44 protein-coding genes and 1 pseudogene are annotated in these 45,185 nt (G+C 59.5%); 35 read left to right on the forward strand and 10 right to left on the reverse strand.

All coding sequences use genetic code 11. The features are described from left to right. The 6 genes from CRJ03_RS14895 to CRJ03_RS14920 all read left to right on the forward strand — a co-directional run. Positions 1-189, forward strand: a 189-nt coding sequence (locus tag CRJ03_RS14895) for a hypothetical protein (protein ID WP_206018383.1), incomplete at its 5' end; no start/stop codon positions are given. Positions 190-483: 294 nt separating this feature from the next. Beyond that, complete coding sequence (locus CRJ03_RS14900; protein ID WP_104019672.1) at positions 484-1,542, forward strand: class I SAM-dependent methyltransferase; 1,059 nt, start codon at positions 484-486, stop codon at positions 1,540-1,542. After that, positions 1,543-3,975: a glycosyltransferase gene (locus CRJ03_RS14905; RefSeq protein ID WP_104019673.1), complete on the forward strand. Its 2,433-nt coding sequence runs from the start codon at positions 1,543-1,545 to the stop codon at positions 3,973-3,975. A gap of 3 nt (positions 3,976-3,978) precedes the next feature. After that, complete coding sequence (locus tag CRJ03_RS14910; RefSeq protein ID WP_104019674.1) at positions 3,979-5,277, forward strand: glycosyltransferase family protein; 1,299 nt, start codon at positions 3,979-3,981, stop codon at positions 5,275-5,277. 26 nt (positions 5,278-5,303) lie between these two features. Then, positions 5,304-6,722, forward strand: a complete 1,419-nt coding sequence (locus CRJ03_RS14915) for a glycosyltransferase (RefSeq protein ID WP_104019675.1) — start codon at positions 5,304-5,306, stop codon at positions 6,720-6,722. A 122-nt stretch (positions 6,723-6,844) separates the two neighbouring features. Further along, entirely contained in the window at positions 6,845-7,717 is an 873-nt protein-coding gene (locus CRJ03_RS14920) for a class I SAM-dependent methyltransferase (RefSeq protein WP_104019676.1), read from the forward strand. Positions 7,718-7,835: 118 nt separating this feature from the next. Here CRJ03_RS14920 and CRJ03_RS14925 read toward each other — a convergent pair whose 3' ends face one another. Then, entirely contained in the window at positions 7,836-9,614 is a 1,779-nt protein-coding gene (locus CRJ03_RS14925; protein WP_104019677.1) for an ABC transporter ATP-binding protein, read from the reverse strand. Positions 9,615-9,804: 190 nt separating this feature from the next. Here CRJ03_RS14925 and CRJ03_RS19735 point away from each other — a divergent pair, with 190 nt between their 5' ends. Then, positions 9,805-10,398 (forward strand): trypsin-like serine peptidase, encoded by a 594-nt coding sequence (locus tag CRJ03_RS19735; RefSeq protein WP_165375333.1) that lies wholly within the window; start codon positions 9,805-9,807, stop codon positions 10,396-10,398. 184 nt (positions 10,399-10,582) lie between these two features. Then, positions 10,583-11,107 (forward strand): BLUF domain-containing protein, encoded by a 525-nt coding sequence (locus CRJ03_RS14930; RefSeq protein WP_165375334.1) that lies wholly within the window; start codon positions 10,583-10,585, stop codon positions 11,105-11,107. Positions 11,108-11,191: 84 nt separating this feature from the next. Here the strand turns inward: CRJ03_RS14930 and CRJ03_RS14935 are convergent, their stop codons facing one another. From CRJ03_RS14935 to CRJ03_RS14945, 3 genes are all read right to left on the reverse strand, one after another. After that, entirely contained in the window at positions 11,192-11,524 is a 333-nt protein-coding gene (locus CRJ03_RS14935; RefSeq protein ID WP_104019679.1) for a type II toxin-antitoxin system HicB family antitoxin, read from the reverse strand. Then, on the reverse strand, positions 11,521-11,643 hold the full coding sequence (locus CRJ03_RS20355; protein ID WP_240611690.1) for a hypothetical protein: 123 nt from the start codon (positions 11,641-11,643) through the stop codon (positions 11,521-11,523). Before CRJ03_RS20355 ends, CRJ03_RS14935 begins: the two co-directional genes overlap by 4 nt. 277 nt (positions 11,644-11,920) lie before the next feature. Continuing rightward, a complete protein-coding gene (locus tag CRJ03_RS14945) occupies positions 11,921-12,997 on the reverse strand; it encodes a phosphotransferase (protein ID WP_104019680.1) in 1,077 nt (358 codons plus the stop codon). Between the two features lie 83 nt (positions 12,998-13,080). Here CRJ03_RS14945 and CRJ03_RS14950 point away from each other — a divergent pair, with 83 nt between their 5' ends. The 3 genes from CRJ03_RS14950 (at position 13,081) to CRJ03_RS14960 (ending at position 15,129) form a co-directional block, all read left to right on the forward strand. Next, the gene (locus tag CRJ03_RS14950) at positions 13,081-14,355 is read left to right on the forward strand and encodes a glycosyltransferase family 4 protein (RefSeq protein WP_104019681.1); all 1,275 of its coding nucleotides are present in this window, start codon (positions 13,081-13,083) and stop codon (positions 14,353-14,355) included. A 211-nt stretch (positions 14,356-14,566) separates the two neighbouring features. Continuing rightward, positions 14,567-14,845, forward strand: coding sequence for a CopG family ribbon-helix-helix protein (locus tag CRJ03_RS14955; protein ID WP_104019682.1), 279 nt, complete (start codon positions 14,567-14,569; stop codon positions 14,843-14,845). After that, a complete protein-coding gene (locus tag CRJ03_RS14960) occupies positions 14,833-15,129 on the forward strand; it encodes a type II toxin-antitoxin system RelE/ParE family toxin (protein ID WP_104019683.1) in 297 nt (98 codons plus the stop codon). Before CRJ03_RS14955 ends, CRJ03_RS14960 begins: the two co-directional genes overlap by 13 nt. A 182-nt stretch (positions 15,130-15,311) precedes the next feature. Here CRJ03_RS14960 and CRJ03_RS14965 read toward each other — a convergent pair whose 3' ends face one another. Both CRJ03_RS14965 and CRJ03_RS14970 read right to left on the reverse strand, forming a co-directional pair. Next, positions 15,312-17,024, reverse strand: a complete 1,713-nt coding sequence (locus CRJ03_RS14965; RefSeq protein ID WP_104019684.1) for a hypothetical protein — start codon at positions 17,022-17,024, stop codon at positions 15,312-15,314. A gap of 72 nt (positions 17,025-17,096) precedes the next feature. Next, positions 17,097-17,402, reverse strand: a complete 306-nt coding sequence (locus CRJ03_RS14970) for a helix-turn-helix domain-containing protein (protein ID WP_104019685.1) — start codon at positions 17,400-17,402, stop codon at positions 17,097-17,099. Between the two features lie 207 nt (positions 17,403-17,609). Here CRJ03_RS14970 and CRJ03_RS14975 point away from each other — a divergent pair, with 207 nt between their 5' ends. From CRJ03_RS14975 to CRJ03_RS15035, 13 genes are all read left to right on the forward strand, one after another. Next, on the forward strand, positions 17,610-17,861 hold the full coding sequence (locus CRJ03_RS14975) for a type II toxin-antitoxin system RelE family toxin (RefSeq protein ID WP_104019686.1): 252 nt from the start codon (positions 17,610-17,612) through the stop codon (positions 17,859-17,861). A gap of 11 nt (positions 17,862-17,872) precedes the next feature. Continuing rightward, the gene (locus tag CRJ03_RS14980; protein ID WP_104019687.1) at positions 17,873-18,217 is read left to right on the forward strand and encodes a helix-turn-helix transcriptional regulator; all 345 of its coding nucleotides are present in this window, start codon (positions 17,873-17,875) and stop codon (positions 18,215-18,217) included. 321 nt (positions 18,218-18,538) lie between these two features. Next, positions 18,539-19,717, forward strand: a complete 1,179-nt coding sequence (gene repA, locus CRJ03_RS14985; protein ID WP_104019688.1) for a plasmid partitioning protein RepA — start codon at positions 18,539-18,541, stop codon at positions 19,715-19,717. A gap of 3 nt (positions 19,718-19,720) precedes the next feature. Beyond that, positions 19,721-20,737, forward strand: a complete 1,017-nt coding sequence (gene repB, locus CRJ03_RS14990; protein ID WP_104019689.1) for a plasmid partitioning protein RepB — start codon at positions 19,721-19,723, stop codon at positions 20,735-20,737. A 226-nt stretch (positions 20,738-20,963) separates the two neighbouring features. Further along, positions 20,964-22,181 (forward strand): plasmid replication protein RepC, encoded by a 1,218-nt coding sequence (repC, locus tag CRJ03_RS14995; protein ID WP_104019690.1) that lies wholly within the window; start codon positions 20,964-20,966, stop codon positions 22,179-22,181. Between the two features lie 283 nt (positions 22,182-22,464). Beyond that, the gene (locus tag CRJ03_RS15000; RefSeq protein WP_104019691.1) at positions 22,465-26,283 is read left to right on the forward strand and encodes a DUF4214 domain-containing protein; all 3,819 of its coding nucleotides are present in this window, start codon (positions 22,465-22,467) and stop codon (positions 26,281-26,283) included. A 153-nt stretch (positions 26,284-26,436) separates the two neighbouring features. Next, positions 26,437-26,640: a DUF6447 family protein gene (locus CRJ03_RS15005; protein WP_104019692.1), complete on the forward strand. Its 204-nt coding sequence runs from the start codon at positions 26,437-26,439 to the stop codon at positions 26,638-26,640. A 268-nt stretch (positions 26,641-26,908) separates the two neighbouring features. Then, positions 26,909-27,148, forward strand: coding sequence for a type II toxin-antitoxin system ParD family antitoxin (locus tag CRJ03_RS15010; protein ID WP_104019708.1), 240 nt, complete (start codon positions 26,909-26,911; stop codon positions 27,146-27,148). After that, entirely contained in the window at positions 27,148-27,450 is a 303-nt protein-coding gene (locus tag CRJ03_RS20605; RefSeq protein ID WP_104019693.1) for a type II toxin-antitoxin system RelE/ParE family toxin, read from the forward strand. The genes CRJ03_RS15010 and CRJ03_RS20605 overlap by 1 nt, the downstream gene beginning before the upstream one ends. 640 nt (positions 27,451-28,090) lie before the next feature. Next, positions 28,091-28,420 (forward strand): type II toxin-antitoxin system PrlF family antitoxin, encoded by a 330-nt coding sequence (locus tag CRJ03_RS15020; protein WP_104019694.1) that lies wholly within the window; start codon positions 28,091-28,093, stop codon positions 28,418-28,420. After that, positions 28,417-28,905 (forward strand): type II toxin-antitoxin system YhaV family toxin, encoded by a 489-nt coding sequence (locus CRJ03_RS15025; protein WP_104019695.1) that lies wholly within the window; start codon positions 28,417-28,419, stop codon positions 28,903-28,905. The genes CRJ03_RS15020 and CRJ03_RS15025 overlap by 4 nt, the downstream gene beginning before the upstream one ends. A gap of 58 nt (positions 28,906-28,963) precedes the next feature. Beyond that, positions 28,964-29,458 (forward strand): hypothetical protein, encoded by a 495-nt coding sequence (locus CRJ03_RS15030; protein WP_206018384.1) that lies wholly within the window; start codon positions 28,964-28,966, stop codon positions 29,456-29,458. Then, on the forward strand, positions 29,449-29,703 hold the full coding sequence (locus tag CRJ03_RS15035) for a hypothetical protein (RefSeq protein WP_104019696.1): 255 nt from the start codon (positions 29,449-29,451) through the stop codon (positions 29,701-29,703). Before CRJ03_RS15030 ends, CRJ03_RS15035 begins: the two co-directional genes overlap by 10 nt. Before the next feature lie 790 nt (positions 29,704-30,493). Here CRJ03_RS15035 and CRJ03_RS15040 read toward each other — a convergent pair. Then, complete coding sequence (locus CRJ03_RS15040; protein ID WP_104019697.1) at positions 30,494-30,880, reverse strand: type II toxin-antitoxin system death-on-curing family toxin; 387 nt, start codon at positions 30,878-30,880, stop codon at positions 30,494-30,496. Further along, positions 30,877-31,107: a hypothetical protein gene (locus CRJ03_RS15045; RefSeq protein ID WP_104019698.1), complete on the reverse strand. Its 231-nt coding sequence runs from the start codon at positions 31,105-31,107 to the stop codon at positions 30,877-30,879. Before CRJ03_RS15045 ends, CRJ03_RS15040 begins: the two co-directional genes overlap by 4 nt. A 238-nt stretch (positions 31,108-31,345) precedes the next feature. On the opposite strand from CRJ03_RS15045, the gene CRJ03_RS15050 reads away from it, so the two are divergent. The 9 genes from CRJ03_RS15050 to CRJ03_RS15085 all read left to right on the forward strand — a co-directional run bounded on the left by CRJ03_RS15050 (position 31,346) and on the right by CRJ03_RS15085 (position 38,852). Then, positions 31,346-31,609: a CopG family ribbon-helix-helix protein gene (locus tag CRJ03_RS15050; protein ID WP_104019699.1), complete on the forward strand. Its 264-nt coding sequence runs from the start codon at positions 31,346-31,348 to the stop codon at positions 31,607-31,609. Then, positions 31,606-31,914: a type II toxin-antitoxin system RelE/ParE family toxin gene (locus CRJ03_RS15055; RefSeq protein ID WP_206018385.1), complete on the forward strand. Its 309-nt coding sequence runs from the start codon at positions 31,606-31,608 to the stop codon at positions 31,912-31,914. Before CRJ03_RS15050 ends, CRJ03_RS15055 begins: the two co-directional genes overlap by 4 nt. Before the next feature lie 318 nt (positions 31,915-32,232). Next, positions 32,233-32,436, forward strand: a complete 204-nt coding sequence (locus CRJ03_RS15060; RefSeq protein ID WP_104019700.1) for a DUF6447 family protein — start codon at positions 32,233-32,235, stop codon at positions 32,434-32,436. Positions 32,437-32,455: 19 nt separating this feature from the next. Beyond that, positions 32,456-32,977, forward strand: coding sequence for a hypothetical protein (locus CRJ03_RS15065; RefSeq protein ID WP_104019701.1), 522 nt, complete (start codon positions 32,456-32,458; stop codon positions 32,975-32,977). A 141-nt stretch (positions 32,978-33,118) separates the two neighbouring features. After that, complete coding sequence (locus CRJ03_RS15070; RefSeq protein ID WP_104019702.1) at positions 33,119-34,876, forward strand: type I secretion system permease/ATPase; 1,758 nt, start codon at positions 33,119-33,121, stop codon at positions 34,874-34,876. A gap of 73 nt (positions 34,877-34,949) precedes the next feature. Further along, positions 34,950-36,245: an HlyD family type I secretion periplasmic adaptor subunit gene (locus CRJ03_RS15075; RefSeq protein WP_104019703.1), complete on the forward strand. Its 1,296-nt coding sequence runs from the start codon at positions 34,950-34,952 to the stop codon at positions 36,243-36,245. 64 nt (positions 36,246-36,309) lie between these two features. After that, positions 36,310-36,453: a hypothetical protein gene (locus CRJ03_RS20160; RefSeq protein WP_206018386.1), complete on the forward strand. Its 144-nt coding sequence runs from the start codon at positions 36,310-36,312 to the stop codon at positions 36,451-36,453. Between the two features lie 124 nt (positions 36,454-36,577). Further along, on the forward strand, positions 36,578-38,116 hold the full coding sequence (locus tag CRJ03_RS15080) for a Fic family protein (protein WP_104019704.1): 1,539 nt from the start codon (positions 36,578-36,580) through the stop codon (positions 38,114-38,116). 172 nt (positions 38,117-38,288) lie between these two features. Further along, positions 38,289-38,852 carry a recombinase family protein gene (locus tag CRJ03_RS15085; protein WP_104019705.1) on the forward strand — a complete coding sequence of 188 codons (564 nt, stop codon included), beginning with the start codon at positions 38,289-38,291 and terminating at the stop codon, positions 38,850-38,852. Between the two features lie 190 nt (positions 38,853-39,042). Here the strand turns inward: CRJ03_RS15085 and CRJ03_RS15090 are convergent, their stop codons facing one another. Next, positions 39,043-39,966, reverse strand: coding sequence for a hypothetical protein (locus CRJ03_RS15090; protein WP_129590298.1), 924 nt, complete (start codon positions 39,964-39,966; stop codon positions 39,043-39,045). A 154-nt stretch (positions 39,967-40,120) separates the two neighbouring features. Here CRJ03_RS15090 and CRJ03_RS20490 point away from each other — a divergent pair, with 154 nt between their 5' ends. Continuing rightward, positions 40,121-42,643, forward strand: coding sequence for a DUF4214 domain-containing protein (locus CRJ03_RS20490; protein WP_165375336.1), 2,523 nt, complete (start codon positions 40,121-40,123; stop codon positions 42,641-42,643). 118 nt (positions 42,644-42,761) lie between these two features. On the opposite strand, the pseudogene CRJ03_RS15100 reads toward CRJ03_RS20490, so the two are convergent. Further along, a pseudogene (locus CRJ03_RS15100) lies at positions 42,762-43,026 on the reverse strand (transposase); the annotation flags it as partial. A gap of 378 nt (positions 43,027-43,404) precedes the next feature. Between CRJ03_RS15100 and CRJ03_RS15105 the strand changes: the two are divergent. Beyond that, the coding region (locus CRJ03_RS15105) for a M10 family metallopeptidase C-terminal domain-containing protein (RefSeq protein ID WP_129590299.1) at positions 43,405-45,185 on the forward strand (1,781 nt) is incomplete at its 3' end.

Genomic DNA, 45,185 nt, shown 5'->3' on the forward strand with positions numbered 1-45,185 from the left:
ATCAAGGGGATGAGCGATGTCGACAATGCACGTGCCGTCATGGACGCCTTTGGCGACCAGGCAGGTGCTGATCTGACGGCCGGCAAGACTGTCGTCGATAATGCCTACAGCGCCGCTCTGGACCCGGATAACGGGGAATTTCTGCTCAACCTTGTCGGTGTCATTGACGACCCCTTCGTCGGACTTTGACGAACCAAGGGGTGCTCATTCGAGGTCAGATATCAGCGGGCTGCCCCCTGTCTTGAAACCGAAAACCTGATCCATCAGATGCCGGGACCGAACGCCTACATCGGTTCAGGTTGCACAGTGGCGTAGCTTACGTGTAATGAAGCGTGCATTTGACCATTTCGAAGGCTTGCCGGCTTGCCACCTTCTTCCAAGTCCTCCCGGGTTCAGATCGTGCGGCCTTCCGGCTCAGAGCGCCTGGAGACCGGCGCCCCGGAGGGTGTCTCGAAGCGAGCCCGACGCCCGAAAGGGGAATCCGTGTCTGTTCTCAAGCGCTTCGAACGATACATTTCTGCCTTCTTCAAGCTCGGCCGCATCGAACGCATTGCCAAGCAGGCTAATCATGCGGCGCAACAAAATGCGGACCGTATAGAAACCTTGTCGCAGCAGAACGCGGACCGTATAGAATCCTTATCACGACAGAATGCAGACAGGATCGCATCCTTTTCACAAGAGCTGAGGGCCGCCATCAGAGAGCAGACCGCGTGGATGGAAGGTCGGCTGGCCGAGCAATCCCTGCACGACAACGAGTTGTCGCGCCGCCTGGACAGGCTTCTCCTGGACCGTGCTCCGCTTGCTGCCGAGGACCAGCCCAAGGCATCCGACGGCGATCCCGGCGAGACATCCGAAGGGTTCGCGCTTTTCCTCGATACCTTCTACAACCGTCTCGAGAACCGGTTTCGCGGCAGCCAGGAGGACATCCTCAACCGGCTCGCGGTGTATCAGCCCGATGTCGAGGCCGCGGCGATCCGGACCGGCGGGAAACCGGCGCTCGATCTCGGGTGTGGGCGCGGGGAATGGCTGGAGCTCATGCGTCGGCTGGACATCCCGGCCTCGGGCATCGATCTGAACGCAGCGCAGATCGCCGAGGCGCGGGAAGCCGGTCTTGCGGTCGAGGAGATGGACGCAAGGGCGGCCCTTGCGAAGGCCGATGACGACAGCCTTTCCGTGATCAGCGCGCATCACCTCATCGAGCACATTCCGTTCAGGGACGTGGCCTGGATCGCGCGGGAAGCGCTGCGCGTCCTGGCGCCGGGCGGGCTGCTCATTTTCGAGACCCCGAATCCGCGGAACGTGCTGGTGGGCGCGACCTCGTTTCACAACGATCCCACGCATTTGCGCCCGTTGACGGACCCCGTGCTCGGCGTGCTCCTTGAGACCGCGGGCTATCACCCGGTGGAGATCCGGTTCCTGCATCCGCACGAACGGCTGGACGAGTTCATCAACCGGCCGGGATTCGACCCGGAGCTGGCGCACCTTCTTTTCGGACCGCAGGACCTGGCCATGATCGGGCAGAAACCGCGAAGGAATTCCTGAATGCGGGTCGGCCTCCTCCAGACCCAGGTGCCCTTCGTGACGGGCGGTGCCGAGCGCCACAGCGCCAACCTGTGCGTGGCCTTGCGGGAGCACGGCCACGAGGTGGCCGAAATCACCCTGCCCTTCAAATGGTATCCTGGTGAAACGCTCGTCGACAGCATCCTCGCCGCGCGGCTCACGGACCTCTCCGAGACCGAGGGCGTGCCGACGGATCTCATGATCGGCCTGCGGTTCCCGGCCTATCTTGCCCGGCATCCCAACAAGGTCTTCTGGATCATCCACCAGTTCAGGCAGGCCTATGACCAATGGGATACGGGCGTCTCGGAGCTGCTCGAGGACCCGGAGGGGGAGGCCGTCCGCCATCTCGTGCGCGCCGAGGACCGCAAGGCGTTCGCCGAGACGGCGCACCCCGTCTACGCCAATTCCGCGACCGTCGCGCAAAGATTGCAGACCCATCTCGGGCAGAAGGCGACGCCGCTCTATCACCCGCCGCCGAATGCCGGCCTGCTGTCACAGGGGCCTTTCGGGGATTACCTGTTCGCCCCGGGACGCCTGAATCCGTCGAAACGCCCCGAGCTCCTGTTGCAGGCCCTGGCCCGCACGACCCCGCCCCTGCGGCTGGTCATCGCCGGCGTGGCCGGGAACCCGGCTTACCTGGACAGGTTGCGTGCCCTGGCCGACGATCTTGGCGTGGCGGGTCGCGTCGAATGGCTGGGCGGGATCGATGATGACACCATGCGCATGACCTATGCCAATGCGCGCGCGGTGGTGTTCGTGCCGCAGGACGAGGATTACGGCTACATTACGCTTGAGGCCATGCTGTCGGGGAAACCCGTCATCACGACCGGGGATGCCGGCGGGCCGCTCGAGTTCGTGACCAATGGCAAGCACGGTCTGGTCTGCGCCCCCTCTCCCGCCGCGCTCGCGGAGGGTTTCGAGACCGTGATGCAGGATAGGCGGCTGGCCGAGCGCATGGGAGCCGCCGGACACGAGAGATACCGCAAGCTCGATATCAGCTGGGATCACGTGGTCGAGACGCTGACCGGCCGGTCCCGCCCGCGGGATGCGCTGCGCCCGGCGATGATGCCCGGACCGGCCGGTGGCAAAGAGGGCACGGATCAGGCAGAAGCGACCCGCGCCGATGCCGTTTCCCGTCTTCGCGCTGCGATCGCGCCGGCGCAGACCCCGCATGTAGAACTGCCTTTCCAGTCCATGTCCGATGTGCTCTCGGCCTATGATTTCGAGACGTTGCCTCCCGCAGGGGATTCACGTGGGGATGATCCTAACACAACCCCTCCCGACACCGGGCTCGCGGCATATCTCGATACCCATTGGACGCGCTTTCTGACCACCCTGGACATGGTTGTCGCCCTCGACCCCGAAACGGTCCTCGATGTCGGTGTCTTCCCTCCACTGGCCTTCGAGGCCATGATGGCTACCGCCCTGCCCGGCGTTCAGATGCATGGTGTCTGGGAGGGACCCGAACCCTATTACCAGAAGGTCAGGAGCCGCAATGACAGCCTGCCCGACTTCGACATTCTCCTGAGTCCGGCCAATATCGAGCAGGATCGACTGCCTCATGAGTCGGAAAGTTTCGACCTCGTGCTAGGCATGGAAATTTTCGAGCATCTTGCCTTAGACCCCTATTTTTTTCTTTCCGAAGCTTGCCGCGTTCTCAAGCCTGGTGGCCATATTCTGCTATCGACCCCGAATATCGTGAGCCATCGCGGTGTCTGGAAAACCCTGAACGGCCAATCTGCCTATTCCTTTGGCCTGTTCGTGCCGACAGGTGGCGTATACGGGCGGCACAATCGCGAATACGCCCCTCTTGAAGTCGAAACCCTGGCAAAATCCGCCGGCTTTGAAACCGACATTCTGAAGACCGTGGACGTCTATGACGACGCGATTGATCCGGGAACGGCGGAATTGCTGTGCGCGCGCGATGACTCCCTTGCATTGCGCGGCGAGACGATCTTTTACGTGGGGCGTAAAATCGGCATTCCCACGGGAGTTCCCGCAGGCTTCTATCACGGGGATCCGGAACGAATGTCGGGCGCGCTTCACGTCGCCGGGCACGACCCGCAAACCGGTCTGGTGCGTGTACAGGTGACCAATCACAGCCCCAGCTGGTGGCCACAAGCCGAGGGTTATGCAACCTGCCTGCTGGCCGAGTGGGTCGACCCGAACGGCGTCTTGCGACACACCAATGCCTTCCTGCCCCTGACCGACACGCTTGGTCCCGGAGCGAGCCTGACAATCGGATTACGTCTGGACGCCGGCACGGAGACCGCCGCCCCGCCGACACTCGGCACGCTCCGTCTCGAATTGTTCCAGAAGGGCGTGGGGCGGTTTTCGGGCACGGGGCGGGCCAAGGGCATCACCCTGCCCTGCTCCGAGGACGCCTTCGTCCGGCTGGTCCGCCGGAGCGCCTGACCGATGCCCGGCGATCGCCCCCGTATCCACTGGGTTTCTCCCCTGCCTCCCGCGGAGACGGACATCGCCCACTACACGCTACGCATCCTGCCCGAACTCGCCGAGCGGGCCGACCTGACACTCTGGACCGACGCGGAGACCTGGGATGCCGGGCTGGAAACCTTCTGCCCGGTTCGGCACCTGGATCCGCACCGGATCGTGCCGGGGCAGATGCGGCCGACCGGATCGCACGGGGACCGTCCCGGCACGGTCTTCATCAATATCGGGAATGCATGGTGCTTCCACGCGGGCCTGCTTGCCCTCGCCCGGCGCATGCCCTCCGTCATCGTCCTGCATGACCTCGCATTGCAGGAAATGTTCTGTGATGCCGTCCACCACGGCCTCTTGGTGCGCGACAGCTACCTGACCTCCATGCAGCACTGGTATGGCGAGGACGGCTGGAACGCGGCGCAACAGGTGCTCGGAGGCACGCAGAGCGCCGTGGAACTGGGCCAACGATTCCCGGGCTTCGAATTGACGATGGAGAACGCGGCTGCGGTGCTGACGCATACGCCCGCGGCGTCGCAGGCGGTCGCCGCCCGCGGATTCCTTCCGGCCTATCGGCTCGACCTGCCCTTTCGGGTAACGGGACCGGCTTACAGCGACCGATCCATGCAAGGGCCGCTTCGCCTTGTCCAGTTCGGCCATATCGGCCCCAACCGGCGCCTGGAGCAGGTGCTGGAGGCCCTGGCCGACATGGGGCCGGATTTCGATTTCGTCCTCGATATCGCGGGCAAGCTTTGGAACCCCGAACTGATCGACGCGCGGTGCGAGGCTCTGGGAATCTCCGGGAAGGTGCGCCGACATGGCTATGTTCTCGAAGCGGAGCTCGATGCGCTGCTCGGCCGGGCCCATCTCGTCTTCAACCTCCGTCATCCGACCATGGGCGAGGCCTCCGGTAGCCAGCTGCGTATCTGGAACGCGGCCGCGGCTTCGGTGGTGACAGACCAGGGCTGGTATCACGATCTGCCCGAAGACGCAGTCTTCCGCGTGCCCGTCGATGACGATGTGGCCGCGCTGCGCACTCTTCTGGAACGGCTCGACAAGGACAGAACCATCGGCCAGTCTCTGGGGGCTGCGGGATACGCGCGCCTCGTTGAACGTCACGGCCCCGCACAGTATGCCGATGGCATCGCCGAGGTGGCGCGCGCCTTCGAGGCCGATACCCGGGAGGCGGTTCTTGCCCATGCCGCCCGGCGGCTCCTGTCGCGCGGCGCGGAGGACACGGGCCTGGTCCGGCGGCGGCTGGCACGGTTTTTCTGAACAGCTTTTGTGACAGGACAGTTTACATGACCCGTTATATCTTTGATGTAACAGCCCTCAGGCAATATATCGCCCGCCATCCGAGCCTGTCGGGCATCCAGCGGGTCAGCGTGATGACGATCGACCGCGCGCGCCGGAAGATCGGCGCGGATCATGTCTGGCTCGGCTATCATGACCGTGCGTCCGACAGCTACAGGGTTTGCCCCTGCCCGGACGATACCGCGTGTGATCTGACCGATTACGCGGGATTGTGCGACCTGCTACACATCACCCCGAGCTTGCTGTCCCTTCCGGGGATGGAGAAATACGCCAAGGGCTCCGTCAAGCGGCGCTTCCACGTATGGAGCAGGGACCTGCGCGCGGCTCTCGGGGACAGGCGGTATTTCCGGCACCGGAATCTGTCTCTGGAGGACTGGAAGGCTGCCCGTGCAAAGCTCTCCGCGAGTCAAAGCACCAGTTATCCCCATGAAGGCCTCGAACATGTTGCACGCCCCGGGGACCAGTTTGTTCTTTTGGACAACGCGTGGCATCCGAAGGGTCTGGAACCATGGCTGAAGCATGCCCGAACGCAGCTCGGCCTGGATGTCTGCGTCCTGCTTCACGACCTGATCCCGCTCGTGACGCCGCAATACACCGAAGGCGATATCTGCCACCGTTTCCACGACTGGCTGGTGCGCTCCACCGGGTATGTCACGTGTTTTCTCGCCAATTCGGAAAGCACGGGTCGCGATTTGCGCGGCTTTCTGCAAAGCCAGGGTGCAGACCTGCCCGTCCGGGTGGTCCCGCTCGCGCAGGCCCCCCTGCACGATGCCCCCGGTACTACCGGCCAGTCCCCCGAAACCGAAAGCCCCTATGCCGCCTTCCGCGAGGGCGCGGGAATGCCCGATCACATCCGGGCCCTGACCAAGACACCCTATGTCCTGGTGGTCGGAACCCTGGAGGTACGCAAGAACCTGTGGCAGGTCGCGACCGTCTGGGACAGGCTGCGCAGGCAATCCGGTCGCGCCCTGCCGAAGCTCGTTTTCGCCGGTCGCCGCGGCTGGCTGAACGACGATTTCGACAGGCTCATGCAGGCGACCGGCCAGCTCGGCGGGTGGGCCGAGATCGTCCCCGGGCCAAGCGACGACGTGCTGGCCTTTCTCTACCGCAACTGCTTGTTCACGATCACCGCGAGCTTCTACGAAGGCTGGGGCTTGCCGATCGGCGAGAGCCTCGCATACGGCAAGACGGCGGTGGTGTCGGAAACATCCTCGATGCCCGAGGTCGGCGGCGACATGGTGGAATACTGCGACCCGCACAGTCTCGACAGCATCGAGGCGGCGTGCCTGCGGCTTATCGACGACCCCGACCACCGGGCCGCTCTGGAAGCGCGGATCGCCGCCGCGCACCTGCGCAGCTGGGATGATGTCGCCCATGACATGCTGGAGGCTGTGCGCGCCTGCTGATCTCAGGGTAGGAAAGCATTCCCCTACCGGATATAAGTCAGCGGGAAGAACGCGGGCAGTATTTTTGTCTTGGCCAAAATACAGCGAAAAAGCGCACGGCCTGAGGACATTGGAGCAATCTCATGATCAAGGTTTTTGATAGGTTTTTCGGAAATTCCGCCACTACAGAAGAACCTTGCTCCAGCGGCTCTCAGAATCTTGAGGACGCATATGCGATCATCATGCGGCATGTGACTGCTCCACCTCTGAGGATTGATACCCATGTCGACCAGGACACGTTTCAGCGCTTGCTGAAACGCGTCGAGACGACATGGGCGCGTCTAGGTCAGGAAGATGCCCACTGGTCAGTCATTACAGACGACAGGTTCCGGAAGCACAGCATCAATGGTCACATCGATGATTTTTTTGCTATGGGGGAAGTCGATATTGCGCGTATGGAGGCATCTCTCGCGAGAGCAGGTGTAGCCCTGTCGGACATCGAGACCGCGATGGATTTCGGGTGCGGTGTCGGGCGCCTGTCGATCCCGCTGGCCCGGAAAACCGGCCACGTCCTGGGAGTCGACATCTCTGCGGCACATTTGCAGGAGGCCAAAGCCAATGTCGAAAACATCGGGTGTCGTAACGTTGAGTTTTTCAAGGCAAGTTCCGTAGCAGATATAAGAGATCTGCAGAAATTCGATTTGGTCATCAGCCTCATTGTTCTGCAGCACAACCCCCCGCCTGTTATGCTCGAGATACTGAACGCGCTCTGCGCGCGCGTTAAACTGGGGGGATATCTGTATATTCAAGCGCAGACATATCGATCCGGATACCACTATAGCGTGCAAGAAGATCTGTCGGATTCGTCCGACAAGATGGAAATGCATGTGCTTCCACAGCATCTGTTTCTGCAGACCATCCAAGATAACGGTCTGACCATTCTGGAGGTTATGGAAGACGGGGCCGCATGGAGTCTGGATTACAGGTCACAGGTCGTTGTTGCTCACAAGAGGTGATGCAGGGTAACGCGCTCGGCCGTCGAGAAGTGCCACAGCTGGAGTCTTGGACTTTTGAGGTCAATCAAACCACGCTATAATTGAACAGGCTTGGCGGGCTGGTCTTGACCTGACCCTCTTAACCATACCCCTGCTTCTGCGCGCCATACATCGATGCATAGAGCCCGTCAGACGCGATCAGATCCGCGTGGGTGCCCTCTTCGACGATCTGGCCGCTCTCCATCACATAGATCCAGTCGGCATCGGTGACCGAACTCAGGCGGTGGGTGACGATGAGTGTTGTCTTGCCCTCCCCGAGCGTTGCCAATGTGTCGCGGATACGCTGCTCGGTGCGCTGGTCGAGCGCCGAGGTCGCCTCGTCCAGCATTAGGATCGGGGCCGACCGCAGGAAGGCCCGGGCGATCGCGATACGCTGTTTCTGCCCGCCGGAGAGCTGCGCCCCCTTGGGGCCGACCGGCGCATCTCCGCGCGCACGGATCAGATCCGCGATGGCAGCCCGCTCTGCCGCCTCCCAGATCGCCTCGTCCGAGGCGTCGGGGCAAACATAGCGAATATTCTCCCAGATGGAATTGTTGAAGATGACGATGTCCTGGGCGACAACGGAAAACGACTGGCGCAGCGTCCGTATCCTGATCTTCTCGATCGGCGTGTCGCCGATGGTGATCTGGCCGCTGCCGACATTGTAGAGCCTGGCAATGAGGCTGAGGATCGTGGTTTTTCCCGAGCCCGTCGATCCCACGATGGCCGTAGTCTTGCCGCCCTTGAAGGTCATGCTGAGCCCGTCGAAGAGAGGCGCGTTCTTGGAATAACCGAACGCGACATCGCGCAGGACGATGTCACCCGAGGTGTCGAACTCATCGATGACATCCGGAGCATCGGTGATCGTCGGAGTTTCCCGGAAAAGCGAATGCACCCCTTCGAGCAGGATGAGATGCGCCTGCAGCTTGGTGAAGAACTGCGCCACCATCCGGGCGGGATCGAACAGGAGCACCAGGCCGAGCAGGAAGGTGATCACCCCGGCACCATCGAGATCATAGGCCGGGCTCAACGCCATGTAGCCGCCACCGCCGATCACCAGGACATAGGCGAAGGCGGAAGACAGGTCGATGGAGGGCAGGACCATGGCCTGCGCCGCTTGCAGCCGGATCGAGAGGTTGCGGATTTCCCGCGCGGCCGTGCGCAGCCGCGTGCTCTCGCTTGGCTCCTGGCTGGAGATTTTCACGGTGCGCATGCCGCCCGCCATCTCCTCGATGCCGGTCATGTAATTACCCATGGCGCTCTCGGCATTCTCCTGGATCGTCTTGATGCGCTCGGACACCATGAGCATGATCAGGATGATAACCGGAATGATGATCACCGCCGCCAGGAAAAGTTGCGGCGAGAGATAGATGAGGTACCCCGAGATGATGATGACGGTGACGGCGTCACGCACGGCATTGACCGTGGCCTGTCCGACGAACAGGCTCAGGTCCTGGGCCTGGTTAACCATCCTCAGGATGATCTCCCCGGATTTTGTCCGTTCGAAATAGGACAGATCCAGCAGCATGAGGTGGTTGATCATGTCGTCACGCATCTCCAGCACGGCGTTGCTGGCCAGCCAGACCGACAGCCGCGGGCTGAGATAGGACATCAGTCCGCGCACGGCGAACAGGAAGAACACGATGACGCAAACGCGGGCAAGCTCCCAAGCGTTGCCACTTTCGAAAATCACCCGCAGGCCGCTTTCCGTCAGGGCCAGGAATTGCTGGTAGGCCACGCCCTGGATCAGGATCGCGACCAGAACCACCAGGAGCCACGGGGACTTGCTCTTCAGGTAGTTGTCCCAGAACCAGCGCAGGTTCTTTCGGTCCTGTGCAGAAAAGAGAGGTCTGGCCCTGCGGAATCTGCTGAAAACCATGCCATCTTGTTCCTGTATCAAGGACCGGAAGGCCCGCTACGCCGCCAAACCCGCACAGATCCCGTTCAAGCTCGCGTGTCCTTTGACAAGGGGGAGCCATATGACAGATTGCCCAGGGAATAAAGCGATCCGTTTCCTGATTACAGCCCGTCTCGTGCCACCAGCGGTGCGCCGCTTGGTCCTTGTCTGCATGGCCCTGATCCTTGTTGGCGGGCCCGGGGCGTGGGGCGAGACCCGCATCCCCCCCGACCCCCGGATCGCCCGGCTGAATCATGCCGGTTTCAAGACGAGAGGGTATTGCACGGGGTTCGCCACGCGGGATGGACAGGTGGTCACGGCCGCGCATTGCCTGCCGAAAGTACGGACCGATACCGTTCACATCCTTCTGGGATACGAGACCGGCCGGTTGGAGCAACATATCCGGACACCGGCCACGTCCTACCGGATCATGAAGGGGCGCGACATCGCCGCCCTGTGCGACATCGAAGGCGATCCTGACGGATTTCGCCTGACCGACGCGCCCCTGACGCCGGGCACACGGGTGGAGGTGCAGGGATACGGCGCGCCGAGGGCGCATGCGCTGCAGAAAACCGCCTGTTCGATTCAATCCATGTCAGGGGAGACCCTGATGCGGCTCGATTGCCCCCTGCCCCCGGGAACATCCGGCGCGCCGGTGACGCTGACGGGATCACGCGATGTCATCGGGGTCGTCTCGGCAAGCTCCGCCACGGGCAGCCTCGCATACCGGTTGTCCGCGGATAAGGCAGAGCGACTGTGCAAGTAACGGCGCACCGGGTGACGCTGACGGGGCATGTCGACCGAGACGAGGCTTGTCCCGCTTGACCGGGCGGGATTGTCATGCGACCCGTGATCCGATCTCGTATATGAAGAGAATGAGTGAAACTCGCGTTCGAGGAACAGGTCGGGACATCTCCCGATTTTCAAATCACCTGGCAGGAAGGCGAAAAATGCAGGATTTGGTGGGCATCGCGTATTGCTCCAGGCCGACGGGGTTCTCGTTCGACCAAGTCGACGAGATACTGCGGGTCTCGCAGCGGAACAATGACCGCGATGCGCTCACGGGTGCATTGATCTACGACAACACCACCTTCCTGCAATGGCTCGAAGGCGGCGAGGAAGAGATCCGTCGCGTGTTCGGGCGCATATCGCGCGATCCCCGTCATGCCGACATCAAGCTCCTGACCGTGCGCAAGCTGGAGGATCGCTGGTTCCCGGACTGGTCGATGACGGCCGCGGTGACACAGGATCAGGCGTTGCGCGGCCTCAAGCTGGTTCCGCACCTCTCGCTGTCCAGGTTCGACCCCCATGAATGGTCCGACGAGGATGTCACCTGCTTCATGACGGCGCTGAGTGATTACCTGACCCGGCGGCCCGCCCCGAAATCGGAAAGAGTGCAGGAGCGGGTAACCCCGCGCAAGCCGGCAAGCGACCCGGTGGCGAGCCTCGACCGTCACCTGGGCAGGAGAATTTAAGCCAACCGCACGAGGCGCCATACCTGATTGGTTGTGGCCCTTCCTTGCTATCCCGTATCAGTTGGCGGAGGACGCGAAGGCGGGTTACCCTGCGGCTCGGTCGAGCACTTCCTCGGCCCACTGGTTCAGGCTCTTGCCAGACAGCTCGGCAGCCATCGCGGCCTTGCGGTGGACGTCAGGGCTGATCCGGAACATGACCTGCCCTGAATAGGTCTTCTGCGGCTCCTTGCCGATCTGGGCGCAAGTCTCGATGTAATCTTCGACAGCCTTATGGAAGGCATCGCGCAGCCCTTCCACGGTATCGGCATGAAAGCCCACCCCGTCGCGGATACCGGCAATCCGGCCCGTGAAAATCCCGTCTTCGTCGTCATATTCGATCCGGGCGGCATAGCCCTTGTAGGTCATGGTGTTGGTCATGGTCTCACTCCGATCCGTTCCAGGAAGTCGCGGGCATCGCGCACCTGGTATCGTTTCGCTTCCTTCGCGGGGTGCGGGCGGTGGAACGTCGCGACCTCGCCATCCTTTTCGAACCGCACCCGTGATCCGCACCCCTGCGGCCAGCAGCAGGCTTTCGACTGCCGCCCATTCGATGGTGCCTGACACCGGATCGGTGAAGACGACGGCAAGGGTCTTGCGGTGCTTGCTGTTCATTGGAGAAATGATAGGCAATGCTAGCGAAAAATGCAAGCATAGTCATAATGGGCCATGATCATCCGGAATGGAACAATTAATTTCAATCTCGGCAATTCAGGTCAGCTCTCGCAGGTACTTGGCAGCCTGTTTTATGCTCGATGCGTCAGAATGTTTTACCGATCATTTTCGAATCCAATTATTGGGATCGCAAACTTCGCCAAACCAATCCACCAAGGGCTCGGTCAATGGATCCATCGAGGCATACTGAGCCGCGTTGCGACATAGATTGCTCATGCTTTCGGGAGAGTAGCCGTGCCTGTCATGTTCAATGAGCATCCCCATCTCTTCGGGGCCCCGCTTATTCCACTGATTCCGTATTACGGACAGGCGCCGTACAGCCCGTAGCGCGGTGAACCGTATAAGAAGTCCGCGAAAGCGTTGTGCCTCCGGCGGGCAAGTTTTGTCGAATATTTGCAACGCTTTCGCAGCAGGCAGCGGGAAGAACTCGTCGGCAAATATGTAAGCAAAATCTTCCACTCCGGCTCGATTACCGTAACGCTCCCAGTCAAACCAGACGATTTGGTCATCTTCGTTGAGCATCGCGTTGCCGAGGCGGGCATCCCAATGGACAAATGTGCGAGGTTTCGCGCTTAAGGACGCGATAAGCGGCTCCACGGCCAGCTTCGGCGGTCGCAGCCCCAGCTGCTTTGAAACGACATCCGGCCTTTGTACGAACATCTTTAACCACGCGGGTCGAGTTCCGACCGGCCGAACCGTCTTTGCGAATTCGCACCGATTGACAGCGACCTTTAGATTCCACAAGCTCTCGAAGGTTCGATGGGTTAGCGCTTCCCGTCGCTTCGGTCCTGCCGTGAGGATCGCCTTGCTCAGGCGGGTATCTCCGGCATCGGACTGTAGTACTATGTCGCCGTGTCGCGCGAAAATTTTCGGCACCAGCCCGTCGCTGTCGGCAAGAGCAGTAAGCAGTTCATATTCCTTGGATCCGCCGAAGTCCGAATTTCTGCGGACCGCGATGATTGTTTCGTCTGAAAAATGGACGCGTACGGCTTTGACAGGAGAGCCGCCCAATATTGTCATGTCGAGAATAGGGCGATCCGTATGCGTTTGAACGGCGGAGACGAAATCGGTCAACTCCTGCCTGCTGTGGATTTCTGAAGCGCCCAAAGCCTTCAACCGACATTCCCCAAGAGACCTGCTGTCGGACGCCAAGGTCGCCTGATTTTGCCAGTTGAACAAGTGTTTTTCGCCTGATTGGTTGTAACTCCTTCTTCCTATCCCGTATCAGATAGCGGAGGACACGAAGGATCAGAAAATTCCCCATGGCCAATGTCGTCTATGACCTGACGGAAGTGTTCGTGGCCTCCACGGGGAAATACCCTTATTACGGCATCGTTCGAGTCGTCGAGGAAATCGGCCGCGAGCTTCACCTGGTCGATCCGGACCTGCGCTTCGCGATCTTCTCGCACGCGCATGACACCTTCTACGAGGTCCATCCGAGCATCGACGCCGAAAGCGGCCGGGTCGAGCTCAACATCCCGAAAGGCGTCAGGCAGATACATCACCTGCGCAAGACGTTCTATTCCAGGAATCGGGTTCGCGACGCCCTGCTGCCCATGGCGCAGATGCTCATCCGCGGAATCAACCGCTCGCGGTGGCGACGGGCGCAGCTGTCCCTCAAGGAACTGGACATGACCGGCAAGACGCTTGTGTCGACGGGGCGCCCGAAACACATGGTCGCGGCCCTCGATGCGCTCGACAGGGCCGGCGTGTCCTGCGAGTTCATTCCGCTGTTGCACGACATGTTTCCCCTGCACGGGTTTTCTCCGAGCAACCCCAAACCCTTCCCCTTGAGCTTCGTCGGCGACAATTGCCGTGTGATCAATCGCGCATCCAGGATCATCGCGATCTCCCGGTGCACGAAAGCCGAAATCGAACGCTTCTCCCGCGATGGTATCCTGCCGCCGTTGCCGGAGGTCGTCACCGTGCCCCTGTGCCATGAATCCCGTGATGGTACGGAACCTGCGGCCGACGACATTCCGGACACGCCGTATCTTCTGACAGTGGGGGCCACGATCGGCCGCAAGAACCTGGAAGCTGTCTTCGAAGCGATGTGCCTGCTGGAAGACTCCGGCGCGCGCCTGCCGCGGCTTGTCCTCGCGGGCGCGCCCCGCAAGCATGTCCGGGACTATCTGAAAAAGGATCGCTACGACCGTATCCGCGCCTTCATCGATATGGTGCCCAGCCCGAACCAGACCAAGCTCAACCAGCTCTACCGGAATGCCATGGCGCTGGTCCTGCCAAGCCGTATCGAGGGATGGGGATTGCCGGCGGGAGAAGCCTTGTGGAACGGAACGCCGGCGATCTGTTCAACGGCGCCCGTGCTCTACGAGGTCTGCGGTGAGCTTGGTCTCTATTTCGACCCCAACAAGCCCGGAGAGCTTGCCGAGATCATCGCGCGCCTGCAAAACGACCGCCAGTTCGTCAAAGACCTTCGGGCGCGCATCGCGGCGTCCGCCGCCAGCCTGCGCACCTGGGGGGATGTCGCCCGTGACGTCAAGCGGGTCTATGAAGGCTGCCCCAGCCGTAAGAAATAGGCCGGAATTCGAGCGATCCAGTCTTGGCACATTGCGACGCCGTCGGGAGGGACATCTGCGCCATCGATAGGGCCCGCTCGGTTCCCCTACCCTCGCGATCTGGGCCTGCCTGACGACGTAGGCTCTGGCCGCGCTGCTGCGGGTCAATGGACAAGTCGGATGCAAACGCCATATAGTAGTGCAAGGTATTACCTTTTGCTCGGAGGGTCGCATGGCATCGGCAACGTCCATCAAGCTGGATGACGACATGAAGGGGCGGGTCCGGCATATCGCCGAGGCTCGGCAACGTACATCGCACTGGATCATGCGCGAGGCCATTGCGCAGTATGTCGAGCGCGAAGAAAAGCGCGAGGCGCTGCGGCAGGAAACCCTCAAGGCATGGGAAGAATTCCGGGAAACCGGGCTGCACGCGACCGCTGAAGAGGTCGATCAATGGCTGGAGAGCTGGGGGACTGAAAACGAACTGCCTGCCCCCAAATGCCGCAAGTGATATTCGCCCCGGCGGCGATCCGGGACTTGCAACGGCTGCGGGGTTTCCTGCGCCCGAAGAACGCGGATGCTGCGCGGCGGGCCGGTGAGGCGATCCGGCAGGGGGTGAATATCCTCGGTACACAGCCCCGCCTCGGCCGGATGGCCGATGACCTTCCCGAACAGTTTCGGGAATGGCTCATCGACTTTGGCGACAGCGGTTATGTCGTCCGGTATCACATCGCCGACGAGACAGTGACGATCCTCGCAATCCGGCACCAGAAGGAAGCAGGCTTCCCGCTCTGACTCATTCGAGTTCAGGCACGACGCTTGCCGTCGATCAGGGCGCGTGTCCCCTGCACCGCAAGCATCAGGCGAGGGCCGCAGGCTACAGACCTGATTAAACACGACACGCTCTGTTTGAGCCCTCACACCGCCTGCCGGGTAGCCGATGAGCCCCCCGGTCAAACGGTTTGATCAGGCGTTCGCTAGCCTACGAGATCATACGCCTCGTAATCGCTGCGCAGGCCGATCGTGGAGATGACGTCGCCGTTTTCCAGCGTCCAGGATGCCGTGAAGGTATCTTCCGTAGCGACGTTGAAGACCTCGGGGTCAAGCAGGATCAGCTCATTGCCGGTTGCGATCATTTCCAGATCGTTGTCCTTCGACATGAGGAAAGTGATGAATTCATATGCCGCATCGTCATACGCCTGGAACTGGTTCTGCTGACCGGATGGGGCTCCGAGGTCCACGTTGATGACATCCTGCTCCGGCTCTCCTGTTTCCAGTGAACCGGTGATCAGGTCCGCAGTCTTTTCCAGCTCCCGGGCGTTCACATCGAAGGTCGCCACCACCGTGTTGTTGTCGAACGTGTACTCACGCGCGTTGGTCTCGAGGTTTCCGGAGACATCCACCAGGCCAAACTTGGAGAGCATCTGAACCACTTGGACCGTTTCCTGGGCCGAGGCGTCGGTTTGCTCCGCGAGCGTGTCCTGCATGGTCTCGGTGTCCAGCGCGGTTTGGGAAACCTCTGCCGAGGGCTGCGCGTCCCGGGGCTGTTCCTGCTCGTGCAGGAATGCGCTGACCTGGTTTTCGATGCCGTCGATAAACGCCTGGACCTGGTTCATCAGGTCAGTACCCTGATGCGCGTCCAGATCCGGGGCACCCGGTTCTTTCTCGTCCCTGGCGGCAAGCGAGACCTGGTCGAAAAACTGTGTCAGGGCCGCGAGGAATTCCTGGGCGCCGTTCTGGACAAGCCCGAGATCATCCAGAATACCAATACCCGCCTCAGCCGCAGTGTCTTGCCCGGAGATCATGGCAAGGATGCTCTCCAGCGTTATCGCATCGACGTCCGGGACTTGCGTTTCCGACATGAACCCGAGCGATATGGCAATGGCGCTCAACCCGATCGCATACGTGTTCTGCCCGATTTTTTCCTCGTTGAACGCGTCCATGTCGTTCGCATTCTGAGACATGAAACTGCCCGGCGTCGCGTCGTCGTCCTGCATGCCCCGGTCTTGCAGGGCCAATTGCAGCGGATCGAAATCGGTGTCCTGGCCGCCGGTCCCCGAGACGGGCACCAGGTCGTCCGAGAGGTCGGGCCCGGAGGCCCCGGCACCCTCTTCCGGCATGATGACGACGAGGTCTTCGGCCGCCATGAACAGGGTCCAGACAAGCGCCGCCAGCATCGTGGAGGGATGCAGGAACACCTTTCCGTTACGTTCCAGCCGGACGACGCGCTGAGAGTCCGATGTGGCGGCCTCGCCGGTCACCTTCCGGGCGGTAAATTCCTCGATCAGCGCATTGAAATCCCGGCCCCGCAGAGGGGCGCTTATGTTGGGGCTGTCGAGGACATAGACACCGTCGAGGCGGCAAAGGTGGATGAAGACGTCGCCGTTGCCGTCACAGAAAAGAAACCAGGGATCGCCCTCGTCGGTGATCCCCCGGTCGATCTCGTTCGGGACGCCCGCCGCGTCCAGAAGCCGCTTGACCCGGAAGAGGTTGGCAAGCTCCTGGTTGGACCAGTCCTTGGCACGAAGTTTTCCAAACTCGAGGTAGGATTTTTTCGTGGGCAGCGGGAACCTGTGGTCGCCTGCGGCGCTTTGATCGTCGTCGAAATGCAGGGTATCATCACCGTCCTGAAGAAACGCCTGGCGTTTCGTTCCCGCATGGTTTTCAGGAAATTTCAGGATGTTGGCCATGGGTGATGGTGCTCTTGCTGTCTCGATTCAAACCGGGGCGAATTCGGCTTGCCTGATCTGTCGGCCTCCTGGTTACGACGCTTCGTCTTCGAACAGAACCCTGTATGTCATCGGCTCGTAATGCTTGAGCAGCATGCGGACGAAATCCTGCGGGTTCTGACCCAGCGCATTGGCCCATTCGACATATCGATGCGTGGGGATCTTGCCCCGGCCGTTCTCCAGCTGGGAGATGAACGTGTAGTAGTCGAGCGACAGGATATCAGCCAGCTCGCGCTGTGACAGCCCCTGCTCTTCGCGGAGCGAACGGAGCCACAGGCCAAGCGTGACCCTTTGTTCCTTGGTCTCTTCGGGTGAGGTCTTGTGAAGTTCGGCCAACATTTCGGTATCCTCGTGGGCAGCAATCTTGAGGGGTTCGGGTCAATGAGGCTTGCGGCCTCACAAACGTTTAGTAGATCACTATACCTCACTTGCTTTCCCGAGGCAAATCTCGCGTGGCAGGTCAACAGGTCACTGCCAAAGGGCGTGCATGTAGCTGTGGGCGACATTTCTGTTGACCGGACTGCGTATGTAGCTTAAAGAGACATCATGAAGCGGATCAGCTATACGAAGGCCGCGATCCGTGCCTTGCGCCGGATGCCCGCGAACACGGCCAGGCGTATCCAGGCCAGGATCGAAGCTTATGCGCGGAATCCGGCTTCGCAGTCCAACAACCTGAAATCCCTGAAGGGTCGAGAGGGTATCAGGCTGCGAGTGGGCGATTGGCGGGTCATTATGGATGACCAGGGCAACATTCTGGCGATCCTGGATATCGGACCCCGTGGCGGTATCTACGATTGAGAGGACATGACATGAGCGAAATGGTGACCATCCCCCGTGAGGAGTACGACCGGCTTCGGGCCACTGCCGAAGACCTAGCAGATCTCAAAGCCTATGATCGTGCCAAGGCAGACCTGGCCGCGGGTGAGGATGAGCTGATCCCGGCAGAGTACGTGAATCGTCTGCTCAATGGCGAAAGCGCCCTGCGGGTCTACCGCGATCTGCGCGGCCTGACCCAGGCGGCGCTTGCCAAAGAGGCCGCTGTGAGCCGCGTCACGATTGCCGAGATCGAAACCGGTCGCAAGCAGGGGTCTGTCACGACACTGCGCGCCCTGGCGCACGCCCTCGGGGTCATGCTGGACGATCTGGCAGAGTGACGATCCTTGTCGGATGACTGAACCGCGCGGCGCCTTTGCGTCCCGGTGACGGATGCGGCGATCTTGTGGGCAAAACGATTCGGCGCGCGGTGCGGATTCGGCTCCGGTTCCGGCGCCGAGCGCGGTGGCACGCATGATGTTCCGCGTCCGTTCCGGCCCGCGGGCAAAAAACTGGATGGCCTCTATAGTGTATCGCCGCATGTGACCCACAATATCCTGCAGAATCACTTGCCAGCCCTTGCCGGTCCCGGCATAACATTACGCTTATAGGGTGTTGTGGCGCGGCAAACCGTAACTAACGACTGCGCCTCAGGGTGAGGGATGATGAACAGCACGCGGATCGACCTTCTTGTCGGCGAGCACGCGCTCAGGCTCTCGGAGCGGCTGCAGGCCCATCGGGCACAGCTCTTCCCGCCCGATTCCCGCAAGGAGATGCGAAAGTTCACCAGCGGCGAGGCGGCGCGGCTGCTGGGCGTCAAGGATGCCTACCTGCGCAAGCTGCATCTCGATGGCAAGGGCCCCTCCCCCGAGATTCGCACCGGCGGGCGGCGCTATTACACGACCGCCGACATCCAGAACCTGCGCGAGCTGCTCGAGGCGGGGGCCAAGAGCCCGGGCACCTACCTGCCGGGGCGGCGCGAGGGCGATCACCTGCAGGTCATCACGGTGATCAATTTCAAGGGCGGCTCGGGCAAGACCACCACCGCCGCGCACCTGGCGCAGAAGATGGCGCTCGACGGCTACCGGGTGCTGGGCATCGATCTCGACCCGCAGGCCAGCTTTTCGGCGCTGCACGGGTTCCAGCCGGAATTCGACCTGCTCGACGGCGGCACGCTCTACGACGCGATCCGCTACGAAAACCCGGTGCCGCTCAGCCAGGTGATCCGGCGCAGCTATTTCACCAATCTCGACATCGTGCCGGGCAATCTCGACGTCATGGAATTCGAGCACGAAACCCCGCGCGCGCTGGCCGAGCGGGACGGTACGCTGTTCTTTACCCGCGTCGGCGACGCGCTGGCCGAGGTCGAGGGCGATTACGACGTGGTGGTGATCGACTGTCCGCCGCAACTCGGCTTTCTGACCATGTCGGCGCTCTCGGCGGCGACCGCGGTGCTGGTCACGGTGCATCCACAGATGCTCGACGTGATGAGCATGTGCCAGTTCCTGCTGATGACCTCCAATCTCCTGGGCGTGGTCTCGGAGGCGGGCGGCAGCATGTCCTATGACTGGATGCGCTACGTCATCACCCGCTACGAGCCCGGCGACGGGCCGCAGAACCAGATGGTCAGCTTCATGCGCTCGATGTTCGGCGAACATGTGCTCAATCACACGGTGCTGAAATCCACCGCCATCTCGGATGCGGGGATCACCAAGCAGACGCTTTACGAGATCGACAAGAGCCAGTTCACCCGCACCACCTATGAGCGCGCGATGGAAAGCCTCAACGCGGTCAATGGCGAGATCGAGGGGCTCATACAGGCGGCGTGGGGGCGCGAGTAGAGGATGGCGCGCAAGGATCTCCTCAAGGGTCTCATGGAGGTGCCGCGGTCCGATGACGGGGCGGATGGGGAGGCCCGTAACGAGGGGGCCCGTAATGAGGGGGCTCGTGTCGATACCGGGCGGCCGCGCTATTCCGGCGGGGCGATCGGGGCGGTCAGCCAGTCCATCGCCGGGCTGAAATCGCGCTCCGTGCTCGAGATCGACCCCGACCAGGTCGAGGCCGGCGGCCTGCGCGACCGGCTGGATTTCGACGAGGCCGACCACCGGGCGCTGATGGTCTCGATCCGCGATCACGGCCAGCAGGTGCCGGTGCTCCTGCGGCCCCATCCCGATCGCAAGGACCGCTACCAGGTGGTCTATGGCCGCCGCCGGGTTCTGGCGCTGCGCGATCTCGGCCAGCCGGTCAAGGCGCTGGTGCGCGAACTCGACGACCGCGAACTGATCCTCGCCCAGGGCCAGGAGAACGCCGCCCGCCGCGATCTGAGCTTCATCGAGAAGGCGAATTTCGCCCGACAGATGCGCGATCTCGGCTATGACCGGGCCACGATCTGCGCCGCGCTTCATATCGATAAGACATTGATTTCACGCATGTTTTCCGTGGTTGATCGCCTCTCGCCCGACCTGATCGAGGTGATCGGCGCGGCACCGTCGGTGGGGCGCGAGCGCTGGCTGACCCTGGCCGAATGGATCGAGGCGGATGTGTTCTCGCTCGACGAGGCCATCGCCACGGTCAATCTCGCGCGGGACGGGACCGGTTCCGACGCGCGGTTCGAGGCGCTTTACGCGGCGATCGGGCGTCACCGCGGCAAGCCCGGGCGCCAGCGGCGCGACACCCCGCCTGACACCCCGCCCGACACTCCACTCAGGGGCGCGGCGGGCGAGCCCATCGGGCAGGTGCGGCGCAAATCGGGCGCCACGCTGCTCAAACTGTCGGACAAGGGCGCGCCGGGATTTGCCGACTGGCTGATCGCGGCGCTGCCGGAGCTCCACCATCGCTGGAAGGACGGCGATGATGGCTAGGCCCGTCCGCGCCCCGCGCGCGGCCGGTTAACGAAACCTTTAACCACAAGGAGGCACAGACAGACAGAACGCAAAAAGAAAGCCCCCCGAGAACGTATCCCGAGAGGCCCATGACCGAAACGGTCGTCTGAATCTACACACTTCAGAACATGGGCCATCTGTTGACAGCTGTCAACAAGCGTCGGTTTCCGGCGGGCGAAAAAGTTTTGTCTTGTGAAAACTGAACATGGAAATTCTGACGACGACCCCCTTCGGGCCGCGGCGGATGAGCTATGAGCTGCTGAAACAGGAAACGGTCGCCACGGCGCCCGCCCCCCTGCCCCAAAGCGACAAATGGGGCCTGTTTCGCGAGCTTTGCGCCGCCCGCACGGCCTTTGGCCTGAGCGATCGTGATCTCACCGTCCTCTCGGCCCTGCTCTCCTTTCATCCCGGCAAGGATCTCGAGGATGCCGGCGCGCTGATCGTGTTCCCGTCCAACGCCGCCCTGTCGCAGCGCGCCCATGGCATGGCCGAGAGCACCCTGCGGCGCCATCTGGCCGCGCTGGTGCGGGCCGGCGTGATTCGCCGCCATGACAGCCCCAACGGCAAACGCTACGCCGCGCGGGGCGCTGACGGGTCGATCGCCCGCGCCTTCGGCTTCGACCTGCGCCCGCTCTTGGTGCGGGCCGAGGAAATCGCCCGCGCCGCCCAGGCCCTGCGCGAGACCGAGGAACGCAAGCGCCGCCTGCGCGAAGAGATCACCCTGCTCAAGCGGGATGCGATCAAGCTGCTGGACTACGGCACCGAAACGCTGAAAGGCCCGGATTGGGGCGGGTTGGGCGCCACCCTGCTCGACCTGCACCGCCGGTCCCGCCACAAGGCGGATATCGAGACGGCCCACGCCCTTCGCGACGAACTCAGGGCGTTCCTGGCGCAACTCCGGGATTTGATCGCGTCGAATACGTCCTCTGAATCAGAAAATATGAGCGGCAATGACAGCGATTCCGAGCGCCACTATCAGAATTCAAAACCAGACTCTTCTTGTCTTGAACCCTGCATGGAAAATGCACGGGCGGCGGGCGGAGCGGCACCACCCCAGTCAATTGAGCCAAGGCTGCCACTGATGCTGGTGGTCAAGGCGTGCCCCGACATTCTCGATTATGCCGAGGACGGCATAAGGCGCTGGTCCGATCTCTGCCATGCCGCCGATTTCGTGCGTGGCATGATGGGCGTGTCACCGGACGCCTGGCAAGAGGCCATCCAAACGATGGGGCGCCCCACGGCGGCGATTGCCCTGGTCTGTATCCTGCAGCGGATCCAGCATATCCGCAGTCCGGGCGGATACCTGCGCAGCCTGACACGAAAGGCGGCGGATGGGGCCTTCTCACCCGGGCCGATGGTCATGGCGCTTCTCAGCCCCGACCGGCGGATAGTTGACAGCTGTCAACACGGTGCGGTGCCGTGATCCGGGGGAGGCGGGGTGAAAGGTGAACATTCGCACAATGCGTCGCCCGGACCGATCACCTTTGGGTTACACACCGCCCTGGCCGGCGGGGCGGGCAGGAGGCAGGGGGGTATATGATCTGCTGTATATCTTTTCTTGCGTCCGTGTTCAGCGCGATGTATACCCCCTCTATGACGGACTCTTGTTCGTTGCGTGACCGGACGGGTAATTGCCCTTGCCGGAAAGCGCGGATCGTTGGACAAGATGCCAAACACCCTGAGTGCATACAAAGAGGACGTGAACAATGCCCATTGATACCAGCAGCCTGACGGCACAAGAGCAGGCAACCGCGATTTACGTGGCCTATTACGACCGGGCGCCTGACCCGGCAGGACTTCAGTTCTGGACGGATCAGATCCAGGGCGGCCTGTCGCTGGAAGAGGTCGCGACCTCGTTCTCCGCCGCCGCGGAAACCAAGGCCAAGTTCTCGTTCTTCGACACGCCCGACCTGGTCGGCGCGGGCACATTCCTCACGCAGGTCTATCTCAACCTGTTCAACCGCGCGCCCGATACCGAAGGGCTGGCCTTCTGGACCGACCAGCTGGAATCGGGGGATACCCCGGTCGGCGAAATCATCCTGGCGATCATCGAGGGCGCGCAGGATAGCGCCGACGGCCAGGACCGGTCCACCATGCTCAACAAGGTCGAGGTCGGCCTCGACTGGGCGACCGACGCCGCCGCGGCAGGCATCGGCCTGTCCAGCGATCCGATCGCCGAGGAAATCGACGGCAAGGTCGTGGTCAACGACCAGGCGGCGTTTGATTCGGCCACCGGCATTCTCAACGGCGTTGACGGAACGGCCGCCTCGGTGACGACTGCAAAAGCCACGACCGATACGTTTATCTCGGGTAACACCAACGTCGGTAGCACCTTCACGCTCACTAACGGTATCGATGACTTCACCGGTACGGCGAACAACGATACGTTCACAGCGCAGGATGTTGATGTTAGTGGCACCCAGACTCAAACATTCAAAGCGCTTGATAGTATTGACGGCGCTGGTGGCACCGATACGTTCAATCTTTTTGATCAAACCAATGCAATTAGCGTTGCAGGGTCAAATGTTTCGAACGTTGAAATCGTAAACGTCAAGGGTGCGGCTGCTGTCACGGTGGACTCGAGCTCTTGGACCGGTGTTGAGCAGCTGAATGTCCAGCAGGCTGGTGGTGCTGTGACTCTGACGGGGTCGAGCACAACAGATGTGAGCGCATCTGGCCTTGGTGATTTCAAAACGGATATCAATGGGGGTAAATCCGCGACCGTCACACAAACGATGAATGTCGCCGCTGACGACATTGATATCGATAACGTCGGGGATGTGACCGTCACTGCAACAGAATCTGACGCAGCCGCATCGGGTATTACAATTGGTGGTACCACTGCGGTAACAGGAGCGGTCAACGTTACATCGACCGGCGCTGCGACAGACGGTGCCGCCGCAACGCTTGACACAATCGACGTTACCGGTGGTACCACGGTTAATGTCACGCAGTCGGCTACGTCGGACATGACTGAAGCTGAAAAAGACACAACCGCTAACTCTCACACGTTGGGTGCGGTAGATATCGATGCTGGAGACAGCACAACTGATGTGACGGTCACTCAAGACCAAGAAGTCGCCGCGAAAAACTTCGTAGAAGAAGTTGCGGGTGTTTCTGAAAAGCAGTCGGTTAAGTTTGTCGCGCTGGATGATGGCGAAAGCACGACCATTGACGGTCTGACCTTCACCGCATCGAAAGATTTGACCGCAGCTGAAGTTGCTGAAGCCTTTGCAGGCCTGACCAAAGATGGCGATACGCAGGATGCCGGAGGTCCGACAGCGAACGGTACCTATACTGGTTCGCTTGATGGCAGCTGGGTTTCCGGTGCGGCGAGCGGCGATACAGTCGTCTTCTCGCAAGCGGTTGCTGGTGCTGGCACCGCATTCGACGGCAACTCAGATACTGCTGCTGGCGGTAACATAACGGTCACTAAAACGGCAGACGCTGTTACTGCGGTGACCGGCGTTACAGGCGTGTTGGGTGTTGTTAACGGCGCTGTCACGATCGATGATAACGCAACTGCGTCGATCAAAAACATCACCGTTGATGGTTACGGAGCCAACGCCACGTTGGGCGGCGGCACATCGCTGAATGCCCTTGAGACTCTGACGCTCAAGAACTCTGACACGGGTACGGCGACCGCGACAACTACGGCTACTTCCCTGACGCTGAACGTCGAAGACGTTGATGCAACCGTTAGCTTGGACGGTGGAGGAGCCACAGTTGATACTCTGACGCTGAATGCGACCGGTGAGGCATCGACCTTCGGGCTGACAGCAGCCGCGGTAACGGATTTGACTGTGGACGCAGCCGTCGACTTGGATATCGCTACGGGCTCTACACTTACTGCTGTAGAAACCGTGACTGTATCGGGTGCGGGTGCTGTGGACCTTGGTGATATTTCCGGCACAGGTGCCACATCAGTGTCTGCAACCGGCAATACAGGTGGTGTGACGACTACCATCGATGGCACCAAAGCGGCATTCACGGGCGGCTCTGGTGCGGATGATGTCACCGTTAACGTTGCTGATCCGACCAAGGCTATCAACCTTGGCGCAGGCGACGACACCCTGACATTGGCTAACGGCAGCGACACTTCTACGGAAGTCCTCGAAGGTGGTGACGGTACCGATACGCTGGAGCTTACCGCTGCTGACGCTGAAACCAACTCAGCAACGGCCACGTTCGAAACCAAGATCAACAGCTTCGAGCGCCTGACTATCGGGAATGCATCTAGTCAAGAGGTGGTCAATCTGGCCAACTTGGATGACATCGATTATGTCACTCTGGGGTCAGCTACTGGTACCGCTCAAGTCAACACGGTGACAGTGACTGATGATGCCGCTGTTGCTGGTGTGGAAGCCGGAGATGTCTTCTCGGTTACGATCAATGGTACGACTTTCAGCCATACAGCAACCGCTGCGCAAACAGCGACCTCGGTCGCATCGGATCTCGCAACTCTCGTCAATGCCGATACAGACTTGGCTGTTACTGCATCAGCTACAACCAATACTTTCACTCTGACGGCTGATAACGCAGGTGTTCCATTTACGGTTTCGGTGGCAAATCCCACTGATACTGGTGGTGATGACACCATTGCTGTTGCGGCAACCACCGCAAATGCATCAGGTATCACGCTGAACAACATGGCCAGCAATGGTACTGTGGTTCTTACTGACGCTGTGACAACGACTGTTGGAGTCACCGACGCTTCTACTGGTACTGCTGACTCCCTCAACATTGTTGCTAAAGCAGAGAACGGTAAGGATTTCGGCCTCGTCACCGTCGATGATGTCGAAACCATTTCGGTGAGTGCAGAGGATCTGGATACGGATGGGAATGAAGATGGCAAAGCCACTCTGACCCTTGATGCGGACTCTGCTAAGACTGTCACTGTGAGCGGCGATGCAGATGTTGATCTGACGGTCAGCAGCGCGAGCAGCCTCACAACGGTTGATGCTTCGGCAATGACCGGCGCTCTGACCTACACCGCTGATGATGGCACGACGACCGTCACTGGTGGTTCGGGTGCTGACAGCCTGACGGCGTCTGGTTCGGGTGACAAACTGATTGGTGGTGCCGGAGACGACACCCTGACCGGTGCAAACCTGACCGAGATGACCGGTGGCGCGGGTGCGGACACGTTCGTGTTTGATGCTGACATCAATGCACCGACCAATCTCAACAGCTTTTCCAGCATCATGGACCTGTCGTCGGGGGATATCATCGACTTCGATAGTACTGATACTGGCACTGTCGAATTCTCCTCGGCTGCGATTAATCTCGCGGATACCGCAGTGTTCCAGGACTTTGCGAATGCGGCTGTTAACGGTCTGGGAACAGACGACGACGATGCAGCTTGGTTCCAGTTCGATGGAAATACCTACATTGTTCAGTCGGGTGACAATACTAACAACAATGACTTCCAGAACGGCACTGACAGCATCATCAAGATCGTTGGCACGGTTGACCTGTCCACCGCGTCCTACAACCAGACCGATGGCACGCTGGAAATCGCATAAGCTCTTCGCCTGAATGAGGAGCCTGTTGCGAAATAGGTAAAGACAATGAAACCCCCGGCTTCGGTCGGGGGTTTTGCTTTCCGAAGGGGCAGGGCTTTTGTCCCTCGCATCACCTTGATAGGCGTGCCGTCAAAGCCAAACAGGAGACCCGACATGGCCAACACCCAAACCGTGACCATCGATGGCAAGGACTACGAGCTGGAAAGCCTGAGTGACGCCGCCAAAGACCAGCTGACCAACCTGCGCGTCGTGGACCAGGAAATTGCCCGGCTGCAGCAGCAGCAGGCGATCGCACAGACAGCCCGGAATGCCTATGCCAATGCACTGAAGGCCGAACTGCCCTCGGGCAACCAGTAATACTACGGGAAAACCCGTAGGGCAGGGGGCCAAAAGGCCCCCTGTGTCGTGTTCGAGAAGTAACCTTGGAGGATCATCCCGGCATACGGAGCAAAAAAGAACAAATAATGGCATCTGCAAATATGTTTTGTACCGATTATACGATTTACGGGGAGGGTGATGAATCGAGTCCCATGGTCCACGGAACAAGGTCGGTGACGGGCAATCAAGGCGCGCTTGACCTTCCGGCGCTCTCCAATATATGATTTAATAATATATGGAGGACGTGATGGCGAAGGCGACATCGATCATATTGGGTGACCACTTCGATCAACTGATTGCGCAGCAGGTCCAGACAGGGCGCTATGGCACGGTCAGTGAGGTTGTACGTGATGCGCTGCGATTGTTCGAACAACAGCAGATCGCGATTCAACGGCTCAACGACGCGATTGAGGAGGGTTATGCGAGTGGTATTAGCGAACCGTTCGACTGGGATGATCTGTTTGCCGAAGCTGTTGCCGAAGCTTGATGGCCGAAATCCAGTTTACCAACGCTGCCCGGCAGGACTTGAAGGGCATATTCACCTATAGCATCCGTAGATGGGACAGGCGGCAAGCGGAACGGTATTCTTCGCAACTGAACTTGCAGATACAGAAGATTGGGCAGGACGCTGTATTCAGTAAGCCGGTACAGAACAGCCGATCAAATTTACGCCAAAGCACTGCGGGTCGCCACTTGATCATTTTTGAGCAGACCGACGATCACATCCTCATCATTCGCATTTTGCACGAAGCAATGGATATTCCCCGTCATATCAGCCCAGCACACTAATCCTGTCACAACAGCACCACAGCCGCGCTGATCTTCCGTGGGGTCACCCCGGATACCCCCTGAGATCGCCTGTGAGCGGCCCTGTGGTGGCGCAATTCCATTCTGGCACCGATCGGGCAGCTGGGTGATGGTGTCGTCTGACATGTGGCATATCCCTTTCTCGACCGAGAATTGACGGCATCTGAACACCGCCATGATATGCCGCCCCTCAGGGCATCACCAACTTTCGCGCGTTTCTCCCTCACAAACGTCCGGATCTCAATCTGTGGACACGACCCAGACAGCTCGCTCAGATAACGTATACAACTTAAAGAGAGTTTATGGAGACTTTTGACACTTTTTAATAGAAAACCGAAGAGGACTCTTCAGGGTATAGGGAATCCATAGGTCCGGAGCGGCAGTCAGAGGCAGCCAGAGACTGCCAGAGGCTGCGTTAATCCGAGAAAAAGGGCTGTTTTTGACAAAACTCGAGAATTCCATTCCTAAACTCTAACAGTTTCCCAGGTACCTCTCTTGTTAGGTGGTTCCCTGGGGTCAGACTGCCGATATTAACGCTAAGGTTGAGTCCTTGCCCAGATACCTTGAAAAGGTAATGGGTTTGCATTACTTTCTTGATGAGCTTTGCTTGAGGAGCACCGGCATGAGCGATGTGCAAGCACCGCGCTTCGAAGCGACCCTGACGGACAAATACCAGAACACGGTCCCGGCCGCGGTCCGCAAGGTCCTGGATCTTCGCAAGCGTGACAAGGTCGCCTACGTCATCCGGGGCGGCCAGGTAATCCTGGAAAAAGCCGAGCCCGAGGACAGCCAGGTCGACCCAGTGGTCCAGGCCTTCCTTGGTTTTCTCGAGCGGGAGATGGTCACCAACCCGCAACGTCTTAAAGCGTTTGGCGGCGAGACAACCCGTCGGGCTGCGGAACTGACCGACGGTGTCGAGGTCGATCTGGACGCACCGCTGGACGACGAATGAGCAATGGCCAGAATGGCCAGATTGACGGCGCGTTGGTCATAAACGGCTGGACCCTGCTTCAGGATACGGCCTTCCAAGAGGCATACGAAGACCTCATCGCGACCGTCGAGATGCTTCGGGAGAAGCATCCAGAGACCTACCGGAAGAAAGCACCCACGAAGATCCTGGCGGCCATAGAGAAGTTGACGAAGGAGGTCATTCCTTCGGATCCGACCTCCTCTGCCTTTGACATGGGAAACACGATCGGGCCGGAATACCGGGCCTGGAAACGGGCGAAATTCCTGCAGCAGTTCCGCCTCTTCTTCCGCTACGACACGAACTCCAGGGTTATCATCTACGGCTGGGTGAACGACGAAGGCACCAAGAGGGCCTACGGCAGCAAGACCGACGCCTACCGGATCTTCCAGAAGCGTCTGGCTGCGGGCGATCCACCTACGGGCTGGGACGACCTGATGACCCGAGCGGCCCCGGTCGATCAGGGATAGGTCGAGCAGATGCTTCGTCGGGCGCGGGAGACGCACCAAGGAGCCCATCCTGAACGCCATGGAAGCCGCTGGACAAGCCCTGGCCTCCCTGGGTCTCACCCTGCGCTCAGGAGCCGCCTACGGGGCTGACACAGCCTTCGAGAATGGCTGCGATAACGCCCACGGACCCAAGGAGATCTACATCCCCTGGCAGGGTTTCCAACGTCGCTTTATTGAGGAACCAGGTGTCATTGGTAAGGATATGAATCACTACTACGAAGCCGAGAAGCTCGCCAAGGAACATCACCCCGCCTGGGACAAGCTCTCCCTGGGCATCAGACCCCTCATGATCCGCAACAGCTACCAGATCATGGGCCGGGACATGCAGAGCCCCTGCCTCTTCGTCCTCTGCTCAACCCCTGGAGGCCAGGGCCAAGGCGGCACCGGCCAAGCCATCCGCATTGCTCGGGCACATGATATTCCTGTCTTTGATATGGGATCCATGGATCTCGGTGAAATCAACCAGCAAGTACTTCAGCTGATACAGAATAAGGATGTAATTTCATGCACATAACCGTATCAACATCCTACAACTGCAGCGCAGCGGGGACAGCCGACCTTTCCCCTCATACCTGGGCCGATGTCAAGGAATGGTTCGTCAAGTGGGATACCTTCCACGTTCTCTTCAAGGACGATCCTGAATGGAAGGAGTTCCCCCTGTACTCAGATCATTCCGATGGGATCGACTGGAAGCGACCCAGCCATGTCGACATCTACGAAGGAGACATGGAGTTCGATGAGGAACTCGCCTCTACCTAAAACCAAAGCCCACAACATCCCCGTCTTCGACCTGGGCAACCTAAGGCCTATCTCTGAAAATTCCCGACCTATGACAACCCTATGTCCTAACTCGGAATTCCCATGACGACACTGAAGTTGACCGAGGTGAACTCTAGTAAACTCTCCAGCCCTTAGGTTTGAACTCTGTGCCCAGGTGCCTTCTGTTGCTTCCTGCTTGGTATGAATGAGTTTCACCCTACTAATGTGCTGCTTGGCCCAGTGTGTATGTTGGGGGTCTAGGGTTTATCCGGGTCCTTCTCCTGTCTGGGGTCTCACAGCCACAAGACGAAAGAGGCTACCGCTACGGCTTGTCACTTGCCGGCCCTCAAAAGTGGCTCTTTGCCGGGGACTTCACCCGACCCGCTTTGATCCGGCTCCGTCTAGGTCATTGCAGAAACGCGACAACGGAACCCACCGACGCGGTTCATATCGAACCTCGGGATATATTTATCCTGGTTCACCCCATATATGTATCAGAGCGGGGACTTGACCCCTGACCCGTTGATTTGCCCCATGTGCTTATCCACATGTGCTTGCCCAACGGTTGTCAGTCGGTCGGGGGCAGATGAAAACTCTGCGGGGAAGCGGCTGGCCTCCGATATCGGGCATCGCGTGGATACGGCAAATCAGATGACGGGCCTTCCCCTGCATGCGGGGGGAAGGAGCGGGTGGCGGAGCTGTGCTTGGATGGTCGCCTGCCTGGAAAACAGGACCTCAAGACAGGGACCCAACAGGGACCCAGGAGAGCGCATCGGGCTGGGCCAGCCGCCTATCTCGAAGCGTCAAATGGCGCGGTATGCTCCCTCAGCCAGGGCACGATCCGATCATGGCGAAACGCGCCGCCTTCGAGGCTCTCGATGATGAAGCGGTAGATCGCATCGGAACCCGCAGTAATGGAGAAGCCGTTGATCGCGAGAAACGTTTCGGTCACGGCGAAGGCGACACGCTCGTTTCCGTCCACGAACGGATGGTTCATGGCGAAACTCTCCCAGAGCGCTGCCGCCTGCTCGATCTCATCGTCATAGTAGCCAGTCTGAGGCCGATACAGCGCCGCTTCGATCAAACCGGGATCGCGGATGCCATCAGCACCGCCGAACGCTTCGATCTGGTCGGCATGGATTTCCAGAACCTCGATGATGGTGAGATAATCTGTCACTCAGCGAGCTTCCTGTAGAGCGTTTCACGTTTCGCGCGACTGGCACGATAGGCGTCTATCACATGGCCGCGCGGACGCTCGTGCTTGCGCTTCTCAATGAGATCGGTAAGCGCCTCATCGACAAGCGCCTGAAGCTGCCGCCCTTCTGCCTTGGCAAGACCCCGCACGGCAGAGAGGAGTTCGGTGTTGACCTGGGTCGCGAATTTCTCACGGACTTTCTGGGACATGGAGCACCTTCCTTTCTCCAACATGATGTCATGATTTGTCATGACAAATCAAGTTCCACCTTGATGGTGAATCTGACGCCATGGCCTGATCCAGAATGAAAGGTCTTACCCCGAGACGCCTGATTCCTTCGTGCTTGGCCGACTCAGCATTTTGAAGCGGCGGGCGGTCAGGGGATCGAGGAGTGATTGCACGACTTGGAACTGACGGCATCAGGTGCTATGATTACAAGTGACTACAATGGAACACACCATGCCACAGCGCGCCGCTTCCGAGCCAATCACCATCCGCACAGCCAAGGTATCTGAGATTGATGCCCTGGCGAATGCGATGGATCGTTCCCGCAACTACATCGTCAACCAGGCCATCGAACAATATCTGGAAGCCAACACCTGGCAGATGGAGCGGATCAAGAGCGGGATCGCCGCCGCCCGAGAGGGCAAGGTCATTCCTGCCGATGAGGTGTTTGCCGGAATTGCCGCGAAGCACGATTGGGCACGTTGAAGCATCTGGTTATTGCCGAACCAGCAGCCCGCGATCTTGAGGGGATCGTGGATTATATCGCGCTGGATAATCCGGTCGCCGCCGAGAATGTGTATCGGGGAATCGTGCGGGCAGCGGAAAGACTGCCCGAGTTCTCCGCCTTGGGACGCCCCGGTCGCCATCCCGAGACGCGGGAGCTGAGCGTCTCGGGACTGCCCTACCTGATCGTCTATGAGGTCAGCGCCGAGGCGGTGACGATATTGGCGGTATTCCACATGTCCCGAGATCTCGCAAGGGCGCTCCTGGCCAGGATGCAGAGCAGTTAAGAGGTCTTCACGATTAGGTTTTTCGTCGTCGTAGCAGGCCGTCGCCCCGCCTATATGGCGTTTGCATCTTGCTTGTCCATTGACCCGTAGCCGTGTGGGCAAGCCTCGTGCCTGACCTCGAGTGTGGATCTCCCCGGTGCCGTGTGAACGCGAGGCTGGACGTTCGGGGCTCGCAGTTTTTGTCAGAAGTGGCGGGGGCGCACCGGTTTCACGCCTTTCGGCGACAAAACGCAGGCACAAGGCGCGCGATGTTGATCCTGCGGTCCTCATCGGATAGAGGACGGCCAACGCATTTCATCACATAAGAAGGCAACGCTCATGGCCAAGATCACCGTCGACGGCACCGAATACGATACCGACAATCTGTCGGACGACGTCAAGCGGCAGGTGCAGAACGTGTCCTACTGCGATCGCAAGATCGAGGAGCTCAAGAACGAGGCGGCCGTCATCCAGACGGCCCGCAACGCCTATGCCCGTTCGCTGGGCGAGATGCTCGCTGGCGAAACCAGCAAGACGGACTGAGGGCGGAGCGTGCGCCCCGATGACCGGTATCCGGCGCTTCACCACGGATTACGTGCCGGTCGAGGACCGCATGCGGCTCTCATTGGAGCGCGATGACGGGGCCGTGCGTATCCTGTGGCTGACACGCCCCTTGCTGAACAAGCTGGTGGTGCAACTGGTCAGGCGGATCGATGCCGCCGCGCCGTCGGGCGTATCCACGGACAGGCCGCTGAAAAGCGGGGCGCAGCAGCGGTTCACCCAGCAGGCCGCAGAGGCGTCCCTGAGGCCGCAAGAGCCCGTCCGGGTCGGGACCACCGCCCGGCAGGCGGGGGTTGCGATGCTCGTGACCAGCATCGGCCTGCGTGACGGGCAGGGGGGGCTGTGCGTGGAATTCAAGGGCGGCAAACATGTGCTGGAGGCGGTCCCCTTCACCGGGGACGCCCTGCGGCAATGGCTGGGCGTGCTGCACAAGTGTTATTGCCAGGCCGGGTGGGGCGGCGATTTCTGGCCCGGCTGGATCACCCCGGACCACTCCCCGGCCGACATGGCGCGGATGAATTGACCAGAGTCGGCAACGCATGCGCGGATACCACTCTCCGTGCCAATGAGGCGGGATGATGACTTGTGCCGATGGAAACAATTTCGAGGCTATGCTAGTGTATAGCGAAATTCATATGCCCCGGGCTGCGGAGACTTCGTGAAAATGCGCCAGAAAACCTCGCTCGAGACAGCCTATGGCAGGTTCCGGTCCACGTTCATCGCGACCGTCGTCTTCAGTTTCTTTACCAATCTGCTGATGTTCGTCGGCCCTCTTTACATGCTGCAGATCTACGACCGGGTGCTGTCGAGCCGGAACGAGATGACCCTGATCATGATCTCGGCAATCGCGATTGCCATGCTGGTCAGCTACGGGTTGCTCGAATTCACGCGCTCGCGCCTTCTGGTGCGCGCGGGGATGCAGTTCGACGAGGTTCTTGCGAATCCCGTGTTCCACCGCGTCGTCAAGCAGCAGACAGCCCTGCCGGGCGGCAATGCGCAGATCGCCCTGAGCGATATCGACAAGGTGCGGGAATTCATGACCGGGCAGGGGATTCTCGCGTTTTTCGACGCGCCCTGGGTGCCGCTGTTTCTCGCCTTGTGTTTCGCGTTCCACCCGTGGCTGGGCCTCGTGGCGACCATCGGGGCCGTCATCATCTTTGGCCTGGCGCTCGCCAATGAATTCGCGACCCGCAACGCCCTGCAGGATGCCAGCAAGGCATCGCAGGGGGCCAACCATTTCGTCAACACCACCATGCAGAACGCCGAGGTCATCCGCGCGCTCGGCATGGAAAAGCAGCTGACCAAGCGCTGGCTCAGCCAGCATGACGACATGCTGGTCCACCAGGCAAAGGCCAGCGATCGCGCCGGCTCGATCATGGCGTCGTCGAAATTCGTGCGCATGAGCCTTCAGGTGGCCATCCTGGGGACAGGGGCCTACCTGGCCATCCAGCAGCTTATCTCGCCCGGTATCATGATCGCGGCGTCGATCGTGATGGGGCGCGCGCTGGCGCCGGTGGAACAGGCCGTCGGCCAGTGGAAGCAGTTCGTCAACGCGCGGTCCTCTCACAAGCGGCTGAAGCAGCTGTTCGCCAACATCTCGGAACAGGAAGAGCGGACCGAACTGCCGGAGCCCAAGGGGAACCTGAAGGTAGAGCAATTGTTCGCGACCGTTCCGGGCACCCGGGACGCGCTGCTCAGGGGGATCAGCTTCTCCATCAACCAGGGGGAAGTGCTTGCGATCATCGGCCCCAGCGGATCGGGCAAGTCCTCTCTGGTCCGGCATCTTGTCGGGGCCATGACGCCGGCCGCCGGTGCCGTGCGTCTGGACGGAACCGAGATGCACCATTGGGACCCCGAACAGCTCGGGCGTTACCTTGGCTACCTGCCGCAGGATGTGAAGCTCTTCGGCGGGTCCGTCGCTGAAAACATCTCACGGTTCGAAGACGATCCGGAGGACGCCAATGTCGTCGCCGCCGCCACCCTGGCCGGAGCGCATGACATGATCCAGAAGCTGAGCAATGGCTATGAGACCAATGTCGGCGATGGCGGCATGTTCCTGTCCGGCGGGCAACGGCAGCGCGTTGGCCTCGCCCGGGCCGTGTATCGCTATCCCAGCCTCGTGGTTCTGGACGAGCCCAACTCCAACCTGGACAGCATGGGCGAGAAAGCGCTCGTTTCCTGCATCCAGGAACTCAAGGCTATGGGCAAGACCGTCGTTCTTGTAACCCACAAGACCAATCTGCTTGCCCTGTCCGACAAGACCCTGATGCTGATGAACGGCACGGTCGAAAAATTCGGCCTGACCAAGGACTTCTTTCAACAGCCGCAAGCCGCGCCGGCTGCGGAAAAAGCGCAGAAAGCCGCGTCCGGGAACTCGCCCGCGGTGGTTCAGCTGTCCACGTCCGAAAAGGACGAGAGCTGACAGCGCCCGCTTGTAAAAACGGGTTTCCGGACAATATCGGAACCGGACCAAGCCACACAAGGACGTGCCGTACATGGCCATCAAACCGAGCCCGAAACCGATTGCCATCATGGGATACGCGATCGTGTTCATCACGTTCGGCGTATTGGGAGGCTGGGCCGCCGTCGCCAAGCTCGACAGCGCCGTCTTTGCGCCGGGCACGGTCTCTCTGGAGGGCAACCGCAAGGTTGTGCAGCACCTCGAAGGCGGGATCGTGGAAGAAATCCGCGTGAAAGAGGCCGACACGGTCAATGAAGGCGACGTCCTGTTGCGCCTCAGCGGTGTCGAGGCACACTCCAACCTCGAGGTCATCAACACCCGGCTGAACATGGCCCTGGTCGCCGAAGCCCGCCTCCTGGCAGAACGCAAGATGGCGGACCGGATCGACCTGCCGGACGACATTGACCCCGATGCCGCATCGAAAGACCTGAAGGCGGTGATCGCGGATCAGAGGGATCGCTTCAAGGCCCGCCGCTCCATCATGAAATCCCGGATCGACATCCTGTCCAGCCGGGTCGATCAGACGAAGGAACAGATCGAGGGGCTCGAGCTTCAGAAATCCGCCCTGAAGCGCCGCGTCGAAAACTTCAGCCACATGGTCGAACGGATGCGCAGCGGCCAGGAAAAAGGCCTGGTTCAGAGCAATGTCCTGTCGCAGCGCGAAGACGAGATGATCCAGATCGAGGCGTCCCTCGGGCAGGTGATTTCCGAAACCGCACAAGCCCGCAACGTCATCAGCGAAACCGAACTCGAAGCGCTCCAGGTCGAGCAGGAATACCGCGAGCGCGCCAATTCCGAACTGGAAGAAGTCCGCTCCGAGATATCGGAACTCGAACAGCGGAAAACGGTCGCCGAAGACATTCTCGGACGCACGGAGATCCGTGCCCCCGGGTCCGGCACGATCCAGAACCTGAAGGTTCACACCGTGGGTTCCGTGATCAGGGCGGGCGATGTGCTCATGGAGCTGGTTCCCGAGAACGAGGAGCTGATCGTGAACGCACGGGTGACGCCACGCGATATCGACAATGTCTCGCCGGGGCTCGAGACCGAAGTCCGGTTCACGGCCTTCAAGACGAAACTCACACCGATCATGCTCGGCAAGGTCGAATCCGTTTCCAATGACGTCATCACGCCGGAAAACCCCCAGGAGATGCCCTATTATCTGGCCCGTATCGACGTGGATGAGAAAGATATCCCCAAGGACATCGAAGGCCGCCTGACGGCCGGGATGCCGGCCGATGTCATCATCACGACGGGGGAGCGGACGGTGTTGAATTTCATCGCGTCACCCCTGCTCGACGCGGTCCGCAAGAGCCTGATCGAAGAGTGAGCGTTGCAAGGGCGCAGCGCCCGGACAGGTGCAGACCGGACGGGCACACCTGGCGGCTGAAGCGATGCATGGCAAGCCCGTCTTATTCATCGGAAACCTCGCGTCCCTGATCCGGAGAAGCGCCTTCGCGTGCAACGAGGTGCGCCTGCTCATCGCGATCCTGGCCTATCAGCTGATGCACATCGCCAATGAAGTTGGCTACACGTAAGCTCCGCGAGAAGCGCTCTGTTTTCACAGAATGCGCCTTTTCAGGCATGTTTTTCATGTGATAGGAACAAATTTCATGGAGACCAAAGTCTCCAACGAAAATTCACGCCAAAGGAACGGAATTCATGCCGTCCGACCAGGAGGTACATTTTTCGGGCCCGAGGACCATTTTTCAGGAGCGTCGTCTTCCGGAGACCGCTACCCTGGCAGGCTACGGCGCACTGATCGATGCCTATGAATTGTCAGTGCCCTTGCCCCGCAAACTGTCGGCGACGGGTAACCATCACCGCATCTTCGAGGATGATACCTGGCGCATCCTGACACCACGTCACGCCCCGAGTGCAGACCTCGATGGCCACCTCACGTTCGCACTCAAGTACGAAGGGCTTGATCTGGCTGTCCTCATAAGGCTGTTCGCGGCCACCGGCCCCGACGCCATCGCAGAGATTGTGCACAACAAGCCGACCGGCAGCTACGCAAGGCGCGTATGGTTTTTGTATGAATGGCTTACAGGCAACCAGCTGGACTTGCCAGATGCGGAAGGCGGTCGCTATGTGCCTGTAGTTGATCCCGGCCAGCAGTTCGCGACGGAAGGTGAAAACGCTCCCCGATATCGCGTGAAAAATAATCTGCCGGGAACGAGAGATTTCTGCCCGCTGGTCTTTCGCACGCGACGACTCGAAGAGTTCATCGCAATGGACCTGCCGGGCCGGGCCCGCGCGGTCATCGCTGACGTCCCCCGAGACTTGCTCGCACGAACGGCTGCATTCCTGCTGCTCAAGGACTCGCGTTCCAGCTATGCGATCGAAGGTGAACGCCCGCCTCAAGACCGCATTCAACGGTGGGGCCGTGCCATCGGCGAAGCTGGTCGCCAACCCCTCGACCGAGATGAGCTGCTACGACTGCAGCGGATCGTCATAGGCGATGCGCGTTTCATCAAGCTGGGTTTCCGCGACGAGGGCGGTTTTGTTGGGGCGCATGACCGCGAGACGCGCATGCCTCTGCCTGATCACATCAGCGCGCGGCATGAAGATCTTCCGTCCCTGACCGACGGTATGATCGCTTTTGACCAGGGTGCGTCTCGGCACTCCGACCCGGTCGTTTCCGCTGCAATCCTCGCATTCGGTTTTGTCTATATCCACCCTTTTGAGGACGGTAACGGCCGACTGCACCGCTACCTGATTCATCATGTTCTGGCGGAACGCGGCTTCAACCCGCCAGGCGTGACCTTCCCGGTGTCCGCCGCGATCTTCGAGCGCATCGATGAGTACAGAATGGTCCTTGAGAGCTATTCTGCGCGGCTGCTGCCGCTGATCGAGTGGGAGCCGACAGAGAAATTCAACGTTCGTGTCTTGAATGACACGGGTAATTTTTACCGCTTCTTTGACGCGACCCCGCACGCGGAATTTCTCTATTCATGCGTTCAGAAGACAATTGAAGAAGACCTGCCCTCCGAGATGGCCTTCCTGCGAAGCTACGACGCGTTCCGTGACCAGATCGAAGGCATTGTTGAAATGCCCCAACTCACCATCGATTTGCTGTTCCGATTCCTGCAGCAAAACGGTGGCACACTTTCGCGTCGCGCCAGAACCAATGAGTTCAAGGCATTGACTGATGATGAAGCGGCGCAGATCGAACGCGCTTATGCTGAAACCATGATTTAGGCCGAGATGTCCCCATTCGTGACAGATCATGTAATGGATGAAAGGTGCGAAGTATGCTATTTTGGGTATACCCTTGGTGACACTTTTCCTGAACACACAAAAACGACTTTCGGCTGTTTATTTTGGGCCCATTCCGGCATAATGAACATATCATCCCGAGGGCACACCCAAAATGAACAGTTCTCACGTGAAAATCGGCTATGCGCGCACCTCGACCACCGAGCAGAACCTCGAAGCGCAGGTGAGCGTGCTCCGGGCCGCGGGATGCGGCATGATCCGGACGGAGCAAAAGAGCGGGGCCAGCCTGGACGGGCGGCCCGAGCTCAAGACGATCCTCGATTTCATCCATCCGGGCGAGACGCTGGTCGTAACCCGCATTGACCGGCTGGCGCGTAGCCTCGGTGACCTGCAGACCATCGTCACCCGCCTGAAATCCAAGGGCGCGCACCTGGCCGCGACCGAGCAGCCGGTGGACACTTCCACGGCCACCGGCAAGGCGTTTTTCGACATGCTCGGTGTCTTTGCCGAGTTCGAGACCAACCTGCGCCGCGAACGCCAGGCCGAGGGCATCGCCGCGGCCAGGGAGCGCGGCGTCTACCGGGGGCGCGTTCCCAGGATCGACATGGCCGCCATCCAGGCCAGGCTGGCAGAGGGCCAGTCGCCGACACGGATCGCCCGCGACATGGGAATTTCGCGCGGCACCGTCTACAAGGCGAAGGCTGGGCCGGTTTCGTGAAAGAGGACAGCGTATTTAAGATGCGACACCCGCCTTACGCCGAGGGCATTTTTTGAGAACCGCGGTGTTTCCAGGGTAGGCAACCCGGATTTGATCGTATCTGTCCGGGCTGTCATCCGAAATACAATCGATCCTCGACATCGTGCAGTGATGACCGGGGGCTCCACATTCGAGGTTGGGCACGAGTGGCCTAATCTCTGAGGTTGATGTCGTGCAACAGGTTCTGAATATCTTCCGGCACTTGTGCGGCCGTCGTGATGTTCAGCGTGCCGGTTCTCTCATCAAGCGCTTTCACAAGGATATAACGGGTAAGGGTTACAGCATATTCCAGTATATCTTCTTCGAAAGCATTCACGGCATTGGCAATTTCGTTTTCAAACGGTCCGCGTGTTGTCTGCCAAGCATTGCTAAACAGCCATAAGATATCCGCAGGTATACGCTTTTTGATTTCCTTAAGCTGTTTGTCACGTGCTTCGGCAGAGTTGGCCAATAGAATGCTTTCAATATAGTCCTGAAGGTGGGCCTTGAACCTCTCCGCAGACAGCGTGTCAGGAGGGGCAACGGCCAGACCAGTTTCGACAGCCAACCTGTCAGTCAGGAATTGCCGGATGTCCCACTTGAAGGTTCCGATCATCTGGGTTGAGTCGGGTGCGCTGTACCCGATCCTCGCCCAAGGCGTTTCGGCAAGGAGCGTGACCTCGGGGGTCGATCCATCCGAGGGCTGATTGCATTCCGACCGATCCTTGGACAATGTACAATATAGGAATGTCAGCGAGATTGGTGTCGATGCGTCTGCGCCTTTGGTACCGGTGTCGCATGACCGGCGGGACGCCAAGAGATCGATCAGGAACCGTGTCGTGACCTGCGCAAAAGTGTTGAACGGCGTTGGCCGCTCATCGGCGAGTTGATCGAGATCAGACGCTGTATAGGTTCGGGATTCCCGATCGTGGATGAGCTTTATAGTCAGGCGCTCCGACCAGCAGGTAACGTGTTCGGGTTGGCTGCCATGCATGCTGTCCGTCATTTCTGAAGATGTCTCGGCGGGGCTGACAACATGCGCTCCACCCAAGAACAACCCGACCAGAAGCGCACCGGTGAACCGTGATTTCGACATCGTTCCCCCCCGTCTCAGGGGCCCGTCGAGGGGCAGGTGGTGCGCTTCATGAAGCCAATGGATGACGTTACGTCATCCAAAATTAGACTCAGAACTCGAAATAGTATACGATCATAGGATCTTTTTGCAAGATGGTTAGCTAATGGAGGGGGCCATGGCTTTCGCAGATATTGAAGCAAAAACAAATGTAACCGGGTTTTCGAATGCTGATAAAACCGCGATCTTGGCGGCGATGAAAACAGCCTATGACGGCTCGGCCACCGCCAAGACCATGTTCGATGATTGGGTCGCGGCGGGAAAGACGATCGATATCGACTTCAAAGCTGGCAAGTTCCAGGCGTTCGCCAATACCGGGGATGTCGAGATAGATGTGTCCTGGCTTGCTGACAACGACTATATCAGCCCCAAGGGCAAGGCCGTCGAGGACACGCTGGTCACAGGGTTGGTGCACGAACTCGGACATGCCCTGACGGGCAAGCTCGATAATAACACGAAAGCGGATTACAAAGGTGACAACGTCACCTTTGTCAACAAGATATACAAGGAGCTCGGACTTCCCGAGCAGATTTCCTATACAGCTTACGACTCGGGTGATTTTCTTGAGCGGGACAGGGATTATACGAACGGAACAGCCATCGATGTGGCTGTAACGCGCGACAGTGATATCAGCACTCACGACAACACTCCCGACAACACGAAGGATCTTGTCATTGGCGGGTCGAGTGCCAACAAGCTGCAAACCGGGAAGGGGAATGATTTCCTGGTCGGTCGGGGCGGCAATGACACGCTCTCCGGCGGAGACGGCACTGACACGGCTGTCTATCTCAACGACGAGTTGGAATATGATGTCCGCAAAAACGACGACGGAACCTGGACGGTCAAGCATGTCCGCGGTGCCAAGACCGAAGGCGAGGACACGTTAAAGAATATCGAGAAGATCCAGTTTGGAAGCGATGGCGAGACATTCAATCTGACCAAAAAGGGTCTCAGCTTTCAAACCGATTTTGCCCTGGTCATCGACACGACGGGCAGCATGGGATCATCGATCGGGGCTGTCAAAGCCCAGGCCGCCACTCTGATAGATGCCGCTTTCGCCGGCGGAGCCGCGGATGCCCGTATCGGCGTTGTCGGGTTCAAGGATGAAACGATCGGCGAAGCGACGCAGGTTATCCTGCCCTTTACTGACCAGGATTCCTTTGCGGACCGCAAGTCCGCAGCCGAGGCGGCGATCAATGGTATTACCGTATCAGGCGGTGGTGATCTTCCCGAAACAGCGTTTTCCGGCCTGAAGGCAGCGCTCGACGGATCAATGGGAGACTGGCGTGCCGGAGCTGCCAAGCTGCGGGTCGCCCTGTTTACGGATGCATCTGCAAAGGACGGTCATCTTGCCTCGATTGTCACGGGCCTGGCCAACAGTATAGGTGCCGTGATCACGTCTCGGGCTTCAGTCGAGGGCGCGAACGGAAGGCAGGATAGTTTCGAGCTGACGTTGTCGGAACATGAACAAGCAGCTGACCAGCGTAACACGGAAGGAAACATCAATCCTTTTGTTGATGAAGGCAGCGTCCCCATAACGGACTCATCTATAGCAAATGTAGAGATATTCACCATCTTTACGGGGCCGGATGGCGTCGACACATCGGAACTTGAGGCTATTGCCAGAAACAATGGCGGTACCTTCTCTGATGCCGCCGATGATGACGCTTTGGTTGCCATCCTCGAAGAAATCATTTCAGCGCCGCCGGCCGATGTCATTGAGGGGACGACAGGACCGGACAGGTTGGTCGATGATGCTGACGGTGCGAACAATGACATGACGATACTTGGTAAGGGAGGCGATGATACCCTCGTCGGGCGCGCCGGTGACGATATCCTCGACGGCGGCAAAGGTGATGATATCCTGAGAGGCGGCGAAGGTAATGATGTCGCAAAGTATTCTGGTTCCCGGGACAGCTACACCGTGACACTATCGGATGTCGGCGTATCGATCTCTGACCGTCGGAGTGACGGAGATGGGACCGATACTCTGATCGATATCGAGACGCTCGGTTTCAGCGATACGGATTGGAATCTCGAAAGCGTCTCCGACGTTATCGACCTCTCTGCAGAGTCGCTTGCCTCGTTCATGGAGATGTATATCGCCTATTTCGACCGGGCGGCGGACAGTGAAGGGCTGCTTTTCTGGGGATCGGCATTTGCCAATGGCACGACACTGGAGGAAATGGCAACGCTGTTCATCGATCAGGACGAGACGCTGGCGGCTTATCCGACTGGCACGTCCAACGAGGCGTTCGCCAACACCGTCTATGGTAACGTCCTCGGGCGCACCCCGGATGCAGCCGGTTTGGACTTCTGGGTGGGCCAACTCGATTCAGGCAGTGTCAGCCGTGATCAATTCATTCTCGATGTGTTGCGCGGGGTCGAGGACGGGACACCTGACAGGAGCTACCTTGACGACAAGATTGATCTTGCAACTTATTTCTCGGCTATCAAGGGGATGAGCGATGTCGACAATGCACGTGCCGTCATGGACGCCTTTGGCGACCAGGCAGGTGCTGATCTGACGGCCGGCAAGACTGTCGTCGATAATGCCTACAGCGCCGCTCTGGACCCGGATAACGGGGAATTTCTGCTCAACCTTGTCGGTGTCATTGACGACCCCTTCGTCGGACTTTGAGACGCCAAGCCAGGGGTGAATCAGCCTCTGGCTTCCTGACTGCTGATAAGGCGGATGACCGGGAGGATGCGCTGATCTGATTTGTCACATGCTGGGTGTTTCATTCCAGGCGTCAGATCTTTCGGCGGATGCCGTCCTGCAACATCTCGCGGTCCAAGGTCAGATCGGCGACGATCTTCTTCAGCCGCCCGTTCTCGTCCTCGAGCTGCTTCAGCCGCGTCATCTCCGTCGGCAACAGGCCCGCATACTTCTTCTTCCAGTTGAAGTAGGTCGCCTGGCTGATCTCCGCCTTCCGGCACAGATCTCCGCGACCGGCGTGCCTTCTTCGCCCTGCTTGATGATGAACGCCTGTCTCGCGCGTTCGAAAATTTCGATGCCTTCATGTGAGTCCGCTCCTCTCCCAGCCGGGAAATCGTAGTGGAAAACTCCAGCTTCAAATGGTCCAAATTCCGGGGATCAGATCAGCTCTATAACCAGTGCGGCACCGCCGAGCAGTACATCAAGGAAAGCAAATACGCGTTCCACTGGCCGTTTGGCTAGCCCATCAGGCCCAATGGTATTAAGCTAGCGGAACCGGTATCTTCATTGTCATGGTTGAGATGACGGTTTGAGGAGCCATTAACGGAGCCTCTGAACATCATATGGTGGGCGGTGCGTTTCCAAGACACCTATCGCGAACTCAGATCAAAATTTCAAAAACGCATGTCTACTTATGTGGCCCCGAGGAAAGGGGCAGGTCATATCGCAGGAAACTCTAGAAAATGGCCGATCCCTTTACTGGCAGTCCAACAAGCACCGCCCCTTATACAACAGACCCCTTCGTTACGGGGCTTCTGAATGAGAATTTCACCCGTTGGGGCGATGGCACGGACACAACGCTGAGCTACAGCTTTCCGTGGACCACATCGGACACGGCCCAGTGGGGCATGGATTATGGCAACGGCGAGCTGGAGGCGGCTTCGTATTTCGGTCTCAGCAGCCCTCAAATGACCGCTGTCGATAATGCGCTCTCTGCATGGTCCGATGTAATCGATGTCGATTTTGCAAAGACATATGAAACCGACACATCCGTCGGCGATCTGCGGTTTGCATTCACATCAAACGTAGAAAATGCGTGGGGGTGGGCATATTACCCGAGCAACTACTGGCCAAGCGGCGGCGATGTTTGGATAAACTCTGACTACGCCAGTGACACGGACTGGAGCAAATCGAGTTACAACTTTTACTCACTTTTGCACGAGATCGGTCATACCTTGGGTTTGGAGCACTCCTTTGATGGCAGCGACGGTGACATCTACTCCCAAGCGTATGACACGCGTGCCTATACGGTCATGTCATACACGAACCCCGAGAATGCATGGGCCTGGGACAGCTCGACGAAGCAAAGCTCCTGGACCATCCAAACCCCGATGGTTTACGATATTCTGGCAGCACAGCATTCGTACGGAGCCAACTGGGACCACAATTCCGGGGACAATGTTTACACCTTCGACTCAACCGAAGCGGTGCAGAAAACCATCTGGGATGGCGGTGGCCAGGACACGTTCGATTTCAGTAACTTCGCACTCGACATCTCCGTCAACCTGACACCCGGCTCCTACTCTGACGTGCCGACACCGGGATGGAATGGCTCACAAAACATTGGCATCGCGTTTGAAGCGTTCATCGAGACCGTCATTGGCGGGTCTGGAAACGATGATCTGTCTGGCAATTCCGTGGCCAACACCCTCACCGGGGGTGCTGGCAATGACACGTTAGCTGGCGGCGGTGGCTCTGATACATTCAGTTTCTCGGGTTTTTTTGGCGATGACATCATTTCCGATTTTGGCGTGGGTGAAAACTTTCTGGAGCTGCTCGGATCGGATGGTCTCGAACTGAAAGGCACCGGCAGTCTTCTGGACATTGAAACGACGTCCGGTGGCGATGCCAGGGTCGTTGTTAATGTCAGTGATGAAGGATTGTCGGGGAGTATCACGCTTATCGGTGTCACCCCTGATGCGGCTGAAAGTATCTTTTCAACCTTGGGAGAGGTCATCGATGGAACATCCGCAGGCGATATACTAAACGGCACCACTGGGTCCGATCTGATTGAAGCCTATGCGGGCGACGACACCATAGTGGGCAGCCAGGGCAATGATAAGCTCGATGGCGGGACCGGGCACGATACGGTCACATATTCCGGGAACCAGGCCAGCTACTCCCTTACCCTCAGCCCGACCTCAACCAGCCTTACCGACCGGCGCTTGGATGGGAACGGAACGGACGAGCTGGTGGATATTGAAATGCTCGATTTTGAAACGAACTCGTTCGGATCGTCCTACGATCTGACCACGTTCGGCGGCACAGCCGGATTGTCCGAGCCGGAATTCGAGAGCCTCATTGAAATCTATATCGCCTATTTCAACCGGGCACCTGACGCTGTCGGTTTGAATTTCTGGGGCACAGCTTTTGCCAACGGCACGACACTGGAAGACATGGCGACGCTGTTCATCGATCAGGACGAGACGCTGGCGGCTTATCCGACTGGCACGTCCAACGAGGC

The organism is Roseovarius nitratireducens, from assembly GCF_002925845.1.
Lineage (GTDB): Bacteria > Pseudomonadota > Alphaproteobacteria > Rhodobacterales > Rhodobacteraceae > Roseovarius > Roseovarius nitratireducens.

Excerpts from the sequence above, each read along its gene's own strand:
- CRJ03_RS14905 (WP_104019673.1), top strand. The coding sequence starts at position 1,543 with ATGCGGGTCGGCCTCCTCCAGACCCAGGTGCCCTTCGTGACGGGCGGT.
- CRJ03_RS14910 (WP_104019674.1), top strand. The coding sequence starts at position 3,979 with ATGCCCGGCGATCGCCCCCGTATCCACTGGGTTTCTCCCCTGCCTCCC.
- CRJ03_RS14915 (WP_104019675.1), top strand. The coding sequence starts at position 5,304 with ATGACCCGTTATATCTTTGATGTAACAGCCCTCAGGCAATATATCGCC.
- CRJ03_RS14920 (WP_104019676.1), top strand. The coding sequence starts at position 6,845 with ATGATCAAGGTTTTTGATAGGTTTTTCGGAAATTCCGCCACTACAGAA.
- CRJ03_RS14925 (WP_104019677.1), bottom strand. The coding sequence starts at position 9,614 with ATGGTTTTCAGCAGATTCCGCAGGGCCAGACCTCTCTTTTCTGCACAG.
- CRJ03_RS19735 (WP_165375333.1), top strand. The coding sequence starts at position 9,805 with ATGGCCCTGATCCTTGTTGGCGGGCCCGGGGCGTGGGGCGAGACCCGC.
- CRJ03_RS14930 (WP_165375334.1), top strand. The coding sequence starts at position 10,583 with ATGCAGGATTTGGTGGGCATCGCGTATTGCTCCAGGCCGACGGGGTTC.
- CRJ03_RS14935 (WP_104019679.1), bottom strand. The coding sequence starts at position 11,524 with ATGACCAACACCATGACCTACAAGGGCTATGCCGCCCGGATCGAATAT.
- CRJ03_RS14950 (WP_104019681.1), top strand. The coding sequence starts at position 13,081 with ATGGCCAATGTCGTCTATGACCTGACGGAAGTGTTCGTGGCCTCCACG.
- CRJ03_RS14955 (WP_104019682.1), top strand. The coding sequence starts at position 14,567 with ATGGCATCGGCAACGTCCATCAAGCTGGATGACGACATGAAGGGGCGG.
- CRJ03_RS14960 (WP_104019683.1), top strand. The coding sequence starts at position 14,833 with ATGCCGCAAGTGATATTCGCCCCGGCGGCGATCCGGGACTTGCAACGG.
- CRJ03_RS14965 (WP_104019684.1), bottom strand. The coding sequence starts at position 17,024 with ATGGCCAACATCCTGAAATTTCCTGAAAACCATGCGGGAACGAAACGC.
- CRJ03_RS14970 (WP_104019685.1), bottom strand. The coding sequence starts at position 17,402 with ATGTTGGCCGAACTTCACAAGACCTCACCCGAAGAGACCAAGGAACAA.
- CRJ03_RS14975 (WP_104019686.1), top strand. The coding sequence starts at position 17,610 with ATGAAGCGGATCAGCTATACGAAGGCCGCGATCCGTGCCTTGCGCCGG.
- CRJ03_RS14980 (WP_104019687.1), top strand. The coding sequence starts at position 17,873 with ATGAGCGAAATGGTGACCATCCCCCGTGAGGAGTACGACCGGCTTCGG.
- repA (WP_104019688.1), top strand. The coding sequence starts at position 18,539 with ATGATGAACAGCACGCGGATCGACCTTCTTGTCGGCGAGCACGCGCTC.
- repB (WP_104019689.1), top strand. The coding sequence starts at position 19,721 with ATGGCGCGCAAGGATCTCCTCAAGGGTCTCATGGAGGTGCCGCGGTCC.
- repC (WP_104019690.1), top strand. The coding sequence starts at position 20,964 with ATGGAAATTCTGACGACGACCCCCTTCGGGCCGCGGCGGATGAGCTAT.
- CRJ03_RS15000 (WP_104019691.1), top strand. The coding sequence starts at position 22,465 with ATGCCCATTGATACCAGCAGCCTGACGGCACAAGAGCAGGCAACCGCG.
- CRJ03_RS15005 (WP_104019692.1), top strand. The coding sequence starts at position 26,437 with ATGGCCAACACCCAAACCGTGACCATCGATGGCAAGGACTACGAGCTG.
- CRJ03_RS15010 (WP_104019708.1), top strand. The coding sequence starts at position 26,909 with ATGGCGAAGGCGACATCGATCATATTGGGTGACCACTTCGATCAACTG.
- CRJ03_RS20605 (WP_104019693.1), top strand. The coding sequence starts at position 27,148 with ATGGCCGAAATCCAGTTTACCAACGCTGCCCGGCAGGACTTGAAGGGC.
- CRJ03_RS15020 (WP_104019694.1), top strand. The coding sequence starts at position 28,091 with ATGAGCGATGTGCAAGCACCGCGCTTCGAAGCGACCCTGACGGACAAA.
- CRJ03_RS15025 (WP_104019695.1), top strand. The coding sequence starts at position 28,417 with ATGAGCAATGGCCAGAATGGCCAGATTGACGGCGCGTTGGTCATAAAC.
- CRJ03_RS15030 (WP_206018384.1), top strand. The coding sequence starts at position 28,964 with ATGGAAGCCGCTGGACAAGCCCTGGCCTCCCTGGGTCTCACCCTGCGC.
- CRJ03_RS15035 (WP_104019696.1), top strand. The coding sequence starts at position 29,449 with ATGCACATAACCGTATCAACATCCTACAACTGCAGCGCAGCGGGGACA.
- CRJ03_RS15045 (WP_104019698.1), bottom strand. The coding sequence starts at position 31,107 with ATGTCCCAGAAAGTCCGTGAGAAATTCGCGACCCAGGTCAACACCGAA.
- CRJ03_RS15050 (WP_104019699.1), top strand. The coding sequence starts at position 31,346 with ATGGAACACACCATGCCACAGCGCGCCGCTTCCGAGCCAATCACCATC.
- CRJ03_RS15060 (WP_104019700.1), top strand. The coding sequence starts at position 32,233 with ATGGCCAAGATCACCGTCGACGGCACCGAATACGATACCGACAATCTG.
- CRJ03_RS15065 (WP_104019701.1), top strand. The coding sequence starts at position 32,456 with ATGACCGGTATCCGGCGCTTCACCACGGATTACGTGCCGGTCGAGGAC.
- CRJ03_RS15070 (WP_104019702.1), top strand. The coding sequence starts at position 33,119 with ATGCGCCAGAAAACCTCGCTCGAGACAGCCTATGGCAGGTTCCGGTCC.
- CRJ03_RS15075 (WP_104019703.1), top strand. The coding sequence starts at position 34,950 with ATGGCCATCAAACCGAGCCCGAAACCGATTGCCATCATGGGATACGCG.
- CRJ03_RS20160 (WP_206018386.1), top strand. The coding sequence starts at position 36,310 with ATGCATGGCAAGCCCGTCTTATTCATCGGAAACCTCGCGTCCCTGATC.
- CRJ03_RS15080 (WP_104019704.1), top strand. The coding sequence starts at position 36,578 with ATGCCGTCCGACCAGGAGGTACATTTTTCGGGCCCGAGGACCATTTTT.
- CRJ03_RS15085 (WP_104019705.1), top strand. The coding sequence starts at position 38,289 with ATGAACAGTTCTCACGTGAAAATCGGCTATGCGCGCACCTCGACCACC.
- CRJ03_RS15090 (WP_129590298.1), bottom strand. The coding sequence starts at position 39,966 with ATGTCGAAATCACGGTTCACCGGTGCGCTTCTGGTCGGGTTGTTCTTG.
- CRJ03_RS20490 (WP_165375336.1), top strand. The coding sequence starts at position 40,121 with ATGGCTTTCGCAGATATTGAAGCAAAAACAAATGTAACCGGGTTTTCG.